58 protein-coding genes (1 of these 58 cut by a window edge) are annotated in these 55135 nt (G+C 63.6%); 30 read left to right on the top strand and 28 right to left on the bottom strand.

Annotated elements, in window-relative coordinates:
• The 10 genes from odhB to NKI21_RS04130 all read right to left on the bottom strand — a co-directional run.
• Positions 1–1265, bottom strand: partial view of a 2-oxoglutarate dehydrogenase complex dihydrolipoyllysine-residue succinyltransferase gene (gene odhB / locus NKI21_RS04175; protein WP_023811280.1) — the 5' portion only. 16 nt of this gene lie to the left of the window's left edge; 1265 of the gene's 1281 nt are visible here — the first part of the coding sequence; its start codon is at positions 1263–1265; the stop codon falls past the left edge of the window.
• 47 nt (positions 1266–1312) lie between these two features.
• Entirely contained in the window at positions 1313–4300 is a 2988-nt protein-coding gene (locus tag NKI21_RS04170; RefSeq protein ID WP_023811281.1) for a 2-oxoglutarate dehydrogenase E1 component, read from the bottom strand.
• A 149-nt stretch (positions 4301–4449) separates the two neighbouring features.
• On the bottom strand, positions 4450–5352 hold the full coding sequence (gene sucD / locus NKI21_RS04165; RefSeq protein ID WP_023811282.1) for a succinate--CoA ligase subunit alpha: 903 nt from the start codon (positions 5350–5352) through the stop codon (positions 4450–4452).
• Positions 5353–5366: 14 nt separating this feature from the next.
• The gene (locus NKI21_RS04160) at positions 5367–5786 is read right to left on the bottom strand and encodes a PIN domain-containing protein (RefSeq protein ID WP_127296323.1); all 420 of its coding nucleotides are present in this window, start codon (positions 5784–5786) and stop codon (positions 5367–5369) included.
• Positions 5776–6006 (bottom strand): hypothetical protein, encoded by a 231-nt coding sequence (locus tag NKI21_RS04155; RefSeq protein WP_023811284.1) that lies wholly within the window; start codon positions 6004–6006, stop codon positions 5776–5778. Before NKI21_RS04155 ends, NKI21_RS04160 begins: the two co-directional genes overlap by 11 nt.
• A 64-nt stretch (positions 6007–6070) precedes the next feature.
• On the bottom strand, positions 6071–6442 hold the full coding sequence (locus tag NKI21_RS04150) for a cupin domain-containing protein (RefSeq protein ID WP_023811285.1): 372 nt from the start codon (positions 6440–6442) through the stop codon (positions 6071–6073).
• Positions 6443–6446: 4 nt separating this feature from the next.
• Positions 6447–7640: an ADP-forming succinate--CoA ligase subunit beta gene (sucC, locus tag NKI21_RS04145; RefSeq protein ID WP_128304265.1), complete on the bottom strand. Its 1194-nt coding sequence runs from the start codon at positions 7638–7640 to the stop codon at positions 6447–6449.
• A 43-nt stretch (positions 7641–7683) separates the two neighbouring features.
• Complete coding sequence (gene mdh / locus NKI21_RS04140; protein WP_013528846.1) at positions 7684–8652, bottom strand: malate dehydrogenase; 969 nt, start codon at positions 8650–8652, stop codon at positions 7684–7686.
• A 748-nt stretch (positions 8653–9400) separates the two neighbouring features.
• On the bottom strand, positions 9401–10603 hold the full coding sequence (zapE, locus tag NKI21_RS04135; RefSeq protein ID WP_352442574.1) for a cell division protein ZapE: 1203 nt from the start codon (positions 10601–10603) through the stop codon (positions 9401–9403).
• A gap of 53 nt (positions 10604–10656) precedes the next feature.
• Positions 10657–11196, bottom strand: a complete 540-nt coding sequence (locus NKI21_RS04130; RefSeq protein ID WP_023811288.1) for a protease inhibitor Inh/omp19 family protein — start codon at positions 11194–11196, stop codon at positions 10657–10659.
• 261 nt (positions 11197–11457) lie between these two features.
• Here NKI21_RS04130 and NKI21_RS04125 point away from each other — a divergent pair, with 261 nt between their 5' ends.
• The 8 genes from NKI21_RS04125 to NKI21_RS04090 all read left to right on the top strand — a co-directional run bounded on the left by NKI21_RS04125 (position 11458) and on the right by NKI21_RS04090 (position 18812).
• Positions 11458–12477, top strand: coding sequence for an MBL fold metallo-hydrolase (locus tag NKI21_RS04125; protein WP_023811289.1), 1020 nt, complete (start codon positions 11458–11460; stop codon positions 12475–12477).
• Between the two features lie 77 nt (positions 12478–12554).
• A complete protein-coding gene (locus NKI21_RS04120; RefSeq protein WP_023811290.1) occupies positions 12555–12716 on the top strand; it encodes a DUF1328 family protein in 162 nt (53 codons plus the stop codon).
• Between the two features lie 96 nt (positions 12717–12812).
• On the top strand, positions 12813–13697 hold the full coding sequence (gene dapF, locus NKI21_RS04115) for a diaminopimelate epimerase (RefSeq protein WP_023811291.1): 885 nt from the start codon (positions 12813–12815) through the stop codon (positions 13695–13697).
• Complete coding sequence (mtaB, locus tag NKI21_RS04110; protein ID WP_031213274.1) at positions 13697–15010, top strand: tRNA (N(6)-L-threonylcarbamoyladenosine(37)-C(2))-methylthiotransferase MtaB; 1314 nt, start codon at positions 13697–13699, stop codon at positions 15008–15010. Before dapF ends, mtaB begins: the two co-directional genes overlap by 1 nt.
• Positions 15011–15022: 12 nt before the next feature.
• Positions 15023–16834, top strand: a complete 1812-nt coding sequence (gene ftsY, locus NKI21_RS04105) for a signal recognition particle-docking protein FtsY (RefSeq protein WP_023811293.1) — start codon at positions 15023–15025, stop codon at positions 16832–16834.
• A gap of 61 nt (positions 16835–16895) precedes the next feature.
• Positions 16896–17570 carry a septation protein A gene (locus NKI21_RS04100; protein ID WP_023811294.1) on the top strand — a complete coding sequence of 225 codons (675 nt, stop codon included), beginning with the start codon at positions 16896–16898 and terminating at the stop codon, positions 17568–17570.
• Between the two features lie 51 nt (positions 17571–17621).
• A complete protein-coding gene (locus NKI21_RS04095; protein WP_023811295.1) occupies positions 17622–18242 on the top strand; it encodes a pyridoxamine 5'-phosphate oxidase family protein in 621 nt (206 codons plus the stop codon).
• 39 nt (positions 18243–18281) lie between these two features.
• Positions 18282–18812 carry an NADPH-dependent FMN reductase gene (locus NKI21_RS04090; RefSeq protein WP_023811296.1) on the top strand — a complete coding sequence of 177 codons (531 nt, stop codon included), beginning with the start codon at positions 18282–18284 and terminating at the stop codon, positions 18810–18812.
• A 276-nt stretch (positions 18813–19088) separates the two neighbouring features.
• Here NKI21_RS04090 and NKI21_RS04085 read toward each other — a convergent pair whose 3' ends face one another.
• Together NKI21_RS04085 and NKI21_RS04080 are read right to left on the bottom strand one after the other, a co-directional pair.
• Entirely contained in the window at positions 19089–19295 is a 207-nt protein-coding gene (locus NKI21_RS04085) for a tautomerase family protein (protein WP_023811297.1), read from the bottom strand.
• A 73-nt stretch (positions 19296–19368) separates the two neighbouring features.
• Positions 19369–20289, bottom strand: coding sequence for an SMP-30/gluconolactonase/LRE family protein (locus tag NKI21_RS04080; RefSeq protein ID WP_023811298.1), 921 nt, complete (start codon positions 20287–20289; stop codon positions 19369–19371).
• A 364-nt stretch (positions 20290–20653) separates the two neighbouring features.
• Between NKI21_RS04080 and NKI21_RS04075 the strand changes: the two genes are divergently transcribed.
• Positions 20654–20821 carry a hypothetical protein gene (locus tag NKI21_RS04075; RefSeq protein WP_013528833.1) on the top strand — a complete coding sequence of 56 codons (168 nt, stop codon included), beginning with the start codon at positions 20654–20656 and terminating at the stop codon, positions 20819–20821.
• A 103-nt stretch (positions 20822–20924) separates the two neighbouring features.
• Here NKI21_RS04075 and NKI21_RS04070 read toward each other — a convergent pair whose 3' ends face one another.
• The 4 genes from NKI21_RS04070 to ccmA all read right to left on the bottom strand — a co-directional run bounded on the left by NKI21_RS04070 (position 20925) and on the right by ccmA (position 23097).
• On the bottom strand, positions 20925–21506 hold the full coding sequence (locus NKI21_RS04070; RefSeq protein ID WP_023811300.1) for a DsbE family thiol:disulfide interchange protein: 582 nt from the start codon (positions 21504–21506) through the stop codon (positions 20925–20927).
• Positions 21503–21670 carry a heme exporter protein CcmD gene (ccmD, locus tag NKI21_RS04065; RefSeq protein ID WP_013528831.1) on the bottom strand — a complete coding sequence of 56 codons (168 nt, stop codon included), beginning with the start codon at positions 21668–21670 and terminating at the stop codon, positions 21503–21505. The genes NKI21_RS04070 and ccmD overlap by 4 nt, the downstream gene beginning before the upstream one ends.
• Before the next feature lie 112 nt (positions 21671–21782).
• The gene (gene ccmB / locus NKI21_RS04060; protein ID WP_352442575.1) at positions 21783–22448 is read right to left on the bottom strand and encodes a heme exporter protein CcmB; all 666 of its coding nucleotides are present in this window, start codon (positions 22446–22448) and stop codon (positions 21783–21785) included.
• A 25-nt stretch (positions 22449–22473) separates the two neighbouring features.
• On the bottom strand, positions 22474–23097 hold the full coding sequence (gene ccmA / locus NKI21_RS04055) for a heme ABC exporter ATP-binding protein CcmA (RefSeq protein ID WP_352442576.1): 624 nt from the start codon (positions 23095–23097) through the stop codon (positions 22474–22476).
• A gap of 280 nt (positions 23098–23377) precedes the next feature.
• Here ccmA and acnA point away from each other — a divergent pair, with 280 nt between their 5' ends.
• Positions 23378–26068, top strand: a complete 2691-nt coding sequence (gene acnA / locus NKI21_RS04050) for an aconitate hydratase AcnA (RefSeq protein WP_127273510.1) — start codon at positions 23378–23380, stop codon at positions 26066–26068.
• 47 nt (positions 26069–26115) lie between these two features.
• Here acnA and NKI21_RS04045 read toward each other — a convergent pair whose 3' ends face one another.
• The gene (locus NKI21_RS04045) at positions 26116–26796 is read right to left on the bottom strand and encodes a ceramidase domain-containing protein (protein ID WP_352442577.1); all 681 of its coding nucleotides are present in this window, start codon (positions 26794–26796) and stop codon (positions 26116–26118) included.
• Between the two features lie 172 nt (positions 26797–26968).
• Between NKI21_RS04045 and NKI21_RS04040 the strand changes: the two genes are divergently transcribed.
• Both NKI21_RS04040 and NKI21_RS04035 read left to right on the top strand, forming a co-directional pair.
• Positions 26969–27769, top strand: a complete 801-nt coding sequence (locus NKI21_RS04040; RefSeq protein WP_352442578.1) for a DUF1223 domain-containing protein — start codon at positions 26969–26971, stop codon at positions 27767–27769.
• Positions 27770–28373: 604 nt separating this feature from the next.
• Positions 28374–28760 carry a DUF2794 domain-containing protein gene (locus NKI21_RS04035; protein WP_023811306.1) on the top strand — a complete coding sequence of 129 codons (387 nt, stop codon included), beginning with the start codon at positions 28374–28376 and terminating at the stop codon, positions 28758–28760.
• 98 nt (positions 28761–28858) lie between these two features.
• Here NKI21_RS04035 and NKI21_RS04030 read toward each other — a convergent pair whose 3' ends face one another.
• From NKI21_RS04030 to NKI21_RS04015, 4 genes are all read right to left on the bottom strand, one after another.
• Complete coding sequence (locus NKI21_RS04030) at positions 28859–29431, bottom strand: GNAT family N-acetyltransferase (protein ID WP_352864602.1); 573 nt, start codon at positions 29429–29431, stop codon at positions 28859–28861.
• A gap of 110 nt (positions 29432–29541) precedes the next feature.
• The gene (locus tag NKI21_RS04025) at positions 29542–30321 is read right to left on the bottom strand and encodes a Bax inhibitor-1/YccA family protein (protein WP_127296342.1); all 780 of its coding nucleotides are present in this window, start codon (positions 30319–30321) and stop codon (positions 29542–29544) included.
• Between the two features lie 226 nt (positions 30322–30547).
• A complete protein-coding gene (locus NKI21_RS04020; protein ID WP_352442579.1) occupies positions 30548–33097 on the bottom strand; it encodes an ABC transporter permease in 2550 nt (849 codons plus the stop codon).
• Positions 33097–33792: an ABC transporter ATP-binding protein gene (locus NKI21_RS04015; RefSeq protein WP_023811310.1), complete on the bottom strand. Its 696-nt coding sequence runs from the start codon at positions 33790–33792 to the stop codon at positions 33097–33099. The genes NKI21_RS04020 and NKI21_RS04015 overlap by 1 nt, the downstream gene beginning before the upstream one ends.
• 84 nt (positions 33793–33876) lie before the next feature.
• Here NKI21_RS04015 and NKI21_RS04010 point away from each other — a divergent pair, with 84 nt between their 5' ends.
• Both NKI21_RS04010 and thpR read left to right on the top strand, forming a co-directional pair.
• The gene (locus NKI21_RS04010; protein WP_128304279.1) at positions 33877–34521 is read left to right on the top strand and encodes an arylesterase; all 645 of its coding nucleotides are present in this window, start codon (positions 33877–33879) and stop codon (positions 34519–34521) included.
• 125 nt (positions 34522–34646) lie between these two features.
• Positions 34647–35243: an RNA 2',3'-cyclic phosphodiesterase gene (gene thpR / locus NKI21_RS04005; RefSeq protein WP_127382293.1), complete on the top strand. Its 597-nt coding sequence runs from the start codon at positions 34647–34649 to the stop codon at positions 35241–35243.
• On the opposite strand, the gene NKI21_RS04000 is transcribed toward thpR, so the two are convergent.
• Entirely contained in the window at positions 35147–35665 is a 519-nt protein-coding gene (locus NKI21_RS04000; RefSeq protein WP_128304280.1) for a low molecular weight protein-tyrosine-phosphatase, read from the bottom strand. The two genes, thpR and NKI21_RS04000, sit on opposite strands and share 97 nt — an antisense overlap.
• A gap of 50 nt (positions 35666–35715) precedes the next feature.
• Here NKI21_RS04000 and NKI21_RS03995 point away from each other — a divergent pair, with 50 nt between their 5' ends.
• From NKI21_RS03995 to NKI21_RS03970, 6 genes are all read left to right on the top strand, one after another.
• On the top strand, positions 35716–36012 hold the full coding sequence (locus tag NKI21_RS03995; protein WP_023811314.1) for a 4a-hydroxytetrahydrobiopterin dehydratase: 297 nt from the start codon (positions 35716–35718) through the stop codon (positions 36010–36012).
• A 123-nt stretch (positions 36013–36135) separates the two neighbouring features.
• On the top strand, positions 36136–36498 hold the full coding sequence (locus tag NKI21_RS03990; protein ID WP_352864597.1) for a YkvA family protein: 363 nt from the start codon (positions 36136–36138) through the stop codon (positions 36496–36498).
• Between the two features lie 270 nt (positions 36499–36768).
• Entirely contained in the window at positions 36769–37272 is a 504-nt protein-coding gene (locus tag NKI21_RS03985) for an invasion associated locus B family protein (protein WP_023811316.1), read from the top strand.
• A gap of 192 nt (positions 37273–37464) precedes the next feature.
• Positions 37465–38700, top strand: a complete 1236-nt coding sequence (rlmN, locus tag NKI21_RS03980) for a dual-specificity RNA methyltransferase RlmN (RefSeq protein WP_023811317.1) — start codon at positions 37465–37467, stop codon at positions 38698–38700.
• Positions 38697–39146: a hypothetical protein gene (locus NKI21_RS03975; RefSeq protein ID WP_023811318.1), complete on the top strand. Its 450-nt coding sequence runs from the start codon at positions 38697–38699 to the stop codon at positions 39144–39146. The genes rlmN and NKI21_RS03975 overlap by 4 nt, the downstream gene beginning before the upstream one ends.
• A complete protein-coding gene (locus NKI21_RS03970; protein WP_023811319.1) occupies positions 39146–39625 on the top strand; it encodes a hypothetical protein in 480 nt (159 codons plus the stop codon). Before NKI21_RS03975 ends, NKI21_RS03970 begins: the two co-directional genes overlap by 1 nt.
• Positions 39626–39631: 6 nt before the next feature.
• Here NKI21_RS03970 and NKI21_RS03965 read toward each other — a convergent pair whose 3' ends face one another.
• Together NKI21_RS03965 and NKI21_RS03960 are read right to left on the bottom strand one after the other, a co-directional pair.
• Entirely contained in the window at positions 39632–40273 is a 642-nt protein-coding gene (locus tag NKI21_RS03965) for a LysE family translocator (protein ID WP_128304284.1), read from the bottom strand.
• Between the two features lie 126 nt (positions 40274–40399).
• A complete protein-coding gene (locus tag NKI21_RS03960) occupies positions 40400–42475 on the bottom strand; it encodes a putative bifunctional diguanylate cyclase/phosphodiesterase (protein ID WP_352864593.1) in 2076 nt (691 codons plus the stop codon).
• A gap of 296 nt (positions 42476–42771) precedes the next feature.
• On the opposite strand from NKI21_RS03960, the gene NKI21_RS03955 reads away from it, so the two are divergent.
• Complete coding sequence (locus tag NKI21_RS03955) at positions 42772–43995, top strand: argininosuccinate synthase (RefSeq protein ID WP_352864590.1); 1224 nt, start codon at positions 42772–42774, stop codon at positions 43993–43995.
• Between the two features lie 5 nt (positions 43996–44000).
• A complete protein-coding gene (locus NKI21_RS03950) occupies positions 44001–44522 on the top strand; it encodes a hypothetical protein (protein WP_352630977.1) in 522 nt (173 codons plus the stop codon).
• Between the two features lie 71 nt (positions 44523–44593).
• Here the strand turns inward: NKI21_RS03950 and NKI21_RS03945 are convergent, their stop codons facing one another.
• The gene (locus NKI21_RS03945; RefSeq protein ID WP_128304286.1) at positions 44594–45391 is read right to left on the bottom strand and encodes a lytic murein transglycosylase; all 798 of its coding nucleotides are present in this window, start codon (positions 45389–45391) and stop codon (positions 44594–44596) included.
• A gap of 141 nt (positions 45392–45532) precedes the next feature.
• On the opposite strand from NKI21_RS03945, the gene NKI21_RS03940 reads away from it, so the two are divergent.
• The 7 genes from NKI21_RS03940 (at position 45533) to rpsP (ending at position 52520) form a co-directional block, all read left to right on the top strand.
• Positions 45533–46783, top strand: coding sequence for a flavin monoamine oxidase family protein (locus NKI21_RS03940; protein ID WP_352555592.1), 1251 nt, complete (start codon positions 45533–45535; stop codon positions 46781–46783).
• Positions 46784–46960: 177 nt separating this feature from the next.
• The gene (locus tag NKI21_RS03935; RefSeq protein ID WP_128304288.1) at positions 46961–48058 is read left to right on the top strand and encodes a zinc-binding metallopeptidase family protein; all 1098 of its coding nucleotides are present in this window, start codon (positions 46961–46963) and stop codon (positions 48056–48058) included.
• A gap of 63 nt (positions 48059–48121) precedes the next feature.
• Positions 48122–48721, top strand: coding sequence for a DUF1236 domain-containing protein (locus NKI21_RS03930; RefSeq protein WP_023811326.1), 600 nt, complete (start codon positions 48122–48124; stop codon positions 48719–48721).
• Between the two features lie 169 nt (positions 48722–48890).
• Positions 48891–49838, top strand: coding sequence for a CPBP family intramembrane glutamic endopeptidase (locus NKI21_RS03925; RefSeq protein WP_352864587.1), 948 nt, complete (start codon positions 48891–48893; stop codon positions 49836–49838).
• Between the two features lie 290 nt (positions 49839–50128).
• Positions 50129–51733, top strand: a complete 1605-nt coding sequence (gene ffh / locus NKI21_RS03920; protein WP_023811328.1) for a signal recognition particle protein — start codon at positions 50129–50131, stop codon at positions 51731–51733.
• 7 nt (positions 51734–51740) lie between these two features.
• Positions 51741–52067, top strand: a complete 327-nt coding sequence (locus NKI21_RS03915) for a chorismate mutase (protein WP_023811329.1) — start codon at positions 51741–51743, stop codon at positions 52065–52067.
• Positions 52068–52118: 51 nt separating this feature from the next.
• Positions 52119–52520 (top strand): 30S ribosomal protein S16, encoded by a 402-nt coding sequence (gene rpsP / locus NKI21_RS03910; RefSeq protein WP_023811330.1) that lies wholly within the window; start codon positions 52119–52121, stop codon positions 52518–52520.
• Between the two features lie 81 nt (positions 52521–52601).
• Here rpsP and NKI21_RS03905 read toward each other — a convergent pair whose 3' ends face one another.
• The 3 genes from NKI21_RS03905 to NKI21_RS03895 form a co-directional block, all read right to left on the bottom strand.
• Complete coding sequence (locus NKI21_RS03905) at positions 52602–52865, bottom strand: YMGG-like glycine zipper-containing protein (protein ID WP_023811331.1); 264 nt, start codon at positions 52863–52865, stop codon at positions 52602–52604.
• A gap of 134 nt (positions 52866–52999) precedes the next feature.
• Positions 53000–53410 carry a DoxX family protein gene (locus NKI21_RS03900; RefSeq protein WP_352555599.1) on the bottom strand — a complete coding sequence of 137 codons (411 nt, stop codon included), beginning with the start codon at positions 53408–53410 and terminating at the stop codon, positions 53000–53002.
• Between the two features lie 109 nt (positions 53411–53519).
• Positions 53520–54449, bottom strand: coding sequence for a bestrophin family protein (locus tag NKI21_RS03895; protein ID WP_352612821.1), 930 nt, complete (start codon positions 54447–54449; stop codon positions 53520–53522).
• 163 nt (positions 54450–54612) lie between these two features.
• Here NKI21_RS03895 and NKI21_RS03890 point away from each other — a divergent pair, with 163 nt between their 5' ends.
• A complete protein-coding gene (locus tag NKI21_RS03890; RefSeq protein ID WP_352864583.1) occupies positions 54613–55020 on the top strand; it encodes an ACT domain-containing protein in 408 nt (135 codons plus the stop codon).
• The last annotated feature ends 115 nt before the right edge of the window (positions 55021–55135 follow it).

Here is a 55135-nt window from a genome sequence, read left to right as displayed (position 1 = left end):
AGCCGTTCCGGATCCTCCAGGCTTTCCTTGACGCGGACCAGGAAGGTCACTGCTTCCTTACCGTCGACGATGCGGTGATCGTAGCTGAGCGCCAGATACATCATCGGCCGGATCACGATCTGGCCGCCGACCACGACAGGCCGCTCCTGGATCTTGTGCATGCCAAGAATGCCCGACTGCGGCGCGTTGAGGATAGGCGTCGACATCAGCGACCCGTAAACGCCACCGTTGGAAATCGTAAACGTGCCGCCTTGCATGTCGGCGACCGACAGCTTGCCGTCGCGGGCGGCGATGCCCAGCCGGCCGATGTCCTTCTCGATCTCGGCGATCGACATCTGGTCGGCATTGCGCACGACCGGGACGACGAGGCCCTTTTCGGTGCCGACGGCGACGCCGATATGGGCATAGTTCTTGAAGATGATGTCGGTGCCGTCGATCTCGGCATTGACCGAAGGGATTTCCTTCAGCGCGTGGGTGACGGCCTTGGTGAAGAAGCCCATGAAGCCGAGCTTCACGCCATGCTTCTTCTCGAACACGTCCTTGTATTTGGTGCGCAGCGCCATCACCGCTGACATGTCGACCTCGTTGAAGGTGGTCAGCATGGCGGCGGTCGACTGCGCTTCCTTGAGGCGGCGCGCGATGGTCTGGCGCAGCTTGGTCATGCGCACGCGCTCCTCGCGCGAGGCGTCGTCGCCGGAGGATGGCGCGCGCACGGCAACCGGTGCAGGTGCCGCCTTCGGCGTCTCTGCCGGCTGTGACGGCGCGCCTTTGGAGATGGCGTCGAGCACGTCGCCTTTCAGCACCTGGCCACGCTTTCCCGAACCGGAGATCTGGTCGACCGAGAGATTGCTTTCGGCGATCAGTTTCGCCGCGGCCGGTGCCGGTGGCATGGTGCGCGGCTCGACCGGGCCGGCGTCGCCGGCGATCTTGGCGGTCTCGGCCGCGGCCTGCTTGCCGGTCGATGCCGCATCCGGCGACGAGGCCTGCGACACCGCCTGCGGCTTGGTTGCCGGCGCGGCGGCCGCGCCGCCTGCCGAAATCGAACCCAGCAGCGCGCCGACACCGACCGTCTCACCTTCCTTGACGGTGATCTCACCCAGAGTGCCGGCGGCGGCGGCAGGCACCTCCACCGTCACCTTGTCGGTCTCGAGCTCGACCAGCGGTTCATCGGCGGCGATTGTATCGCCAACCTTCTTGAACCATTTGCCGACGGTCGCTTCAGTGACGGATTCGCCGAGAGTGGGAACGCGGATTTCGGTAGCCATTGTGCCTGTCCGTTTTCTTTCGGTTCTGTTGTTCGCCCAGATATTCTCTATTCACCAAGCGCGTCTTCGAGCAAGGCGGCGAGCTGGGCGAGATGCTTTGACATCAGTCCGGTCGCCGGCGAGGCGGCGGCAGGACGGCCGGTGTAGCGCACCCGCTGATGCTTGGCGTCGATATGCGCCAGCACCCATTCCAGATACGGGTCGATGAACGACCAGGCGCCCATGTTCTTGGGCTCCTCCTGGCACCAGACCATCTCGGCATTGCGGAAACGCGACAGTTCCGTAATCAGCGCCTTGGCCGGGAACGGATAGAGCTGTTCGACGCGCAGCAGATAGATGTCGTTGATGCCGCGCTTCTCGCGCTCCTCATAGAGGTCGTAATAGACCTTGCCCGAGCACAGCACGACGCGGCGGATCTTCGAATCCTTGGTGAGCTTGATCGCCTGCCCGGAAAGCAGTTGCGCGTCGTCCCAAAGCAGCCGGTGGAACGAGCTTTCGCCCGAAATTTCCGGCAGCGTCGACACCGCCCGCTTGTGGCGCAGCAGCGATTTCGGCGTCATCAGGATCAGCGGCTTGCGGAAGTCGCGCTTCAGCTGCCGGCGCAATATGTGGAAGTAGTTGGCCGGCGTCGTGCAGTTGGCCACTTGCATGTTGTCTTCGGCGCAAAGCTGCAGGAAGCGTTCGAGCCGGGCCGAAGAGTGTTCCGGACCCTGGCCTTCATAGCCATGCGGCAACAGGCAGACGAGGCCCGACATTCTGAGCCACTTGCGCTCTCCGCTGGAGATGAACTGGTCGAACACCACCTGGGCACCGTTGGCGAAGTCGCCGAACTGCGCTTCCCACAAGGTCAGCGCCTTCGGCTCGGCCAGGCTGTAGCCATATTCGAAGCCCAGCACCGCCTCTTCCGACAGCATCGAGTTGATGACTTCGTAGCCAGCTTGAGCCGCCGACAGATTGTTGAGCGGGATGTAACGGGTCTCGTCGCGCTGGTCGTAAAGGACCGAATGGCGCTGCGAGAAGGTGCCGCGTTCGGAATCCTGGCCCGACAGGCGGATCGGATTGCCGTCGAGCAGGATGGCGCCGAAGGCCAGCGCCTCGGCCGTTGACCAGTCGATGCCTTCGCCCGACTCGATCGCCTGGCGGCGGTTCTCGAGGAAGCGGATGATCGTCTTGTGCGCTTCGAAATCCTTCGGCACCTCGGTCAGCTTCTTGCCGATTTCCTTCAGCGTCTTGACCGGCACGGCGGTCTTGCCGCGCCGCTGTTCATCCTGGTTGTCGGCGGTGCGCAGGCCCGACCAGGCGCCGTCCAGCCAATCGGCCTTGTTGGGCTTGTAGTGCTGGCCGACTTCCCATTCCGATTCCAGATGCGCCCGCCAGTCGGCCTTGAGCTGGTCGAGTTCAGCCTGGCTGATGTGACCCTCGGCGATCAGCCGGTCGCCATAGATCTGGACCGTCGTCTTGTGGGTGCGGATGTTGCGATACATGATCGGCTGGGTGAAGGCCGGCTCGTCGCCCTCATTGTGGCCGAAGCGGCGATAGCAGAACATATCGACCACAACAGGCTTGAAGAACTTCATGCGGAATTCGATCGCCACCTTGGTGGCGTGCACCACGGCTTCCGGGTCGTCGCCATTGACGTGGAAGATCGGCGCCTCGATCATCTTGGCCACGTCTGATGGATAGGGCGACGAGCGCGAGAAGCGCGGGTTGGTGGTGAAACCGATCTGGTTGTTGATGATGAAGTGCAGCGTGCCGGCGACGCGGTGGCCGCGCAGGCCGGACAGGCCGAGGATCTCGGCGATCACGCCCTGACCGGCGAAGGCGGCATCGCCATGCAGCAAGAGCGGCAGCACCTTGGCGCGCTCTTCCAGCGGTACGATCTCCTCGCGGCTGCGGCCGAACAGGTAATCCTGCTTGGCGCGCGCCTTGCCCATCACCACCGGATCGACGATTTCCAGATGCGAGGGGTTGGCAGTCAGGGACAGATGCACCTTGTTGCCGTCGAACTCGCGGTCCGACGAGGCGCCGAGATGGTACTTGACGTCGCCCGAGCCCTCGACCTCGTCGGGTGCGGCCGAGCCGCCCTTGAACTCGTGGAAGATGGCGCGGTGCGGCTTGGCCATCACCTGGGAGAGCACGTTCAGCCGGCCGCGATGCGCCATGCCGAGCACGATCTCCTTCATGCCGAGCTGGCCGCCGCGCTTGACGATCTGCTCCAGCGCCGGGATCAGCGCTTCACTGCCATCGAGGCCGAAGCGCTTGGTGCCCTTGTACTTGACGTCGATGAACTGCTCGAAGCCTTCGGCCTCGACCAGCTTCTGCAGGATCGCCTTCTTGCCGGTGGCGGTGAAGGTGATCTCCTTGTCGGCGCCCTCGATGCGGGCCTGGATCCAGGCCTTTTCCTCGGGGTCCGAAATATGCATGAACTCGACGCCGAGCGTCGAGCAATAGGTTCGGGTCAGGATTTCCAGCATCTGCCGGATGGTGCCGAATTCAAGGCCGAGCACATTGTCGAGGAAGATCGGCCGGTCATAGTCGGCTTCGGTGAAGCCATAGTTCTCCGGCGACAGCTCGTTGTAATCCTCGAGCGGCTTGGCGATGCCGAGCGGATCGAGATTGGCGTGCAGATGGCCGCGCATGCGGTAGGCGCGGATCATCATGATGGCGCGCACCGAATCGCGCGTCGCCTGGTGCACGTCGGCATCGGACAGGACGACGCCGTTGGTGACCGCCTTGTCCTTGACCTTCTTTTCGATCGTCTTCTCGACGATGCCCCAGTTGCCGTCGAGCGCCGAGACCAGTTCGCCATTCGCCTGCAGCGGCCAGGAGGGCTTGGCCCAGGAGGCGCCCTTGGCATTCCTGCGCACATCGCCGGCATCGTCTTTCAGCCCGGCGAAGAACTCCTGCCATTCGGGATTGACCGAGGCGGGATCGTCCTCATAGGCGGCGTAGAGCGCGTCGATGTAATCGGCGTTGCCGCCATAGAGGAATGAGGTGAGCGAAAATTGGTCGTTGGCCTGATCTTGTCTTGCCATTTTTGTCCGCGGAGCCTGGCTCCGTCTCCTGTTTTTGGAGGGGAGTAGGGCAGTAGGGGAGTAAGGCAGTAGGGAAAGCAGGCGGTTGCCGCCGCTCGTCCCGTTCTTCCTATTCCCCTACTGCCATACTGCCCTACTCCCTTACTGCCTTAACCCTTGATCGCCTCGACCAGCGTCGTGCCTAGCCGCGCCGGCGAGGGCGATACTTTTATCCCAGCCGATTCCATCGCCGCGATCTTGTCTTCCGCGCCGCCCTTGCCGCCGGAGATGACCGCGCCCGCATGGCCCATGGTGCGGCCGGCCGGCGCCGTGCGCCCGGCGATGAAACCGGCCATCGGCTTGCTTCGGCCACGCTTGGCTTCGTCCTTGAGGAACTGCGCGGCGTCTTCCTCGGCGGAACCGCCGATCTCGCCGATCATGATGATCGACTTGGTCTCGTCATCGGCGAGGAACATTTCGAGCACGTCGATGAATTCGGTGCCCTTGACGGGGTCGCCGCCAATGCCAACGGCGGTGGTCTGGCCGAGCCCGACATTGGTGGTCTGGAACACTGCCTCATAGGTAAGCGTTCCCGACCGCGAAACAACGCCGACCGAGCCCTTGCGGAAGATGTTTCCGGGCATGATGCCGATCTTGCATTCGTTGGGCGTCAGCACGCCCGGGCAGTTCGGCCCGATCAGCCGCGACGTCGAGCGGTCGAGCCGCGCCTTGACCTTGATCATGTCCATCACCGGGATACCTTCGGTGATGCAGATGATCAGCGGGATCTCGGCCTCAATCGCTTCCAGGATGGCCTCGGCGGCACCCGCCGGCGGCACATAGACGACGGAGGCGTTGGCGCCGGTCTTTTCCTTGCCCTCGGCGACGGTGGCGAAGATCGGCAGGCTCTCGCCCTTCGCGCCGGTCCACGTCTCGCCACCCTTCTTCGGGTGGATGCCGCCGACCATTTTCGTGCCGTGATAAGCCAGCGCCTGTTCGGTGTGGAACGTGCCGGTCTTGCCGGTCAGGCCCTGCACCAGCACCTTGGTGTTCTTGTCGACGAGAATGGACATTTTTTGCGACCTGATCAGTGATTGCGGAAGGGGTTCATGGCGACCACGGAGCCATAAGACTGCCCGTGGTTGAGGTCTTCGGTGTAGAGTATCTTGACGCCAAGGCGCTCGGCGGCGGCGATGATGGCGCCATCCCAATATGAAATCTGGTAGCGTTGCGCGTTCGCGATGCCCCGCATTACAACGGCGCTATCCAGATCCTGGCAGGGCTTCATGGAGATCGCGGCGACCCATTCGGCCGCCTTCGCCGGCGCCAGTGTGACCTCAGCTCGCTTGGTCACGTTGACATAGAACTCCTGCAGCACCTGTGCGGAGGTCGAATAGTCTTCCTTGGCGATCAACTCCACGGCGCGCTCATACTTCGCGCGCTCGGCCTTGTGTCCGATGGCGGCATAGACGAGAATGTTCGTGTCGAGGAAGCAGTCAGCGATCATAGAGAGCTTCCCGGTTCCATTTCTTGCCACCCATGTCGCCTGCCGCCTCGCGGGCGAGCCGCAGAAGGGCCTGCCGTGCCTCGTCCTTGGCGTACCGCTTGGCGGCCACTGCCGAGAAAAACTCCCGCACCATGGCGTTGACGGTCGTTCGCTGTTCGGCGGCCGTCAGCTTGACCTGCTCCAAGACCTCGTCTTCGACTGCCAGAGTGATGTTCTTCATTTCTCTTTTCTCCTGCGCCTACTTCACACAGTATATGTGTAACTGTGTGGCAGCCGCAAGTTCGTTACAGCCGCTTCAGGTCGGCGACGGTGAGGTCGCTTTTGGCATTGCCGGTGTTGAGCGTCGTTGCCGGCTCGAACATCAGCACCACGGGTTCCGCGGTCAGCGAGCGCGGCCGGTGTTCGACGCCGCGCGGTACGACGATGAAATCGCCCTCGCCGAGCTCGACGGGACCGTCGCGGAAATCGATGGCGATACGCCCGCGCAGCACGAGGAAGGCTTCGTCCTCATTGTCATGCGCATGCCAGTCGAACATCTCGCCGAACTTGGCGACCTTCGCCTGGCTGTCGTTGACGTCGCCGGCGATATGCGGATCGAAGACCTTGGTGATGGTCCGATCCGCCGCCTCGACGAGGTTTATCTTGCGCGGAGGCATCCGCTCAGCCCTTCACCGCCGCCACGATCTTCTTGGCTGCGTCGTCGAGATCATCGGCCGACACCACGTTGAGGCCGCTGTCGTTGATGATCTTCTTGCCGAGCTCGGCATTGGTGCCTTCCAGGCGCACCACCAGCGGCACTTCCAGCCCGACTTCCTTGACCGCGGCAATGACGCCCTCGGCAATGATGTCGCACTTCATGATGCCGCCGAAGATGTTGATCAGGATACCCTTGACCGCCGGATCCCTGGTGATGATCTTGAACGCCGCCGTCACCTTCTCCTTGGACGCGCCACCGCCGACATCGAGGAAGTTGGCCGGCTCGGCGCCATAGAGCTTGATGATGTCCATCGTCGCCATGGCGAGGCCGGCGCCGTTGACCATGCAGCCGATATTGCCGTCGAGCGCGACATAGGCGAGGTCGTATTTCGACGCCTCGATTTCCTTTTCGTCCTCTTCGGTTGTGTCGCGCAGTTCGAGCACGTCGGGGTGGCGGAACAGCGCGTTGTTGTCGAACGACACTTTCGCGTCGAGCACGCGCAGCCGGCCGTTCTTCATGACGATCAGCGGGTTGACCTCGAGCAGGCTCATGTCCTTCTCGACGAAGGCCTTGTAGAGGATCGGGAACAGCGTATCGCCGTCCTTGGCCGCATCGCCGTCGAGCTTGAGCGCGCCGTTGAGCGCCTTCAGGTCGGCTGCCGTGACGCCTTTTTCCGGATCGATGGCGACGGTGATGATCTTTTCGGGCGTGTCATGGGCGACCGCTTCGATGTCCATGCCGCCCTCGGTCGAGACGACGAAGGCGATGCGGCCGACCGAACGGTCGACCAGGATCGACAGATAGAGCTCGCGCTCGATGTCGGCGCCGTCTTCGATGTAGAGGCGGTTGACCTGCTTGCCGGCCGGACCGGTCTGCTTGGTCACCAGCGTGTTGCCCAGCATCTCGTTGGCGTTGGCGATGACGTCGGCCACCGATTTCGCCAGCCGCACGCCGCCCTTGGCGTCCGGGCCGAGCTCGCTGAATTTGCCCTTGCCGCGTCCGCCGGCATGGATCTGGCTCTTCACCACATAGAGCGGGCCCGGCAGCGCCTTGGCGGCGGCTTCCGCTTCGCTCGCCTTGAACACCGGCACGCCTTCGGCCACCGGCGCGCCAAAGCTCTTCAGCAGCGCCTTGCCCTGATACTCATGGATGTTCATCTGGATGGTCTCCGGATCGACTGGGGGTTCACTTACTGGAGATTCATTTGGAGGCGAGTTGCGGCGCGATCTTGACGCAGGCCTCGGTCAGGCCCTGCACCGTCGCCACAGAGGAGTCGAACATCTTCTGCTCGCTCTTGTTGAGTTCGATCTCGATGATGCGCTCGACGCCGCCGGCGCCGATCACCACGGGAACGCCGACATAGGTGTTCTTGACGCCATACTGGCCGGAGAGATACGCCGCGCAGGGCAGCACGCGCTTCTTGTCCTTGAGATAGGCTTCGGCCATCGAGATCGCCGAAGCGGCCGGCGCGTAATAGGCCGAACCGGTCTTGAGCAGGCCGACGATCTCGGCGCCGCCGTCGCGGGTGCGCTGCACGATCTGGTCGAGCTTCTCCTTCGAGGTCCAGCCCATCTTGATGAGGTCGGGCAGCGGAATGCCCGATACCGTCGAATAGCGGATCATCGGCACCATGGAATCGCCGTGGCCGCCGAGCACGAAGGCGGTGACGTCCTCGACCGAGACCTTGAATTCCTCGGCCAGGAAATAGCGGAAGCGCGCGCTGTCGAGCACGCCGGCCATGCCGACGACATGGCTGTTGGGCAGGCCTGAGAATTTCTGCAGCGCCCAGACCATGGCGTCGAGCGGGTTTGTGATGCAGATGACGAAGGCCTTCGGCGCATACTTCTTCAGCCCGGCGCCGACCTGTTCCATGACCTTGAGATTGATGCCCAGAAGGTCGTCGCGGCTCATGCCGGGCTTGCGCGGCACGCCGGCGGTGACGATGCAGACGTCGGCCCCTTCGATGCCGGCATAGTCGTTGATGCCGGTGAGCCTGGAGTCGAAGCCATCGACAGGCGACGACTGCGCGATATCGAGCCCCTTGCCCTGCGGGATACCTTCGGCAATATCGAACAGCACCACGTCGCCGAGGTCCTTGAGGCCGATCATGTGAGCGAGCGTGCCGCCGATCATGCCAGAGCCGATAAGCGCTATCTTGTTGCGTGCCATGTGAGGATGTTTTCCCTTTGTCGGTGACGACGTCTCAAATCTCTGGTGATTTGATGGCGGCGTCGAAGAAGAGGCCGGAATGCTGCGGGGAACCGCGAATTTTCGCCGCACCCAATAGCCCCGGCACGGAAAGAATTCAAACGATTATTTTGGTGTCAGTATTTTCAATCGGTTAGATCATTTGGGATTTACGTAAACGTCAAAGTTTGTAAGCCGACTTGGGAAGAAATAGCCGACGAAGATGGAAATCGTAAGGCTGGATGCAGGCGATGACGCCCTTGTGATGGCGGTCGCCAAATCTCCCCCTTGAGGGCAGGCTATCGCATATGGAATTCCTGAGATGTCTGCCCGGCACGTACCCCCACGCCTAACCCCTCCCCACAAGGGAGAGGGAGACTTCCGTTGGCGCTGGCCCAGGAGCATCGCCTGTCTTTTCGGCGCCAAGAAGAATTAAAGGCACGCGGCAGCGTTCCCTCCCCCTTGTGGGGAGGGTTAGGGTGGGGGTTCTTCTTCGCAAGAATCCATGTGCGATAGCCCTGCCCGCAAGGGGGGAGATGTCACCGAAGGCGACAGAGGGGGTCGCCGCGCGTGAAGCGCTGGCGCCATCTGTGCCGCGCCCGGTCGAACCAACCCCCTCTGGCCTGCCGGCCATCTCCCCCCTCAAGGGGGGAGATCGATTGCCACGCGATTTCGCCAATCTTCAACGAAGCAGGAATGAGCGGGGCGCCTAAGCTGCCAATTGCTTTCTTTAGGCCTGCGCCTGCGACGCTTCCGACACCGCCGGCTTTCCTTTCTGCCGCTCCGCCCAATCCTCCAGCCAGTCGCGGCTTTGCATCTCGATCAGCCGCGATGCGGTGCGCTCGAACTCGAAGACTTCGACGCCGCGCTTGGCTGCATAAAGTGCTTGCGGCGGCGCTTCGGCGCTCGCCACCAGCCGCATACGATGGTCGTAGAGCGTGTCGATCAGCAGGATGAAGCGCTTGGCCTCGTTGCGCTTGCCTTCGCCGAGCACCGGGACGTGGTCGATGAAAATGGTTGAGAAGCGCCCGGCGATCGCCAGGAAATCACGCGCGCCAAGCGGCTTCTCGCAGAGATCGGCGAAGGAGAACCGCGCCGCATCGCCCGCCGCACGCGGCACGATCACCTGCCGCCCTTTGAGGGCAATCGATGTCTCGGCGGTCGGCGCGCCCCGCGTCATGGCTTGCCAGGCCTCGTCGAGTAGCTGGTCCGCCGCCGCGTCGGCCGGCGTCACATAGACCGGTGTCCGGGCGAGCTTGTCCAGCCGGTAGTCCTTGTCGGCATCGAGCGCCAGCACCTGTGTGTGCCGCTCCAATATGCCGATGAAGGGCAGGAAAAGCTGGCGGTTCAGCCCGTCGCTGTAGAGGTTTTCCGGCGCCACATTCGAGGTGGCGACCAGCACCACGCCGCTGGCAAACAGCGCCGAAAACAACCTGGACAGGATCATCGCGTCGGCAATGTCGGTGACCGAGAACTCGTCGAAGCACAGCACCCAGGCTTGCTCGGCAAGGGCCTTGGCCACCGGCGGGATCGGATCGTCTTCCCTGACGTCGCCATTCTTGCGCGCCTGCCGGTGCTTCTGGATACGGTCCTGCACGTCGGCCATGAAGTCGTTGAAGTGGACGCGGCGCTTGCGCCGCACCGGCAGCAAGTCGAAGAACATGTCCATCAGCATGGTCTTGCCGCGGCCGACGCCGCCATGGATGTAGAGGCCTTTGACGGCCTCATGCGTCTCGCGCTTGCGGGCGAACAGCCAGCCCAGCGCGCTCGACTTATGCGCCAGCCGCTTGGCCGAGATCTCATCGGTCAGCCGGTCGAGCGCCGCAACGATCCGTTCCTGCGCCGGATCGCGGTCGATCGTACCGGTTTCCACCAGATGGTCGTAGCGCTGCCTAACGGTCGCATGGGTCTGGAGGCCGTCACGCAGATGCATCGGTCACGTCGTTCTGGAGCGATTCCGGGAACCGGAATTGCGTAAAACAAAAACTATCTCGTAAGCGAAATCGGCTGGCCGTTGGAAGTCTGGCCGTCGAATTTCGAGCCGCCCGAGGAATAGAGCCGCGCCAGCGCACCGCCGCTCTCGTCATAGAGCGTCAGCTGCTTGCCGGCGACGTTCCACGACTTGATGCCGTCCATCGGCGCCGGGCAATGCAGCGGACCGGCGCGGAAGCCGGCGCCGAATTTGGTCTGCGGTGTCGCCACCTTGCAGCTCTGGCCCGCAACGCTGGCGTTCCAGACACCGGCGACGCTGGCGGCGGTCACGTCCGAAGCGCCGGCCGGCGCCGAACCATCCGAAGGCAGCGCGGCGACCTGCGTGTTCGCCGGAGCGGTCGGGAATTGCGAAGGGTCGGTGGTGCCGGGCGATGCCGGCGGCGGCAGTTGGTTCGCCGTCACCTTGCCGGCGGGCGCGGCCTCCAGCGGTGCCGGCTGCTGGTCATCCATCGAGGAAAAACGTGAGGTCGAACAGCCGCTCGCAACGAGCGCCGCCAGCGATACGGCCACCAGACCGGTTTTCGAAAAAGTCATTCCAACCTCCGTCGGATCCGGCTGGGGGGAAGCCGTCCGCACAATCTCACCCCCACCAAGATGGAGAAGGTGGCGAAATTTCAACCCGATATGGTTAAAATACAGTTTGCAGCCAGAAGTGTTGCAATTTTATCGCAATGGGGACGGCTGACCGCTTGTCGCCCGTCGCTTGGGAATTCCGGTCAACACTTCGTCGGTGGACGCTTGCGCGAACCGCCTTAGCGCCTATGTCTGGAAACGAAACCCTGCTGGAGCCGCAAATTGGCCGCGAGAAAGACTGCCGCCAATCGCTATTACAGCGGCCCGCCCAGCGACCATTTCGACGGCGCATTGTTCTTCAATCCCGACGGCCAGCCACCCGGCCGTTTCGCCGACCTGCTGAAATGGCAGTTGAATGGCCAGCGCTCGAAATGGCCGGCGAGCGATGCAAGTCCCTTTCCGCAGGCGAAACCGACGGCTCGGGTCGAGGGCGCTGCGCTGGAAGTGACCATGGTTGGTCATTCCACCTTGCTGGTCCAGACGGCCGGTCTGAACATTCTTACCGATCCGGTGTGGTCGCTGCGCGCGTCGCCGCTTTCCTTCGCCGGACCAAAACGCATCAATGCGCCAGGCATCGCCTTTGCCGACCTGCCGTCGATCGACCTCGTTCTGGTCAGCCACAACCACTATGACCATCTCGACCTCGCCACGTTGAAGCGGCTGAAGGCCGGCCACGACCCGCTGGTGCTCACTCCGCTCGGCAACGACGCCATCATCGAAGCCGCCGTGCCCGGCATGCGACTGTCGGCGCATGACTGGGGCGACAGGGTCGAGATCGGCAATGGCGCCGCCGTCCATGTCGAGCCGGTGCATCACTGGTCGGCGCGTGGCGCCCGCGACCGGCGCATGGCGCTGTGGGCCGGCTTCGTCGTCGAAACGCCTGACAGCAAGCTCTATTTCGCCGGCGACACCGGCTTCCACGATGGCATCAACTACCGGCTGATGGCTGAGAAACATGGCGGTTTCCGCTTCGCCATCCTGCCGATCGGCGCCTATGAGCCGCGCTGGTTCATGGCGCCGCAGCACCAGAACCCCTGGGAGGCGGTGCAAGGCATGGCGCTGTGCAATGCCGCCCATGCCGCCGGCTGCCACTGGGGCACTTTCCAGCTCACCGACGAGCCGATCGACGAGCCGGCGCGCAAATTGACCGAGGCGCTTGACGATCAAGGCATCCCCCGCGAGCGCTTTCGCGCCTTGCGGCCGGGTGAGGTATGGGATGTGCCGGAGCACATAGCGCCCTGATCGGTTTCGACGGAACCCCAGCGCGGCAACCGCGTTTTCATGTGGTTGAAAAATCTGCCGGTTTGCGAGGCATTGCCATGCTCAAATGGATCGTCGTTCTCCTGATCGTCGCCGCGGCGGCGAGTCTGCTCGGCATGCCGGCGCTGGCAGGTGCCGCCGCCACCGGTGCGCGCATCCTTATCGGCATCGTTCTGATCATTTTCCTGCTGATGGTGCTGGGCATTTTCGCCGTCACGTAAGTCCGGCGCTTTCGCCGTGACCAAGCGGCTGCGCACTGGTAATTCCTGCCCGTTTCCGCCATATAGCGCCAAACGGATACGGAATTTTTCGGAGCAATGGCCAGCACCGCCCCTTTCGCCAAGATGAACGGCATCGGCAACGAGATCATCGTTGCCGATATGCGTGGCCGTGCCGATCGGGTGACGGCGGCGGCGGCGATTGCGCTGAATGCCGATGCCGCGACCAGCTTCGACCAGATCATGGCGATCCATGACGCCAGGACGCCGGGCACCGCCTTTTTCATCGACATCTTGAATTCCGATGGAACCAGCGCCCAGGCCTGCGGCAATGGCATGCGCTGCGTCGTCCAGGCGCTCGCCGCCGAGACCGGCCAGAAGATCTTCACCTTCGAAACCGTGGCAGGCATCCTCAATGCGCGCGAACATGCCGACGGTTCGATCTCGGTCGACATGGGCACGCCGCGCTTCGGCTGGCAGGATATCCCGCTGGCCGAGGAGTTCCGCGACACCCGGATGATCGAGCTGCAGATCGGCCCGATCGACGCGCCGGTGCTGCATTCACCCTCGGTCGTCTCGATGGGCAATCCGCACGCCATCTTCTGGGTCGACAATGACGTCTGGTCCTATGAGCTCGACCGCTTCGGCCCGCTGCTCGAGAACCACCCGATGTTCCCCGAGCGCGCCAACATCACCATCGCTCAGGTTACTTCGCCCGAAACGATGATCATCCGCACCTGGGAGCGCGGCGCCGGACTGACCAAGGCCTGCGGCTCGGCCGCCTGCGCCGCCGTCGTGGCCGCTGCCCGCACCAACCGGACCGGCCGCAGCGTCAGTCTGTTGACCCCCGGCGGCGGCATGCTGCATGTCGAATGGCGCGACGATGACCACGTGGTCCTGACGGGCGCCGCCGAATGGGAATTTTCCGGCAGCTTCGACCCGTCGAACGGGACATGGGCCCGCGACACCGAAAGCGCGGCCTGATGTCCGCTCTGCCCAAGAGCCCGATGTCCCAGGGCATCGATGTCGTCACCTTCGGCTGTCGGCTCAACACCTATGAATCGCAGGTGATGCGGCGCGAGGCTGAAAGTGCCGGTCTGGGCGCGCTGGAAGGTGGCGCCATGATCTTCAACACCTGCGCCGTGACAGGCGAAGCAGTGCGCCAGGCCAAGCAGGCGATCCGCAAGGCGCGCCGCGACAACCCGCAGGCGCGCATCATCGTCACCGGCTGCGCCGCGCAGACCGAGCCTGAAAAATTCGCCGCCATGGACGAGGTCGATCTCGTGCTCGGCAATGAAGAGAAGCTGAAGGCCAACTCCTATCGCGCACTGCCGGATTTCGGCGTCAACGACACCGAAAAGGCACGCGTCAACGATATCTTTTCGGTGCGTGAGACCGCAGGCCACATGGTCGACGCCATCGAGGGCCGGGCACGCGCCTTCGTCCAGGTGCAGAATGGCTGCGACCACCGCTGCACCTTCTGCATCATTCCCTACGGCCGCGGCAATTCGCGCTCGGTGCCGATGGGCGCCGTGGTCGAGCAGGTCAAGCGGCTCGCCGGCAACGGCTATGCCGAGATCGTTCTGACCGGCGTCGACATGACATCATTCGGCGCCGATCTGCCGGGCGCGCCGAAGCTCGGCAGGCTGGTGAAAACAATCCTGAAACAGGTGCCGGACGTGAAGCGCCTGCGGCTGTCCTCCATCGATTCGATCGAGGCCGACGACGATCTGCTCAACGCCATCGCCACCGAGCCGCGGCTGATGCCGCATCTGCATCTGTCGCTGCAGTCGGGCGACGACATGATCCTGAAGCGGATGAAGCGCCGGCATCTGCGCGACCAGTCGATCCGCTTCTGCGAGGATGTGCGCAAGCTGCGCCCCGGTATCGTCTTCGGCGCCGACATCATCGCCGGCTTCCCGACCGAGACCGACGAAATGTTCGAGAACTCGGAAAAAATCGTCGAGGAGTGTGGCCTGACCCATCTCCACGTCTTCCCGTTCAGCCCACGCGAAGGCACGCCTGCCGCGCGCATGCCCCAGCTCCGCCGCGAATTGGTCAAGCAGCGCGCCGCCCGGCTGCGCGCCGCCGGTGAAGTTGCGTATATCAGGCATCTGTCGTCGCTCACCGGTACGCGTCAGTCGATCCTGATCGAGCGCGACGGCCTTGGCCGCACCGAGGGTTTTACGCTTGCCGCACTCGGCACGGGCGCACCGGGTGAGATCGTCGAGGCCGATATATCAGGCCACGATGGTAGCAGGCTGATCGCGGCGCCCCTCGCCGCCCGCGCGGCCTGAGAAACGCAAAGCATGGCTGGTTTTTTCAAGAAGATATTTTCGTTCGGCAAGAAAGAGGTGGTCGAGGAGCGGGTCGACGAGACCGCCCCGCTGCCGCCGATCAAATGGGAAGCGCTCGAGGCGCTGAAGCCGGCGGCCGAGCAGGTCGTTCCGGAGTTCTTGAAGCGTGACGAGCTGGAGCGCGAGGCGGAAACTGCGCCGACGCCGACGACGGTCGAGCCGGAAGTGATCCCCGCGCCGGAATCGGCGCCTGTCGAGAAGCCGGTGCCCGAGCCGGCACCGGCCATTCCGCCAGCACCGGAGCCGACTATTCCCTCCGAGCCGGAACCCCTGCCGGAGCCCGAGCCGGAAGAAGAACCCGCGCCCGAGACGCCTGCCGAGCCGCCGGCGCCCGAGGAGATACCAACACCTCCCGCCGTTCCGGAGCCTGCTCCCGAACCGCAGCCGCAGGAGGTCCCGCCACCCGCGCCGGCCGAGCCGGAGATCGTCCCGTCACGCCCGGAACAGCAGCCGGAACCGGAACCGGTCGAAGTGCCGACGCCTGCCGAGGTTCCGGCCGAGACACCAGCCCCGATCGAGGTGCCGACACCGGGGCCGGCCCCTGCTCAGCCATTATCAGAGGTCAGCGCCGCCCCTCATCCGCCTGCTGGCACCTTCTCTCCGTCTGAAGACGGGGAGAAGGAAGAAGTTTCAGCACCGACGCCCGAAGCCCCGCCTGCCGAAATCGCACCTCCCATTCGCCAGCCGGCGCCGATCGAATCGCAGCCGGTCATTGCGGAAATTGCGCCCGAGCCGCAGTCTCTTCCACAACCCGCGCCGGAGCCAAAAGCCGCACCCGGCAAGGTGACCGTCACCAAGAAGGTCGAGCAGAAGGCCGAGCCACAGAAGGCGCCGGAGCCGGCACCGAGGCGCTCATGGTTCCAGCGCATGAAGGACGGGCTTGCCCGCTCCTCCAAGGAGCTCACCGGCAACATTGCCGGCGTCTTCACCAAGCGCAAGCTGGACGAAGAGACTTTGCAGGACCTTGAGGATGTGCTGATCCGTGCCGATCTCGGCATGGAGACGGCCTTGCGCGTTACCGACGCGCTGGCCGCCAGCCGCTACGGCAAGGACGTCTCCGACACCGAGGTCCGCGCCATCATGGCGGCCGAGGTGGAAAAAGTGCTGGCCCATGTCGCCATGCCGCTGGAGCTCGACCTTTCACACAAGCCGCATGTCATCCTGGTGGTCGGTGTCAACGGCACCGGCAAGACCACAACTATCGGCAAGCTGGCCGCCAAGCTCACCGATGGTGGCCTGTCGGTGATGCTCGCCGCCGGCGACACCTTTCGCGCCGCCGCGATCGAGCAACTGAAGATCTGGGGCGAGCGGACGAAATCGCCTGTGATCGCCTCAAAGATCGGCGCCGATGCCGCGGGACTGGCCTATGACGCCTTCGAGAAGGCCAAGGAGGCCGGTTCCGACGTGCTGATCATCGACACCGCCGGCCGCCTGCAGAACAAGACTGAACTGATGGCGGAGCTCGAAAAGATCGTCCGCGTGCTTGGCAAACTCGACCCGGAAGCACCGCACACCGTGCTGCAGACGGTCGACGCCACCACCGGCCAGAACGCGCTCAACCAAGTCGAGATCTTCCGCAATATCGCCGGCGTCAACGGCCTGGTGATGACCAAGCTGGACGGCACGGCGCGCGGCGGTATTCTGGTGGCGATCGCGGCAAAGCACAAATTGCCGGTCTATTTCATCGGCGTCGGCGAACAGGTCGACGACCTCGAACCTTTCTCGGCAAGCGAATTCGCCAGGGCGATCGCTGGAGTAGCTTAACAAGCATGTCCCAAAAAGTTGCAGACTTTTTGGATCAGATCATGCGCAAGAAAGAGATTCCATGAACCCACCCATTCTCGAACGCGATCCGTCGGACCCGCAGAAGCAGAAGAAGGAAGGCGTCAATCCGCTGCTCAAGCTAGTGCTGGAACTGGGTCCGTTGATGGTGTTCTTCTTCGCCAATGCGCGCGGCGGATGGCTGGTGCAGAAATTCCCTGTTCTGGCCGAGTTCGGCGGGCCGATTTTCGTCGCCACCGGGCTGTTCATGGCCGCCACGGCAATCGCCCTGATCGCCTCGTGGCTGCTCACCCGCACCTTGCCGATCATGCCGATGGTGTCGGGCGTCGTCGTCTTCATCTTCGGCGCGCTGACGCTCTATCTGCAGGACGACATCTTCATCAAGATGAAGCCGACCATCGTCAACACGCTGTTCGGCGGCGTGCTGCTCGGCGGGCTCTACTTCGGCAAGTCGCTGCTTGGCTATGTCTTCGATTCGGCCTTCAGCCTCGACGCCGAAGGCTGGCGGAAACTGACCTTCCGCTGGGGCCTGTTCTTCCTGTTCCTGGCCATCGTCAATGAGGTGGTGTGGCGCAATTTTTCCACCGACGCCTGGGTTACTTTCAAGGTCTGGGGCATCATGCCGATCACGCTTCTGTTCACCTTCAGCCAGATGCCGCTGATCCTGCGTCATTCACTCGAGGACAAGGCCGGCAAAGAAGAGAGAACCGGAAAGTAGAAAAAGCGGTTCTGCGTTCGTGAAACAATGAACCGTTCTGGGGAGAGGGACATGGAATTCATCACCACGCGCGACCAGTTGAGGACGATCTACAAGACGCCACGGCCGACCGACGGTTCTATCCGCAAGGAGCTGAAAAAACTTGACGGCCATTGCCGCTCCTTCATCGGCAAGAGCCCGTTCGTGCTGATCGGCTCGTCCGACGGTGCCGGCAATGCCGACGTGACGCCGAAGGGCGACAAGCCGGGCTTTGCCACCGTTCTCGACGACACCACCATCGCCATTCCCGATCGGCCCGGCAACAACCGGCTCGACACGTTGGAAAACATTCTCCTCAATCCCTCTGTCGGGCTGCTCTTCCTCATTCCCGGCATGAACGAGACGCTGCGCGTCAACGGCGATGCCCGCATCACCGTCGACGCAAATTTGCGCGAACGCCTCGCCGTCGACGGCAGGGAGCCGCAAAGCGTCGTCGTGGTCAGCGTCAAGGCCGCCTACATGCACTGCGCAAAAGCCTTCATGCGCTCGGACCTGTGGAAGCCGGAAACCTGGTACGACCGTGCGACGCTGCCGACGCTCGGCCAGATCATGCGCGATCAGCTGGCGGTTGCCGATTCCGCCGAGGCGACCGACCGCTGGCTCGACGAGGAATACAAGAAGACGATGTGGTAGGTTTCCGGACGCGATTCGCGTCTGGACCGATTCCATACCTTGCTGAACATCCTTGCCATTTCCGGCAGCCTGCGCGCGGCTTCCACCAATTCGGCGCTGATCGCCGCACTGGCCCGCGAAGCGCCGTCCGGCTGCCGCGTCACCGTCCATGACGGGCTTGGCCGTCTGCCCATCTTCAATCCCGATGATGAGGGCGAGCGGACGCCGCTCGAAGCCTCCAAGCTGATCGATGCCGTCACCCGAGCCGACGGCGTGATCGTCTCCTGTCCGGAATATGCCCATGGCGTGCCGGGCGGGCTGAAGAACGCCCTCGACTGGCTGGTCTCGCGCGACGCCGCCGTCGCCAAGCCCGCCATGCTGGTGCACGCCTCGCCGCGCTCGCTGTTCGCTCGCGCCGCACTGGCCGAGATCATGCGCACTATGTCATTCGCGTTGTGCGAGGATATGCTGGAGATTGTGCTGTTGGGGAAGAAGCAGCCGGAGGTCGAGAGCATCCTGGCGGAGCCGGCGAACCGGCTGGCGATGCGCGATGCGCTGAATGCTTTCGCGGACTTTATCCGCGCCCGTTGAGTGCCGACCCACCACGCATTCGTCATCCTAGGGCGAAGCAAGGAGCGAAGCGACGCGGCGCAGACCCTAGGATCCATGCCGCGACCTTTGCCGAGAATGCATCGGTCCAAGAAGGGCAGCCTAACGTTGGATACTACACGGACCGCCAAAGACAGTATTGCACCGTTGTGCCCTGCTCGAAAGTCGCGGCATGGATCCTAGGGTCTCCGCGACGTCGCTTCGCGACTGCTTCGCCCTAGGATGACGAAGGAAAGGGGCTTCGCCATGCCTTCGAAATCAACCCTTTCGCAGCGTCTCCACATCCGTCTTCCCAACATACCAATCACGCGCATTGACCTCCTCGAAAACCACCCAGACATCGTCGTTGCTCAGCCCGGTGGCGTCCATGATGGCCGCCGTGACCTTTTTGGCGATGTCCGCCTTCTTGCCCGCCGGATCGGCTGATATCACTTCCTTGACGATGCGGATGTTGACGAATGGCATTTTTTCCTCCCGGGATGTTCGTGCTCGCGACCCGCTTCGATGAAACCGTCGAACGGCCGCCAGTGCTCCAGTCTCAGTATGTCTTGGCGCCGTTGACCATGAGCCGCACCATGTAGAGCGACGTGGTGCCGGCGATGTAGAGGCAATTCAGCTTGTTGCCGCCGAACACGCAGTTGGCGGTGACTTCCGGTACCTTGACCTTGCCGATCAGCGTGCCGTCCGGATCGTAGCAATGGATGCCGTCGGCGGCACTGGTCCAGATGCGGCCGTCCTCGTCGAGCCTGAAGCCGTCGAACAGGCCGGCCGTGCAGTCGGCGAAGACTTTCTCGCCCGAAACCTTCTTGCCGCCCTTGCCGACATTGAACACCCGCATATGCGCCGGATTCTGCGCGCCATGCGTGCGGCCGGTGTCGACGACATAAAGCTGGCTCTCGTCTAGCGAGAAGGCCAGGCCGTTGGGCCGGACCATGTCGGTGATGACGGCTTCGACCTCGCCGGTGCCGGGATCGACCCGGTAGACATGGCAGGCGCCGATTTCGCTCTCGGCCCTGTCGCCCTCATAATCCGTATCGATGCCGTAGCTCGGATCGGTGAACCAGATAGAACCGTCGGATTTCACCACCGCGTCGTTGGGCGAATTCAGCCGCTTGCCCTTCCATTTGGCCGCGATCGTGGTGACCGAGCCGTCGAACTCGGTGCGGCTGACGCGGCGGCCCGAATGCTCGCAGGTGATCAGCCGGCCCTGCCGGTCGACGCTGTTGCCGTTCGAATTGCCGGACGGCTGCCGGAAGACGCTGACATTGCCGTCGGTCTCGTCATAGCGCAGCATGCGGTTGTTGGGGATGTCGGACCAGACGACATAGCGGCCGGCGGCGAACCAGGCCGGCCCCTCCGCCCACTGGCATCCGGTGAACAGCTTCTCGACCTGCGCGTTGCCGTTGAACAGGCGCGCGAAGCGCGGATCGAGAATTTCATAATAGTCCGCAGCCGCCATGCTTTTCCTCCCGGCATCAATGACACCGGATCAAGACAGCCGGAGGGACAGAAGGCAATGTGGGTACGCACATTGTGATGCAAAAGATCGCTTGCCGGCTCTGCGCATGACGTTAATGCATGTCGCCCAAAAGTGGCCCCGGTTTTGGGAGAACGACATGCATAAAAACAAAGACCTGAAGCGCGTCGCCTGAATCCGTTCAAACGCGACGCGCTTTAGCGCCGCATTAACCGGCTATGCGTTCAGCGCAATGGTGCATTGCAACATCTTCTTTTTGCAATGCACCATTACTATGTCATGCTTCGTATCGATCAAGGGAGGAAGAAACCGCCGCCGAAACGCGGCGCCAAAAAGGAACCTTGCTATGATCCTCGACAGTCTCATGACCCGCGCTCGCAACAGCATTGCCAAGCGCAAGCACTACAACCGCCTTGTCGCCGAAATCGACAGCTTTTCCAGCCGCGATCTGGCCGACATGCGCGCCGACCGCTCGGAAATGCTCTACCAGATCCACAAGCAGATCTACGGCTGAGTATTCGATCGCCTCATCACGTTCGCCATCCTTGGGCGTAGCGACGCGTGGCGTTGCGAAGACCCAAGGATGATGCAGCTACGCGTATAGGTGCGTCGCGACGTCAGTTCGACGCCGCCAGCGCCTTGTCGATCTGTGGCAGCAAGAGATCCCTCGCCGTCTCGGGCGTCAGCGGGCCGACATGCTTGTAGGCGATCTTGCCGTCCTTGCCGATGACGAAGGTTTCCGGCACGCCATAGACGCCCCAGTCGATCGCCGCGCGGCCCGCTTCGTCGACCCCTATCGCCTGGAACGGATTGCCGAGATCGCCGAGGAACCGGCGTGCGTTTTCCGGCCGGTCCTTGTAGTTCAGCGCCGCCATGCTGAAACGCTTGTCCTGCGACAGCGCCAGAAGCACCGGGTGCTCTTCGCGGCATGGCGCGCACCACGACGCGAAGACGTTGACCAATGTGACCTTGCCGGCGAAGGTTTTCGAATCGAGCCCCGGCAGGTTTGAGCCCTCCAGCGCCGGCAGGCTGGTTTGCGGCGCAGGCAGGCCGATCAGGGCCGACGGCACTTCCGAAACATCGCGCCCCGACAGCAGCTGCGACAGGAACAGTCCGGCCAGGCCGAGGAAGATCAGCAGCGGCAACAGCACGAACAGGCGACGAGTGCGCGGGGGCGGCGTTTCTGTTTCGATGCTCATGGCTTTGCGACCTTGTCGGAGCGACGCCTCACGCCGGACGCCTCCAGTTCGGCAAGCTCACGCTTGCGCGCCCGCTGGTCGAGCAGGATCCAGCCGATCAATCCGGCCAGCACCACGGCAGTGATGCCATAGGCAGCGGTCACATAGAGTGCATGCGCGCTCATGCGGCAGGCCCCGCTGAAGTGCGGCCTTCCAAGCCAATCATGTCGCCCAGTCTAGACATGCTTTCCCTTAGCCTCGCTCCGTCGGCTTCGCAATCCGCAGTCATACGCCGCGTCAATCCGTGCCATGGCGCAGCGCCAGCGCCGCCGAGACCGGACCCAGCACGCCAAGGAACAGGGTTAGCGCGGCAAGAATGAGGAAGGGCTGCAGAAACGGATCGGGATTGGCGGTCGCCCCATAGCTTGCCGAAACGCCGAAGATCAGCACCGGAATGGTCAGTGGCAGCACCAGAACCGAGATCAGCAGCCCGCCACGCGGCAGCGCCACCGCCACCGCCGCACCGGCGGCGCCGATGAAGGTGATGGCAGGCGTGCCGACCAGCAGCGTCAGCGCCGTGGCGCCGATGCCGAGCGGCTCCATGTTCATGAACAGCCCGAGCAGGGGCGCGGCGACCACCAGCGGCAGCACGCTGCCCGCCCAATGCGCCAGGCATTTCACCAGCACCGTCAAGGCCAGCATGTGGCGATCATTGCCGAGCACCAGGAGATCGAGCGAGCCGTCCTCGCGGTCGGCCTGGAACAGCCGATCGAGACCGAGCAGGCAGGACAGCAGCGCGCCAATCCACAGGATCGCCGGCCCGATGCGGGCCAGCAGCTTCAGGTCCGGCCCGACACCGAACGGGATGGTGGCAATGACGGCAAGGAAGAAGATGACCCCGGTCAGCGCCCCGCCGCCCGCACGGATGTTGAGGCGGATGTCGCGCAGGAAGAGAGCTAGCATAGTTTGAGATGCTCGGGCGCCGACATCAACCCGTTTCCCCCATCCTCAACTCCATCCCCTCGATCCCCAGCGGCAGATGCGTCGCCGCGACAATCATCCCGCCATCCGTGCAATGCTTGGCCATCAACCCCGCAAACCGCGCCTCCGACGCCTTGTCCAGCCCTGCTGTCGGCTCATCCAGCAACCACAATGGCCGGTGGCTGACCAGCAGTTTCGCGATCGCCGCCCGGCGCCGTTGCCCGGTCGATAGATAGCCGAACGGCAGGTGGCCGATGCCACCGAGCCCGACCGTTTCCAGCGCCTCTTCGACGCCGAGCTGTCCGTCGCCGTTGAAGTCGCGCCAGAAGCGCAAATTCTCCGCCACGCTGAGCGCCGGCTTCATTGCGTTCTGGTGGCCAAGGTAGTGACAGGCCGAGGCAACAGACGGGAACGCTTCGCCCCCGTCTTCAATCTTCATGGCACCCTCGATCCTCACGCTGCCTTGCGCCACCGGCAGCAGCGCGGCGATGACCCGCAGCAAGGTCGACTTGCCCGATCCGTTCGGCCCGGTAACGATGAGCGCCTGACCCTCCTCCAGGGCAAAGCCGATGCCGGAAAACACCGCGTCGCCGCCTCGCTCGCCGCCCAGATTTTCGGCGATCAGCCGCATTCCTCGCCTGCCCTGAAACCATGTGTCGCGGCCGCTGCCGCATCGCACAAAATTGCTTTCCAACTGTCTAGAACTATTCCAGAAAATTCTCTATATGCGGTGCATCCGTGCCAGCGGTCGGCACGGGAACAGAATTAGCGCCGAACCAGCGCACGCGCCGCCTTGAACGGCTCGGGTTGCTTGGGAACGGACAGCGGAAATGGCCGTACCCGCACCTTTGCGCGTGATTGCATGCCATCGGCGTCCGTTCCCTTTCAGGCTGAACAGACAAGGATCGCACGTGTCAAAATCCCTCGACAGTTTCAATTGCCGCCGCACGCTGACCGCAGGCGGCGCGGAGTATGCCTATTTCGACCTCATCGAGGCCGAGAAGAACGGCCTCACCGGCATCTCGCAGCTGCCCTATTCGATGAAGGTGCTGCTGGAAAACCTGCTGCGCAACGAAGACGGCCGCTCCGTCACCAAGGAATCGATCCAGGCGGTGGCCGGCTGGCTGACCGACAAGGGCACCGCCGGTGTCGAGATCGCCTATCGCCCGGCCCGCGTGCTGATGCAGGATTTCACCGGCGTTCCGGCCGTGGTCGACCTTGCCGCGATGCGCGACGCCATGGCTTCGCTCGGCGGCGATCCGCAGAAGATCAACCCGCTGGTGCCGGTCGACCTCGTCATCGACCATTCCGTCATCGTCGACGAATTCGGCACGCCGATGGCCTTCGCCCGCAATGTCGAGCTGGAATATGAGCGCAACGAGGAGCGCTACAAATTCCTCAAATGGGGCCAACAGGCGTTCCGCAACTTCCGCGTCGTGCCGCCCGGCACCGGTATCTGCCATCAGGTCAACCTCGAATATCTCGGCCAGGTGGTGTGGACCAACACCGAGGACGGCGAAACGACAGCCTATCCCGACACCTGCGTCGGCACCGATTCGCACACCACCATGATCAACGGCCTTGGCGTGCTCGGCTGGGGCGTCGGCGGCATCGAGGCCGAGGCGGCCATGCTCGGCCAACCTGTCTCCATGCTTTTGCCTGAGGTGATCGGCTTCCGCCTCACCGGCAAGCTCAAAGAAGGCGTCACCGCCACCGACCTCGTGCTCACCGTCACCCAGATGCTGCGTAAGAAGGGCGTCGTCGGCAAGTTCGTCGAGTTCTTCGGGCCGGGCCTCTCCAACATGACGCTGGCCGACCGCGCCACCATCGGCAACATGGCGCCCGAATATGGCGCCACCTGCGGCTTCTTCCCGGTCGACTCGGAAACCATCCGCTACCTCACAATGTCCGGCCGCAGCGAGGACCGCATCGCGCTGGTCGAGGCTTATGCCAAGGCTCAAGGAATGTGGCGTGAGACCGGCTCGACCGATCCGGTGTTCACCGATCTGCTCGAGCTGGAACTTGGCTCCGTCGTGCCGTCGATGGCCGGACCCAAGCGGCCCGAGGGCCGCGTCGCCCTGGAAGGCATTCCGGAAGGTTTCGCCAAGGCGATGGAGACCGAATACAAGAAGGCCGCCGAAATCTCCAAACGCTACGCAGTCGAAGGCACCGACCATGATCTCGGTCATGGCGACGTCGTCATCGCCGCCATCACTTCGTGCACCAACACCTCGAACCCGAGTGTGCTGATCGGCGCCGGCCTCCTGGCCCGCAACGCCAACCGCCTCGGTTTGAAGCAGAAGCCATGGGTGAAGACCTCGCTGGCGCCGGGCAGCCAGGTGGTCGCCGAGTATCTGGAGAAATCCGGCCTGCAGAAGGAACTCGATCAGATCGGCTTCAACCTGGTCGGCTTCGGCTGCACCACCTGCATCGGCAATTCCGGCCCGCTGCCGGCGCCGATCTCGAAGACCATCAACGACAAGGGCCTGATCGCTGCCGCGGTCTTGTCCGGCAACCGCAACTTCGAAGGCCGCGTCTCGCCCGACGTGCAGGCGAACTATCTGGCCTCGCCGCCGCTGGTCGTCGCGCACGCGCTGGCCGGCACCGTCACAAAGGACCTGACCACCGAGCCGCTCGGCGAGGACAAGAACGGCGAGCCGGTCTACCTCAAGGATATCTGGCCGAGCTCGGCCGAGATCCAGGAGTTCATCGAGAAGAACGTCACCCGCGAGCTGTTCGCCCGCAAATATGCCGACGTCTTCAAGGGCGACGAGTACTGGCAGAACGTCAAGGCGCCGGAAGGCCAGACCTATGCCTGGGACGACAACTCGACCTATGTGCAGAACCCGCCCTATTTCGCTGGCATGACATCAGGTTTCGGCAAGATCGGCGACATCAAGGGCGCCCGCGTGCTCGGCCTGTTCGGCGACAAGATCACCACCGACCACATTTCGCCGGCCGGATCGATCAAGGCGGCCTCGCCGGCCGGCAAATACCTCACCGACCACGGCGTCGGCGTCGCCGACTTCAACCAGTACGGCACGCGGCGCGGCAATCACGAGGTGATGATGCGCGGCACCTTCGCCAACATCCGCATCCGCAACCACATGCTGGGCGAGAACGGGCGCGAGGGCGGCTACACCATCCACTACCCGTCGAAGGAAGAGGAATCGATCTACGACGCGGCGATGGAGTACAAAAGGGAAGGCGTGCCGCTGGTTGTCTTCGCCGGCGTCGAATACGGCAACGGCTCGTCGCGCGACTGGGCTGCCAAGGGTACCAATCTCCTTGGTGTCCGCGCGGTCATCGCCCAGTCCTTCGAGCGCATCCATCGCTCGAACCTGGTCGGCATGGGCGTTATCCCCTTTGTCTTCGAGGAAGGCACCTCATGGGCATCGCTCAACCTCAAGGGAGACGAGCTGGTCGAGATCGACGGCTTGAGCACCATCAAGCCGCGCCAGACGATGATCGCCAAGGTCACCTATGGCGACGGCACGGTGAAGAATGTGCCGATCATCTGCCGCATCGATACGCTGGATGAGCTCGATTACTTCAAGAACGGCGGCATCCTGCAATACGTGCTGCGCGATCTTGCTGCTTAGTACGGGAGTAAGGGAGTAGGGCAGTAAGGGAGTAGGGAAGGGAATCCCTATTCCCCTATTCCCCTATTCTTCGGCTTCCCAAACCGCGCCGCTGCCGCCAAAAGCACGCTGAGCATCACGCCGTTGAGGATGTGCCAGAGGAAGTGCGTTCCGAGCGGAAAGCTGCCGCAGACCACCGGGTCGATCATCCGGCAGATGACGGACACGACGAAGATCGCCGAGCCCGCCAGATTATACCAGCCGGCGCGATTGCCGCTCACCGTCACCCAGACACCGAAGAAGGCGAGCGCCAGGAACGGCGGCAGATAGCCCGTCGTACCGTTCGACGCCTGGCGCAGCCAGTCCGGCACGGCAAGGGTTATCGCCCCGGCAAGCACATAGAAGGCAATGAAGATGGCGATGGCCTTGCCCCATCGCATGCCGAGGAAGCGGCGTAAATTGAACAGCGTGTAGGCCAGCGTGAAGCCGGCGATCGGCAGCACGTCGGCCCAGACCGTGCCCTTGGTGGCAAAGGTGTGGAAGATCGTCGAACCGATGCCGATCGCCACCACCCACCAAGCCAGCACCTCGGCGAAGGCGCCGGTGCCCAGCCTTCGCACCTCGCGCACGCCCCACAGGCCGGCGGCGATGAAGGCGAGATTGGTCAGGGCGTTGACGGGTTCGGACCAGAATTCCGGGCCGGTCCGCTCGCAATAGAGGTCGACCGGCGCCAAAAACGTTTGCCACATCGTGATTGCCGCCCGAATCGGTTTCTATCCTGAAGCGCAGATCCTTCCTATTGCGGGGTTGCGGTCGGCTGCAATGGCAAAATTTCACCGCAACGTGACTTCCCGTTGACTTCCGGTTCTGCCACATATTTTAGCAATCAAGATAAAGCCGGCACCACCGGCGGGAATCGGAATGGCCATGGCCTCGCGAAAATCATTGTGGCTGGCAGCTCTTGCGCTGGCCTTCTCGGCGTCTGCCGGCGCCGGGCATGCCGGCGAATCCGATCGCGCCCATGCCGACCGGGTCCAGATCGACAGGCCCCAGATCGAAAGGCCATTGGGCGTGGTCGAACTGTTCACCAGCCAGGGCTGCAGTTCCTGCCCGCCGGCCGATACGCTGTTCTCCGAACTTGCCGCCAAGGAAGATATCGTGGCGCTCGCCTATCACGTCGACTATTGGGACTATCTCGGCTGGCAGGACACGCTGGGCCGCAAGGAGAACACCGAGCGGCAATACGACTACATGCGCGCCTTCGGCAGCCGCTCCGTCTATACGCCGCAGGCCGTCATCAACGGCCGTGTCCACGTCAACGGCGCCAGCCGCGGCGAGGTCGATGGCGCGCTCGCCCGCATGGCCAAGAACGGCGAAGGCATGCGTGTCGCCGTCAAGGTCAGCCGCACCAGCGACCGTGTGACGATCGACGCCGGTGATGCCGGCAACGGCCCCAGCGACGCCCATGTCGTCATCGTCTATTTCGACCCGCCGCAGACGGTCAAGGTCGGCGAGGGCGAGAATACCGGCCGCAAGATGACCTACTGGAACGCCGTCACCGGGATACAGACCGCCGGCATGTGGCATGGCAAGGCACAGCGCTACGAGCTGCCGATGAGCGAGATTGCCAAAAAGGGCGGCTGCGCCGTGCTGCTGCAGTCGGTCGGTAAGGACGGCATGCCCGGTCCTATTCTCGGCGCCGCGTTCATCCACAAGCCGTAACGGACGCCGGCGCCCCCCATCTTCGCTAGGACTGTGGATGGGAGGCCCCCTCATCCGGCCGCTTCGCGGCCACCTTCTCCCCGAGGGGAGAAGAGATAAAGCGCCCCCGCGATCTCCTCTCCCCTCGGGGAGAGGTCGGATTGTCCCGAATTGCCCCTTCGCAATTCGGTTGGCAATCCGGGTGAGGGGGACGCGACGCTCGGTGAAACCGCACTCGACTCACCCCAATAAAAAACCGACGTCAGCTTGCTTCTGACGTCGGTCATTTAGGTTTTGGGATCGTCGCACCCGATTCTTCCGAGGAAGAACCGAGGTTGGTTCGATCCGACGCAGACCCGTGGGCGGGGGGCTTGGGGTTTACGAGCCGGTGCCGGACCGAACCGTCTCAGGCAACACCGGTAAATTCGTCGGACATTGGGGCATGAGCGCGGATAAAAAAAGGCAGAAATGTGGCGGAACATCACCAATTCCAACACGGCGTTTCATAAAAGTGACTGGACGTGACGGAAACAGCGCGGCGCGGGGCTCGGTTCGCCGGGCCTTGCAATTCAGTCGCGAACACGCCAACTTTGGTTGGCAAAGATTCATTTTGAAGGATCGAGGCATGACGGATGACAGCGGCGGGACGGGGGATGGGGACGCATCCGCGATATTGATCCCGCTGCACGAGGCGCGACGCGAACGTCTCGATCAGCCGGTGCGGTTCGACCGCCGCGAGCTGGACCAGATCCTCAGGCTCTACGGACGCATGGTCGCCGCCAATGAATGGCGCGACTACGCCATCGATCATCTTGCGGACCGCGCCGTGTTTTCCGTATTCCGCCGCACCAGCGAAGTGCCGCTGTTCCAGATCGTCAAGGATCCGAAACTGGCCCGCAAGCAGGGCGCCTTCGCCGTCATCGCCGCCGGCGGCCGCATCCTGAAGCGCGGCCAGGAACTTGGCCGCGTGCTTGGTGTGTTCGACAGCAAGCTCAAGGTTGTAGAGGCTTGAGCTACGGAATTGAAGAAACTGGAGAATTGAAGAAAAGGGCACTCGACGCCTGATGTAACCGCCTTCTTCTTCAGTTCTTCAATTCCCCAATCCTCGCTTCAGCCCCCTCTAAGGCGAAACTTCCGCTCCGGCAGCGAGCTCGGATCGGGCGGCGCCGATGCCCCACCATTCAGCGACAGCTGCATGAACACCGTGTCCAGCCAGCGCCCATGCTTGTAGCCGGAACCTTCGAGGCGTCCCGAATAGCGAAAGCCGAGCTTTTCGTGCAGCCGCACCGAGGCACTGTCGGGACGGCCATCGCCGATCACCGCGATGATCTGGCGAAAGCCCGCCGTCGTCACTGCCTCGATCAGGCTTTGCATCAGCTTGAGCCCGACGCCCTGGCCCTTGGCCTCGGGCGCGACATAGACCGAATCCTCGACGATGAAGCGATAGGCCGGGCGCGGCCGGAAGGCGCCGGCATAGGCGTAGCCGAGAACAGTGCCGTCCTTCTCCGCCACCAGGTAAGGAAAGCCGCCGGCCATCAGGCTGTCGAATCGAACACCCATCTCCGCGCGGCTCGGCGGCTCCAGCTCATAGCTCGCCGTGCCTTGGGTCACCGCGTCGGCATAGATGGCCGTGACGCTGTCGAGGTCGGCCACCGTGACAGGCCGGATCGTAATATTGCTCATTGTTTATGCATGTCGTTTCTCTGCTCGCAATAACAGCAAAGGCCAAGACAAAAGAAAAGGGCGGCCGTTGGGCCGCCCTTCTGGAACTCGATGGTCCAAGCGCTGCTGTACTAGCGGCGGTCGCCCATGAACTGCAGCAGGAACATGAACAGGTTGATGAAGTCGAGATAGAGCGTCAGTGCGCCCATGATCGCCTTGCGGCCGGCGACGTCGGAAGTGTCGCCCTCGAAATACATCTCCTTGATCTTCTGCGTGTCATAGGCGGTGAGGCCGGCGAAGACCAGCACGCCGATCGCCGACACGGCAAAGGACAGCGCCGACGACTGCAGGAAGATGTTGATCACCGACGCGATGATGATGCCGAACACGCCCATGATCAGGAACGAGCCCATCGCCGTCAGGTCGCGCTTGGTGGTGTAGCCGAACAGCGACAGCGCGCCGAAAGCGGCGGCGGTGGCGAAGAAGGTCTGCGAGATGCTTGCCGTGGTATAGACCAGGAAGATCGACGACAGCGACAGGCCGACGAGACCGGCATAGACCCAGAACGTCGTCTGCGCGGCAGCGACGCTCATCGACTGAATCCTGAACGACAGGAAGAACACGGCGGCCAGCGGCGCCAGCATCACCACCCAGCGCAGCGGCGAACCAAAAATCGCATAGCCGAACGAGGTCAGCATCTCGCCGCTTGGCAGCGTCGCGACAGCCGAAGCCGGATCGGTGGTGGTGGCCAGCATGATCGTGCCGACAGCGGCAAGACCCGTGATGAGGAGGCCAAGCCCCATCAGATTGTAAACCTTGATCATGTAGGCGCGCAGGCCCTGATCGATGTCGGCACCGACGCTGACGCCGGGCACGGCGCGCGTCTGGTAGTTGCGAATGGGATCAGCCATTGTAGTCCTCTATTGCTTCTGCCCCGTCGGGTGTCAGGTCCTTCCGGACCCAGGCGCCGCTGGCAGGGCTCCAGCATGCCTGTGGCGAAATATGATGGTTATTCGCGTCAAGAACAAGACCGTAACCGGATGTAACGGTTCGTGAGGCAACCAAGTGCCGATTCCTCGGCTTTCCGGACGGCTTTCTTACCAAGATTTAATCCAGGATGCCTTTCCGGGCCTGTCGTCACAGGTTGCGCAGCACCGGTGCTGCCTTGTGGCCGAGCACCCGCCAGGTGCCGGCGAGACCAATGCCGACCGTGACCACCAGCGAAAACAGAATGGTTGCCACCGCCACCTCCGGCATGAAATGCGACGGCAATGTCATGATGCGCGCGACGACGAACCAGGCGGCAGCACTGCCCGCTGCCAGCGCGAAGATGGCGGTGGCCAGCCCGATCAGCATATATTCGAGCGAGAAGGCCGATATCAGCGTCGTGCGTGTCGCACCCAGTGTCTTCAACACCACCGCATCATGGATGCGCGCCCGGTTGCCGGCTGCAAGCGCGCCGGCCAGCACCAGCACCGAGGCGATCAGCGCCACGCCAGCGGCGGCCCGGATCGCCGTGCCGAGTTGCCCGACCAACCGGTTGACGACATCGAGCGCGTCCTTGACCCGCACCGTCGTCACCGCAGGGAAGGCGCGGGTGACGGCGTTGAGGATGCGGGCGTCGTCGGCCGTCGAGGCACTCTTTTCGGTCAGCGTCGCCATCCAGCCATGCGGGGCGCCTGCGAATGTGCTGGGCGAGAAGATCATGACGAAATTGATGCCCATCGTCTCCCATTCGACCTGGCGGAAATTGGCGATCCTGGCCGTGACATTGCGGCCCAGCACATTGACGGTGATGGTGTCGCCGAGCTTCAGCCCGATCTCCTTGCCTTCTTGCGCCGAAAACGAAACCAGCGGTTCGCCGCTGTAATTTTCGGGCCACCAACTGCCCTCGGTCAACGTCGCGTTCTCCGGCTGCCTGATGTCATAGGTAAGGCCGCGGTCGCCCCTCAGCACCCAGGCGCCTTCCGCCGGCACCTTCACCTTGTCGACATCGACGCCGTTCAGCGCCATCACCCGGCCGCGCAGCATCGGCACCTTGGCCAGCACGCCCTGCGGCGCCTCCTTGCCGATCAGCGCCGAGAAAGACACGACATCGGCGCTCTGGATGTCGACGAAGAAGAAGTTCGGCGCCCGTTCCGGCAGGCTGCCGGAGATCTGCCGCCTGAGATTGCCGTCGATCAGCGCCAGCGTCACCAGCAGCGTCAGGCCGAGCCCCAACGACAGCACCACCGATGGCGTCAGGGCGCCTGGCCGATGGATGTTGCCGATAGCGAGCCTGAGCGCCACGAAGCGCACGCGCGGGCTTTTCCTGGCCGCCCATTGCACCAGTGCGCCGACCACGCGCAGCACGAGGAAGGCGAAGACGGTGGCGCCGACAAAGATCGAGGCGATGCGCTGGTCGCCGGAAAACAGAATGGCCAGCGCCGCCAGCAACAGCGCGATGCCTATGGCCGCCGCGACATAGGCGGGGCGCGGCAAGCCGCGGCCTTCCAGCCCCATCTCGCGAAACAGCGCGGTTGCCGGCACATCGCGGGCGCGGCCGAGCGGCAGCAGCGCGAAAGCCAACGTCACCAGCAGGCCGAACAGCGCCGCCATGCCGAGCGCGCCGGGATAGAAGCCGCCTTCAGCCGGCACCGGAATGACGGATTGCAAGGCCGCACTCGCCGCGAACGGCATCAGCGCGCCGAGCACAAGGCCCAGCACGATACCCAATGCGGCAATGATCAGGATCTGCACGAGATAGACGGCAAAGACGAAGCCGCCCGAAGCGCCCAGGCTCTTGAAGGTGGCGATCACGCCGCGCTTGCCGTCGAGATAGGCGCGCACCGCATTGGCGACGCCCACACCGCCGACCACCAGCGCCGTCAGCCCGACCAGGGTCAGGAACTGCGAGAAACGTTCAATGTTGGACGACAGCGCGGGCGCCGCGTTGCTGCGTGTGCGGATCGACCAGCCTGCTTCGGGGAAATCCGTGGCGGCCTGGTCCTGGACGGCCTTCAGCCGCGCCTCGTCGGCGTCTGCCGGCAGGCGGATCTTGTAGGCATTCTCGACCAAGCTGCCCGGCTGGATCAGTCCAGTGGCCGCCAGCCCGTCCGTCGAGATCATCAGCCTTGGCGCGAAGCCGAAACCGTCGGACACGGCGTCCGGTTCGGCGACCAGCCTGGCGCGCAGTTCGAAAGTGGCGGTGCCGAGCTTCAGCCGGTCGCCGATCTTGACGTGCAACCGCTCGAAGAGGAGATCGGGTGCCGCCGCACCGAAGACGCCGAACTCTTCGCCGAACAGTTCCTGTTTCGAGAGTGCCGGCTCGGTCTCCAGCGTGCCATAGAGTGGATAGGCATGGTCGACCGCCTTGGCCTCGACCAGCGCCTGGTCGGATCCGTCGGCCAGACGCGCCATCGAACGCATGCTGGCGGTCCGGGAAACCGTGCCGAGCCCGTCAAGGAAGCTGCGCTCCGCCCGGCTGGCGTCACGCTGGTTGATCTGGAAGCGAAGATCGCCGCCGAGCAGCGTCTGGCCCTGATTGGCGACACCGGCGGTGATCGAACGCGCCACCGAGTTGACGCCGCCGATGGCCGCGACGCCGAGCGCGATGCAGGCGAGGAAGATCAGGAAGCCGGACAGGCCGCCGCGCATCTCGCGCAGTGAGAAGCGGACCGCGAGCCTCAACGTCCGGGACAGCGGCATCAGGCCGTCACCTTGACGGGGGCCGGTGCCTCGATCCGGCCCGAGCGCATCGAAACCTGGCGCGAACAGCGCGCCGCGAGCGCCGGATCATGGGTCACCAGCACCAGCGTCATGCCGCGCTCGGCCGCCTTGGCAAACAAGAGGTCGGCGACCTGCCGCCCGGTCGCCTGGTCGAGATTGCCGGTCGGCTCGTCGGCGATCAGGATGCGCGGCGACGGCGCCAATGCGCGGGCGATCGCCACGCGCTGTTGCTCGCCGCCCGACAATTCGCCGGGATAGTGGGTGACGCGGTCGCTGAGGCCAACCGCCGCCAGCTCGCGCGCCGCCACCGAAAACGGATCGGCATGGCCGGCCAGTTCCAGCGGCACCGCGACATTTTCCAGCGCCGTCATGTTGGGAATGAGATGAAAGGACTGGAACACGATGCCAATGTTTCGGCCACGAAACGAAGCAATCTGGTCCTCGCTTTTGCCGTTGAGCAGCTCACCGGCGATTCGGACCGTCCCCGAATCGACCCTTTCCAGGCCTGCCAGGACCATCAGCAATGTCGACTTGCCGGAACCCGAAGGCCCTACGATGCCGGTCGCCTCGCCCGTCGCCACATCAAGGCTGACACCCTTCAGCACATGGACCGATGAAGCGCCCTCGCCAAGGGTCAGGGATACATCTTTCAGCGCGATGACGGCTTCTGTCAAAATGAAATCGTCCTATATCTGGAAAGGCTCTGCTTGCCGGAAGCCGTCGACTGAAGAATTCCTAGCTCATATGGGGCCTGCCGCATGTCTTTCAAACGCAGTATTGCCGCAGGCTTGATGGTTTTCCTCGCCATCAGCGGCGCCATGTCGTCGGCGAGCGCCGAGCCGTTCAAGATCGTCGGCTTCGGTGACAGCCTGATGGCGGGCTTCGGTCTTGGCCCGGACCAGGGCTTTACCGACAGGCTGCAGGCCGCGCTTGGCGCCAGGGGCCAGGATGTGATCGTCGCCAATGCCGGCGTCTCCGGCGACACGACGAGCGGCGGCCTGGCTCGGCTCGACTGGTCGGTGCCGGACGGCACGCAGCTTGTCATCCTCGAACTCGGCGCCAACGACATGCTGCGCGGCGTTTCGCCCGACATCACCAGGAAGAACCTCGACGAGATGCTGAGCAAGCTGAAGCAGCGCAAGATTGCCGTGCTTCTGGCCGGCATGCGTGCCGCACCCAATCTCGGTCCCGACTACCAGAATGCGTTCGACGCCATTTTTCCGGACCTGGCGAAGAAATACGAAGTCGTGCTCTACCCGTTCTTTCTCGACGGCGTCGCCGGCCAGCCCGGCATGCAACTCGAGGACGGCCTGCATCCGAGCGCAAAAGGCGTCGACCAGATGGTCGAACGCATCCTGCCGACGGTAGAGAAGGTGATCGCGGCAGTGCCGGGCGATTCCTAGCGGATTGGAACTGTTTCCGCCCGGCAAGCTTTTAACAGGGACTGTGGCCAACAAACCTCTTGCTCCGTTTGACTATCGATGATTCGCTATAGGTGACAGTTCGATTCGAGGAAGGGAGGCTCTTCATGCCGCGTCTTTTCACCGCCCTCGAAATTCCGCGTGACGCTGCCCTTTCGCTGTCCCTGCTGCGGGGCGGCTTGCCGGGAGCCCGCTGGATCGATGTCGAAAACTACCATCTGACGCTGCGCTTCATCGGCGATGTCCCCGGCCATGTCGCCGACGAGATCGCCAACGCGCTCGACCGCGTCCACCGCCCTTCCTTCTCGCTGGCGCTGTCCGGCGTCGGCGCTTTCGGGCAGAAGAAGCCGCATGCGGTGTGGGCGGGTGCTTCCGCCTCGCCCGGTCTGGCTGCCCTTCAGGGCGAGATCGACCGCATCTGCCAGCGGCTCGGCATCCCGGCCGATCCGCGCAAGTTCATGCCGCATGTGACGCTGGCGCGCTTACGCAATTCGACTCCGCTGGACGTCGCCCAATATCTGTCGGCGCGCGGCAATTTCTCGACGCTGCCGTTCCGCATCGGCCGTTTCGTGCTGATGTCGTCGCGCGATTCGGTCGGCGGCGGACCCTATATCGTCGAGGAAGCCTGGCCGCTGTCAGGCACGGACGCCCGCGCCTCCAGCCTTGTCGCCAGCGCCTCCGACGCCTCGCGGATCATGCGATAGGCGGAAGCGAAGGCTTCTGCCTCGTCATGATAAGGATCCGGCACGTCGCGTGCCTTTCCCTGCGCGAACTCCAGGAACAGATGGATGCGGTCCTGCACGGCCGCCGGCGCCAGCGCCTTCAGGTCGGCGACATTCGACCGGTCCATGCCGAGGATCAGGTCGAAACGGTGGAGGTCCTGCGGCGTGACCTTGCGCGCCCTCTGTCCGGAAATGTCTACGCCGTGCCGCACCGCGATCGCGATCGCGCGTCGATCGGGGGCAGAGCCGGCCTCCCAGTCACTGGTTCCCGCTGAATCGAGCAGGATATCCCGGGCCGATCCGCGCTCGGCCCAAACGGCGCGGAAGACACCTTCCGCCAGCGGCGACCGGCAGATGTTGCCGAGGCAGACGAAGAGAATGGAGTTTATGGGCTTCGCGCTCATCGATCCGTCGCTATGGTGAGGGTCGTTTTCGAATAGCACAGGATATGGACATGGCGAGAGAGAAACTGGGCAGGCAAGCCGCTGAAGCCGCATTGACCGGTCTCGACGGCTGGGCGCTGGCGGAAGACGGCGCTTCCATCAAGCGCACATTCACCTTCGCGAATTTCTCCGAGGCTTTCGCCTTCATGACCCGCGTCGCGCTTGCCGCCGAGACGATGGACCATCATCCCGACTGGTCGAATGTCTACAAGACCGTGGATGTGACGCTGAACACTCACGACGCCGGCGGCGTCACCGCGCTCGATATCGATCTGGCCAAGAAAATGAACCGTTTTGCCGGCGCCTGAGGCCTGGTATCGCCTCGGGAGGCCCAAATCGGCACCGGCATCTTGTAGCGGGGGTCGGGTTTCACCACATTTTCCCCCGCGGGCATGCGCCGGAAGCGCATGGGCGCTCGCAAGGAGAAACTGATGGCGCGACAATCCGGTTTTGATTTCTTCGGCTTTGGCGGCAAGCTGGCGGACGAGAGCCAAGTGCGCGAGAAATTCTGGCGCACAGCCAAGAAAGCCGCGCGGCAGATCCCCTTCATGGAAGAGGTCGTGGCCGCCTACTACTGCGCCATGGACAAGAACACGCCGCTGCGCGCCAAAGGCATTCTGTTGGCCGCGCTCGGTTATTTCGTGCTGCCGGTGGATGTCATCCCCGACTTCGTCTTCGGGCTTGGCTTCACCGACGACATCGCCGTGCTCACCGCCGCGATCACCGCCGTCAGTGCCCACATCACCACTGCGCACCGGCAGGCGGCCAGGGACGCCATGGCCGACAAGGGCTGAACACGCGCACGGAACGCCGTTGAAGCCGGCTTTCCGCGGCAGCGTAAAAAGTCAAACTCTTGCCGCTTTCGTGGCCTCCAAGTCGCCAAAGGGATGTCGCGCCAGCCGCTCGCAAGGCGGCGGCGCGGGAATGGCGGCGGTTTCCTCGGGGTGAGGGTCCTTTTCTCTTCGGAAATTCACCGTTTGGTAACCCAGATTAAATCAAAATGAAGCGACGGGCAGGACGCCAAGCCGGCCTGCCTCCGCACCATTTGGAATACGGGAAAAGCGATGCGCGGATTGATTGCTATAGTTTCGAGTCTGGTCCTGGTGGCCGTGGCAGCCCCGGCGCTGGCGCAGTCGGCGACCAAGATCGGCCAGCACAATGCCTGGGGCACCTACAGCTACCAGGCATCGGGCGGCAAGGTCTGCTATGTCCTGACCGTGCCGACCGACAAGCAGCCGCCGACGCTCGACCATGGCGACATGTTCTTCTTCGTCAGCCAGCGGCCCGGCCAGCAAGTGTCGTACGAGCCGCAATTCATTGCCGGCTACAACTTCCAGGACGGCTCCAAGGCCACCGTGACCATCGATAAGAAGACGTTTTCGATGTTCACCCGCGGCAAATCGGCCTGGGTCGAGAATGCCGCCGAGGAGCCGGTGCTGATCGCCGCCATGAAGACCGGCACCGACATGAAGGTGACGGCGAAGTCTGGCCGCGGCAATCCCACCTCCTATGTCTTCTCCCTGAAAGGTATTTCGGCGGCGCTGACGTCGATTGCCAAGTGCAAATAGGCTAGGCTTTGTTTTGAGTGAAAGGCCGGGCCGCAAAGCCCGGCCTTTCGTTTTTGGGTCTGTTGGTGGATCTCTGGCGAGGGTGCATCATCGCACAACCCATGACTCTGCCGTCAACCTGTGCTATGCGCCGCGCTTCCTTTCCGGCACGATGCGTGAAATCGGCCGCAAACCGCTTATATCAGTGCAACCATGACCCTTTCATTCGATCTCACCACTGACGGCGCCCGCGACGCGTTGCGTGCCCGCGCGGCACAGCCCGAAAAGCCGTCGCTGATCGGCCTGACGCGGGTCGAGCTCGCCGAGGCTCTGGTTGCATCAGGCACCGTGCCCGAGCGCCAGGCGAAAATGCGCGCCCAGCAGTTGTGGCACTGGATGTATGTGCGCGGCGTCTCCGATTTCGCCGGCATGTTCAACATCTCCAAGGATCTGCGCGCCGAGCTCGACAAGCATTTCACCGTCGCCAGGCCCGAGATCGTCGAGGAGCAGATTTCCGCCGACGGCACGCGAAAGTGGCTGTTCCGCTTTCCGCCGCGCGGCGCCGGCCGGCCGGTCGAGATCGAGACTGTCTACATTCCCGAAGAGGGTCGCGGCACGCTGTGCATCTCGTCACAGGTGGGCTGCACGCTGACCTGCTCGTTTTGCCACACCGGCACGCAGAAGCTGGTGCGCAATCTAACGGCTGAGGAGATCCTCGCCCAGCTGCTCACCGCCCGCGACCGGCTCGGCGATTTTCCCGACCGCGACACGCCCGACGGCGCCATCGTGCCGGCCGAGGGCCGCAAAGTGTCCAACGTCGTCATGATGGGCATGGGCGAACCGCTTTACAATTTCGAAGCGGTGAAGAAGGCGCTGCTGATCGCTTCCGACGGTGACGGCCTGTCCCTGTCGAAGCGGCGCATCACGCTGTCGACCTCCGGCGTCGTGCCGGAAATCTTCCGCACCGGCGAGGAGATCGGCGTCATGCTGGCGATCTCGCTGCACGCCACCAATGACGATCTGCGCGACTTGCTTGTGCCGATCAACAAGAAGTATCCGCTCAACGAGCTGATCGCCGCCTGCCGCGCCTATCCCGGCTTGTCGAACGCCAAGCGCATCACCTTCGAATATGTGATGCTGAAGGACGTCAACGATTCCATCGAGGACGCCAAGGGCCTGATCAAGCTGCTCAAGGGCATTCCGGCCAAGATCAACCTGATCCCGTTCAACCCGTGGCCGGGCACCAATTACCAGTGCTCGGACTGGGAGACGATCGAGAAATTCGCCGATTACATCAACAATGCCGGCTATGCCTCGCCGATCCGCACGCCGCGCGGCCGCGACATTCTCGCCGCCTGCGGCCAGCTCAAATCCGACTCCGAGCGCATGCGCAAGGTCGACCGGCTGGCGCTGGAAGCGATGATGATAGCGGGGCACGGCGAGGCGTGAGCCGCCCCTTCGCCTGGCTAAAACGCTTCGCCATCATGGCGGTCGGCTATGTCGCCGCGGTGCTGACCTCGATCCTGGTGCCGGTGCTGCTGATCGCTCTCCTGGAAGGCATCGAAGACGGCAACTGGTCCATCATTTTCGCTTTCGACTGGCTGGGCTCGTTCCCGCTCGCCGTCTTGACCGTAACGATCGGCGCGCTGTTGATCGTCGGCCCGGCGCTCTTTGTCGCCGAACGGTTTTCACTTCGGGGATGGTTCTACTTCGCCGCCACCGGTGCGATCACGTCCATCGCCTTTGGCGTATCCATGCCGCGCTCGGCCAGCAGCTTTGTCTTCAATCCGGGCTTTCTGGGTTTTCTCGCCACCGCCGGCATCGCCGCCGGTTCGGTCTACTGGCTTCTGGCTGGACGCAGGTCCGGCACGCGACAGAATCTGGGCCGAGATTGATGGCGCGTCTCGTCGGCTACCTCGTCCGTTTCACCGTCATCCTGTTCGGCTATGCCGTCGCCTCGCTGGCGGCGAGCGCCTTCCTCAACATCCTGTTGCTGGCATCGCTCGGCTACACGCCGGAGCATGCGCATCCGACGGCGACGGCTTCCCTGTATTTCTCAATTCCCTTCGCCGCTCTGTTCGTCGCCTATTTCGCCCTGATGCCGGCCTCTGTCGTCATCCTGCTTGCCGAAATCCTGGGCCGGCGCGACTGGCTGTTCTATGCGCTGGCAGGCGCGGTGGTTGCCGGTGTTTTCCTCGGGCTTGCCGACCGCAGCGGTGACACCGCCTTCGTCGTCAGGGACACCAGCGCCATCATGGCCGTGATCGGCAGCGGCATGGTCGGTGGTATCTTTTACTGGCTCAGCGCCGGGCGCTGGGCCGCAAGCTGGTGGCAAGGCGAACCAGGATCAAAAGAGGATGGCCAGACAGGATGACGGCGCCTACTTCGCCTGCGCCGTCAGGATCTTGAGGGCGAAGGCGGAGAACACGCCGGCAAAGAGATAGTCGACCGCCCGTGTGACGCGCGGGCTGGCCTTCATCGCCGCCGAAAACTTTTCCGCCGCCAGCACCATCGGCACCGTCACCGGGACCGACAGCACAATGAACATCAGCCCAAGGAAAAACAGCTTTCCCGGTGCGTTCGGATCATGCGCGGAGACGAACTGCGGCAGGAAGGTCATGAAGAACAGGATGATCTTCGGGTTGAGCAGATTGACGCCAAGACCCGCGGCCCAGCTGCGCAACAGGGAAATCTCGGGGCCTGTCTTCTTCTCCGGCGAAAAGGCCGAGCCCCTGGTGATTGCCTGCCAGGCCAGGAAGACGAGATAGCCGGCGCCGAAGATCTTCAGCACGAAGAAAGCCATCGGCGAGGCGACGATCAGCGCCGAGACACCGACAACCACCAGTGTGGTGTGGATCAGCGTGCCGCACAGCGCGCCGGCCATCGAGGCAAAGCCGGTGGCACGGCCCTGGCTCAGCGTGCGCGAGACGAACAGGGTCATGTCCGGCCCCGGCGTGATCGCCAGGATGACCGTGGCGATGGCGAACTGGATCAGCGTGGCGGTGTCTGGAATGAACGACATGAGCGGCCCCCAAGGGATTGCGAGGCCTATACAGGATGCGCCATGACGATGCCAGACACAGCAGCGACCCGATCTCGATCCAGCAGGCGTCCGCACGGCATTCGCTGGACGGCCGGCCGCGGCGTCCTATGCCTGCCTGCTCAGCCGCATCCTCGCCGGCTCCTCCGCGACGAGTTGATCGTTGCGGACATCGGCGTCCCCGGTGATCTGGTCGATCGGCTTGGGCCGGCCGAGGAAATAGCCTTGCGCCTCGTTGCAGCCTTCGACTTGCAGGATGGTGAGCTGGACATGCGTCTCGACGCCTTCGGCAAGCACCGGAATGTCGAGGCTGCGGCCCAGCGTCAGCACCGCCCGGATGATGGCCTTGGCCTGCGGGCTTCGCTCGACGTCAGCCATGAATGAACGGTCGAGTTTGATCTTGTCGAACGGAAACGAGCGCAGCGTATCGAGCGATGAATAGCCTGTGCCGAAATCGTCGATCGCGATCGTCACCCCCAGCGCCTTGATCTGGCGCAGAACATGCAGCGTGCGCACCTTGTCGGCGACGATCGTCGATTCGGTGAGCTCCAGCTCCAGCCGTTTCGGCGACAGCCCGGTCTCGATCAGGATCTGATGGACGAGCTTGGCGAGATCGGCATGGGCGAACTGTACCGGCGACAAATTGACCGCGATCTTGTGGCCGTTGCCCCACGAGGCCGCCTGGCGGCACGCGGTCCGCAGCACCCATTCGCCGATCGCCATGATCGAGCCGTTCTCCTCGGCAATCGGGATGAATTCGGCGGGCGGGATCATGCCGTGCACCGGATGGGTCCAGCGCAGCAGCGCCTCGTAGCCGCAGGTGGCGCCGGTCGGGACCGAGGTCTGCACCTGATAGTGGAGCGAAAGCTCGCCGCGCTCGATCGCCTGGCGAAGGTCGGTGGCCAGCGCGCGGCGCGCCCGCGCCGTCTCGTCCATGGCGGATTCGTAGAAGCAGACGGCTCGCGTGACGTCGTTCTTTGCCCGGTACATGGCAAGATCGGCATTGCTGACCAGCCGCTCGCGGTCGGCCCCGTCGCGCGGATAGATCGCTACGCCGATGCTGGCGCCGGCGGCGATTTCGAAATCGTCGAGTCGCAACGGCTCGAACAGGGATTTCTCCAGCCGCGAGACAAGCCCGAGAAGGTCCTTCTGATCCTTGAAGCGCTTGATCGCGGCGAACTCGTCACCGCCGAGCCGGGCGACGAATTCGCCCTCGCCGATGAGTTTCGACAGCCTGCGGGCGACGATCTTGAGTGCCTGGTCGCCGGCCGCATGCCCCCTGAGGTCGTTGATCTCCTTGAAGCGGTCGAGATCGATGACGATGACCGCCGTCATTGTGTCCTCGCCCTCGCATGCCCGGTCGATTTCATGGTCAAGGCGGTCGTTGAAGGAGACCCGGTTGGGAAGGCCGGTAAGGGCGTCGTTGAGGGCGAGATGCTGAAGCCGCTCGAAGCTCTCCAAACGACCACGCTCATCGATCAGATAGCTGGCGAAGCCGGTAGCCGCGACGATCAGGCCCACCACGGCGACGGCGACCGCCATTGCCACCAGAATATCGGGATTGGTGCCTGTGCTGATGAAGGACAGCGGCGTCACCGCCACCGCGGCCATAGCCGTGAAATGCAGGCCGACGATCGCCAGCACCAGCAGCCCGATGGCGAGATAGTGCGACCAGCGGTATGGCCGGCGCACGGCATGGCCGACGGCCAGGGCGGAGAACACCGCCGAGATGACCAGTGAGGCCACGACATAGGAGCCGTCCCATTCGACGATGCCGGCAACGTGATAGGCCATCATGCCGGTGTAGTGCATGGCCGAGATCGCCAGGCCGACGACGACGCCGCCCCATTCCGGGGCCAGGCGCCGGCTCTTGCCGGATGCGAGGGTGAAACCCAGCCCGGTGCCGGCGATGGCGATGACCAGGGATGCCATGGTCAGGACCGGATCGAAGGTGATCGGCGCGCCGGGCTGGTAGGCCAGCATGGCGATGAAATGGGTGCACCAGATCGACGAGCCGGCGGCGACCGCGGTCAGGAACAGCCAGCCCTTCATCTGCACGCCGGTGGTTTTTCTCGAACGGTCGAAGAGGCCGATCGTCACCCAGCAGCCGGTGACGCACATCAGCGCCGCCAGCAGGACAAGCCACAGATTATGCTCCATGGCGATGCATGATATAACGCGCATCAAGAACGGCCCGAGCCCGAGGACACCCGCGACAAGGCAGGCAAGAAGCCGCCCGAAATGGTCGAGGCGGCTTTGTCGCAAATGTTAGCGGCACGGCGTGAAAACTTGATTAAGTCCTTCCAGCAAATGCAGCCTTTGATTGCAGCAGGTTGTTTCCGCTGCCGGCGGCCACCGGCCATGCGCTGGACCAGAAGCCATGCATGCACGCGTGCTTGCTCGCTCTGCCGTTCCTGCTAAAAGGCGCTGCGACAATCCGTGACGCCCAGGCTGGGGCGTCCGCCATCGACGGAGTAGAAATGTCCAAGGCCAAAGACGTCAAGAAGGTCGTGCTCGCCTATTCCGGCGGTCTCGACACATCCATCATCCTGAAATGGCTGCAGACTGAACTCGGCGCCGAAGTCGTGACTTTCACCGCCGATCTTGGCCAGGGCGGCGAACTCGAGCCGGCCCGTCGCAAGGCCGAGATGATGGGCATCAAGGACATCCGCGTCGTCGACGTGCGCGAGGAATTCGTGTCCGACTTCGTCTTCCCGATGTTCCGCGCCAACACCGTCTATGAAGGGACCTATCTGCTTGGCACTTCGATCGCGCGGCCGCTGATCTCCAAGCATCTGGTCGATATAGCCCGGGAAACCGGCGCCGACGCGATCGCGCATGGCGCCACCGGCAAGGGCAACGATCAGGTTCGCTTCGAGCTTTCAGCTTACGCACTGAACCCCGACATCAAGGTCATCGCGCCGTGGCGCGACTGGTCGTTCAAATCGCGTACCGACCTGATGAATTTCGCCGAGCAGCATCAGATCCCGGTGCCGAAGGACAAGAAGGGCGACGCACCTTTCTCGGTCGACGCCAACCTCTTGCATTCGTCCTCCGAGGGCAAAGTGCTGGAAGACCCGTGGGTGGAGCCGCCGGAATTCGTTCATCAGCGCACCGTTTCGCCGATGGACGCGCCGGACAAGGTCACCGAGATCGAGATCGAGTTCCTGAAGGGTGATCCGATCGCGCTGAACGGCAAGAAACTGTCGCCGGCGACCATGCTGGCGGCACTCAACGATCTTGGCCGCGACAATGGCATCGGCCGGCTCGACCTGGTCGAAAACCGCTTCGTCGGCATGAAATCGCGCGGCGTCTACGAAACACCAGGCGGCACCATCCTGATATCAGCCCATCGCGCCATCGAATCGATCACGCTCGACCGAGGTGCCGCCCACCTCAAGGACGAGTTCATGCCGCGCTACGCCGAGCTGATCTACAACGGCTTCTGGTTCGCGCCCGAACGGCTGATGCTGCAGGCGATGATCGACAAGAGCCAGGAAGACGTCGAAGGCACGGTGCGCCTCAAGCTCTACAAGGGCAATGTCATGGTCACCGGCCGCAAGTCGAAGAAGACGCTTTATTCGGATGCGCTGGTCACCTTCGAGGACGACCGCGGCGCCTACGACCAGAAGGACGCCGCCGGCTTCATCCGCCTCAACGCGCTGAGGCTAAGGACGCTGGCCGCGCGCAGCCGCACCAAGTAGCGCGGATGCGCGGTTTCGGTCGCTGCTTGGCGCCGCTGGTTGTTCTGGCGACGCCGGCCGCCGGCCAGGAGTTCGACCCCGCCTCTCTCGACCTTCCGGCCCTGATCGAGTGCAGGGCGGACGTTCCGACCTACAACGACTTTGCCCTGTGGCTGTCCAGCGCACCAGGTGCCGTTGAAACGCTTGGCTGGAAGGAGGTTGCCTCGGGCAATCCTTTTCTCAGCCAATACGAACTGCCGGCCAAAATCCGCGTGTTCAACCGCGAGACGGGATCGATCGTGTTTACCGCAGCCGGGCCGATGGCCGTGCTCGATGGCATTGCGGCGCCAGAGCTTGCCAGGGAGCTCAATGTCATTGCCGTTTTTTCGACGCCGGAAAAATTCCTTGGCGAGAAGGTCGTTGTCCAAAGCACCGAAGAGTCGGAAGGATTGACCTTCTCCACGGGCATCAAGCTCAACGTCTCGACCGTCGAGTCGCACCCCGGCAAGACGCTGGCGGGCTGCTCCTACACGCTCGAAATCAAATGAAACCCGACATTCGCGCCGGGTTTCCGATCAAGTCAAAAATAGCCGGGGCCTTCTGCCCGGAGCATGATCCGTCAATCGCCGTCGATCGCCGTGGCAATGCGGGCGATGGCCTGCTGATAGACGCTCGCGGAATTCCAGCCGGCAATCGCGCCCATATTCGCACTCGCGCTCGCGCCCGCCCGCCAGCCATGCCCCTTGAGGAAGTTGGCGGTGGAAGCCAGCGCCGTGCTCTTGTCGCGCAGGTTTCCGCCACCGACGCCATATTTCAGGACGTTTCCGGGCAGGAACTGCGTGTGTCCGATCTCGCCATGCGCGGCCCCGACCGACGAGGCTGTCAACGCCCCGCGATCAACCAGCTTCAGGGCTGCGATGGCATGCGGGTAGAAGAACCCCGGCCGGCGGCAATCATAGGCAAGCGTCAAAATGGCAGAGACGGTGTTCTGGTTGCCCATGGCCGAACCGAAGCCGGTTTCCATACCCCAGATGGCGAGCAACACGCCCGGCGACACGCCGTAATTCGCTTCGATCTTGGAGAACAGCGCCGCATTCGACTTTTTCAGCGACCGGCCCTTGGAAATAATCGCTGCACCACCACGACGCCGCATGAAATCGTCCACCGAGCCGCTGAAGGCCTTGTGAATGCCGCGGTCGACTGAGATCGTCTTTGTCGCGTAGTTTGCCCCGGCCAGAGCGGCCAGCCCCTTGGCGCCTACACCTTCCGACCTGGCCTGCGCGGCAAAGTCCTGCTTCCAGGCGTCGAAGCCGGCGCCGGTCTTGCCGCAGCTGGCTGCCGCCTGTGCGCCCGTCGCCAGCGCAAGCACCGCCACCACGGCCGCTGCAAACATCTTTCCCTTGGCAAGAATTGCCATGTTGATCTCCTGGTTGCCTGAATCACGTCCCAATTGCGAACTTGCCAGCGAAACGCGCACTTGTCACTGTCACCGCTGCAATGCTGGCGAATGCCGTGGAATTTGCCTAGGATCAAGTGATTATTGTGGCAGGGGGGCTGCATGCAAGACGTTGATGTCGTCATCATCGGTGCCGGCTCGGCGGGTCTTGCCGCCGCCAGGAGCTTGCAGGCGGCGGGGCTTTCCTTCACGCTGCTCGAAGCGATAGACCGAATCGGCGGGCGAGCCTGGACCAGCGACCAGCATTTCGGCGTGCCTTTCGACATCGGCTGCGCCTGGCTGCATGCGGCCGACCGCAATCCCTATTTTCCCGAAGCCCAGGCGGCAGGCTGGACGTTGCATCATCACGACATGAACGTCGATCATCTCTACTACCGCGAGCGCAAGGCGAGCGAAGCGGAAGAAGCCGACATGAAGGCCGCCGACGCAAAGCTGTTCGAACTGCTGGCCAAGCATGAAGTGAAGGACGGAGATGACGATCGTCTTTCGGCGCTGTTGGCAAAAGGCCATGCACCGCGCGCCGCCGCCACCTTCGCCGGGCCGATGGATTTCGGTGCCGACGAGGACGAAATCTCGATCCTCGACTTCCAGGCCGCTGCCGATCTCGACCCGAACTACTTCAGCAAGGAGGGCCTTGGCGCGCTGGTGGCGCGTTTCGGCGCCGGCGTGCCGGTCGAACTTTCGACGCCGGTGCGCAAGATCCTGTGGGACGTGCCGGGCGTCGCCTGCGTCACCGATCGCGGCACCGTCCGCGCCAAGGCGGTGATCGTCACCGCTTCGCCGGCGGTGCTCGCCTTCGAGGAGATCGCGTTCTCGCCGGCCTTGCCAGACACGCATTTCGGCGCCTTCTTCGACCTGCCGATGGGCATGCTGACCAAATTGCCGGTCGAAATATCGGGCACCAGGCTCGGGCTGCAGCCCTTCGACGACCTGCTGATCGAACGGATGGCCAGGCACGACATCTATTTCCTGTGCTTCCCGTTCGACCTCGATCTGATGGTCGGCTTCGTCGGCGGCGATTTCGCCTGGGAAATGTCGGCGGCCGGCGAGGCGGCCGGCATCGACTTCGTCGTCGACCGGCTGTGCGGCATCTTCGGCGGCGATACGCGCAAACATGTCGGACGCGCCATGATGACCAATTGGGGCGGCGAGCGCTTCGTACGCGGTGCCTATGCCGCCGCTCGCCCCGGCCGTTCACTGGCGCGCGCCGCACTCATGCAGCCGGTGGCCGACAAGATCTTCTTCGCCGGCGAGCACCTGGCCGGTCCACTGATGCAGACCTGCGGCGGCGCACGGCTGTCGGGCGAAGCGGTGGCAAGACAGGTTGTCACCCAGCTTGCGGCGAGGACATGATCCGAACCGAAGGACGGAACCAACGACAGGTGGAACCTGGTCTTCGCTTTGCGAAACCTCGTTCTGCAGAGATTATGTTCCAACAAGTTCGACAAAATGCGGAACGCCGCGCGGCTGTTCGCGTTGGGCACGGGCCGCCGTGAACATCTATGTCACCTCCGGTGAATTGAGACCGACATGAAACTCTTCGACTGCCCCCATTGCGGCCATCGCATCTATTTCGAGAACGCCAAGTGCCTGAACTGCGGGAACCCGGTGCTCTACGATCCCGAGCACGCGCGCTTTGCGCTGGCGGGCGTCGACGGCGTCTTCCAGTGCACCAACGCCGACGAATGCGCCTGCAACTGGATGGCGGAACCGGGTCACGCTTTTTGCCGCGCCTGCGTGCTGAACCAGCTGATCCCGGATCTCTCCGTCGACGGCAACCGCCGCCGCTGGATCCGTGTCGAAGCGGCGAAGAAGCGCGCCATCTACTCGCTGCTGGCCTTCGGGCTGCCGGTAGTCCCCAAGCAGACTCCTGCCGACGAGGTCGGCCTGGCCTTCGACTTCCTCGCCGATCCGATCGGCGGCGGCCCTGGTGGCGAGCGGATCCTCACCGGCCACGACAATGGTTTGATCACGCTCAATGTCGCCGAGGCGGATTCGGCCGAGCGCGAGAAGCGGCGCGTCGAGATGGGCGAGAACTACCGCACCTTGCTCGGCCATTTCCGCCATGAGCTCGGGCACTATTACTGGGACCGCCTCATCCGCGACGATCCGCACAGGCTCGAAGCTTTCCGCGCACTGTTCGGCGATGACCGCGCCGATTACGAACAAGCGCTGAAGGCCTATTATGCCGATGGTGCGCCGCCCGACTGGCAGCAGGGCCACATCTCGGCCTATGCGACCTCGCATCCTTGGGAGGACTGGGCCGAGACCTGGGCTCACCACCTGCATATCACCGATACGCTGGAAATGGTGCACGCACTGAACTTTCCACTCGGCCGGCTGGAGACGGTGGAGGCCAACGACTTGCCGCGCGGCGACACCGGCGGCGAATTGCAGGCGGCACCCTCGGAGCCGGCGGCCGCGCCGGAGCCTTTCGAAAAGATCCTTGCCCGCTGGCTGGTGCTGTCGGAGGCCTCCAATTCGATCAACCGCTGCATGGGTCTGCCCGACCTCTACCCCTTTGTGATTTCGGACGTCACGGCGCGGAAATTGGAATTCGTTCACGAACTTCTGACCGATTTGCCGAAAGAACACGGAACAAATCGTGAGTTGGCGCAGGCGCTTTAGCGGGAACGCATGAGCTGCTGCCCCGTTTTCGCTGGCGAGGGACCATGAAAACGGAGAGAAACCATGAAATCCCTATTGTTTCCTGCGGTAGCCGGAATGCTGACCGTGATGTCGGGCGCCGCGTTTGCCGATACCGCCGTCTCAGCCGTCACCGATCTTAACGTGCGCGCCGGGCCCGGCCCGCAATACCCTGTGATCGGCGTGCTCGCCGCCGGTCAGTCGGCAACGCTCAATGGCTGCATCGAAAACAGCAAATGGTGCACCATAGCCGAGGCCGGCGGCCAGGGCTGGGTCTATTCCGACTATGTGACGGCCGATATAGGCGGCAGCCGGGTGGTGCTGACGGAACGGCGCTCCAGCGTTGCTGTCGTCTCGCCGCCGGAGGACATCGGCAACTACTCGACCGATTATACCGGCGCGATCATCGCCAGCGATCCGGTCGTGGATGACTTCCCTTCGCCCCCGGCTGAAGTCCGCACCTATGTCGACACGCATCGCCTCGATCCCATCTATCTCGAAGGCGAAGTGGTGACCGGCGCGACCCTGCCCGACACCGTCGAGCTGCGCGAGATTCCGGACTACAATTACCGCTATGTCTATGTGAACGGCCAGCGGGCGCTGATCGATCCGCAGACCCGACGCATCATGTACGTCGTTCGCTGACGACAATCGGCGCAAGCGGCCGCTGCGACAGCAGCGGCCGCCAGCAGGCGGCACCGCAGCGCGTCGCCTCTCCCGCGCCGACGCTGCTCTGAGCGTTGTCCTTTGCGGAAAACGATTCCGATTTTCCGGGCCATCGGTTAGAGGCGATGACTTTGGCAAAGGAGCCCGCGTGACCATCGATCCGGCCGCCTTCGAGCGTTACAGGCATTCGCCGAACGCCAGGACGACCTTGCCGCGCCTGTTGCTCGGAACGGGGATCGTGGTCTTTTTTTGGGCAGCAATCACCGTGGCCGTGCTGGTCGGCGGCACTTATGCCTTTTTCGCCTGGCAGGCGGCCCCATCCGGCATGCAGGGTTTCCTCGCTTCGCCCCTCGGCATCCTCACCGCGCTCGTCTCGTTTGCCGGCATCTGGATCGGCCTGTGGGTCGCCATGCGCTGGCTGCATGGCGAGAAGCTGTCGGCGCTGCTCGGCAACAGGCGACGTGTTTCATGGTCCGGCTTCGTCAAGGGGCTGATCGCGGTGCTGATCACGTCGTTCATATCCGAAATCCTGCTCTATTTGCTGCAGCCGCAGATCGCGCGTGGCCCGATCAGCCTGTCGTCCTGGCTGCTGTTTGCGATCCCGATCGCCGCGCTCACCCTGTTGCAGACCTCTTCGGAAGAGCTGTTGTTTCGCGGCTACCTGCTGCGCGGCCTCGCCAGCCGGTTCAAGAGCCCGTTCGTCTGGGCCCTGCTGCCGGCCCTGCTGTTCACCTCGCTGCATTGGAGTGCGAGTTCGTCACCAGCCATCAATGCTTGCGTGCTGGCGTCGATCGCCGCTTTCGCGCTGCTGCTGACACTTGTCGTCTACGCAACCGGCAATCTCGGCGCCGCCTTGGGTGCTCATCTCGGCAACAACCTGACCGGGTTTCTCTTGATCTCGCATCAGGAAAGCTACAATTCCTTCGCCCTGTTCAATGCCAGGCCGCTCGAAGGACCGGGCTGGGCGACGTCGGATGCGGTTCTCATCGCCTTCATCGGCATCGCCTGCAGCCTGCTGACCATCGTGCTGCTTCTGTATCCGCGTTCGCCGCTCAAGGTCGCCGCCGAGCTTCCGGACCGGGCGAGCACGGCCTGATTGCAGGCCCGGGAACGACGCAATCCGGTCTTTGTCTTGACACTGCGTCCGATTTCCTGTCTACACGCCCCGAATTCCGCGACGAGTATCCCTCCGAGCAAGCCGACCAGGACGCCGAAGCCTCTTTGAGGTGAAGTGCTGTAAATCGATCCTGGAGGCCAACACCCGGCAGCGCTGAGCGCCCCCGGGTGCTTTTTGGCTTTTCGCTTGGACGGGCTTTTGCTTGGACACTTGGCGCGAACGCATTACTTCTCGGTCACCGTCCGGGTGCCTGGGAAAAAGGAAGAAGAATGTTTGAATCGCTGCAGGAGCGCCTTGGCTCCATCCTGAACGGCCTCACCGGCCGCGGCGCGCTGTCGGAGGCTGATGTCTCGGCGGCGCTGCGCGAGGTGCGCCGTGCACTGCTCGAAGCGGACGTGGCGCTGGAAGTAGTGCGCTCCTTCACCGACAAGGTGCGTGAGAAGGCCGTCGGCGCTGCCGTGGTCAAGTCTATCAAGCCCGGCCAGATGGTCGTCAAGATCGTCCATGACGAACTGGTCGACATGCTCGGCGCCGAGGGCGTCGCCATCGATCTCAATGCCCCGGCCCCGGTCGTCATCATGATGGTCGGCCTGCAGGGTTCCGGCAAGACGACGACCTCGGCCAAGATCGCCAAGCGTCTCACCGAGCGTCAGAACAAGAAGGTCCTGATGGCCTCGCTCGACACGCGGCGTCCTGCCGCGCAAGAGCAGCTTCGCCAGCTCGGCGAACAGGTCAAGGTCGCCACGCTGCCGATCATCGACGGCCAGTCGCCGGTCGACATCGCCCGCCGCGCCGTGCAGGCGGCCAAGCTCGGCGGCCACGACATCGTCATCCTCGACACCGCCGGCCGCACCCATATCGACGAGCCGCTGATGGTCGAGATGGCCGACATCAAGAAGGTGTCGAGCCCGCACGAAATCCTGCTGGTCGCCGATTCGCTGACCGGCCAGGACGCCGTCAACCTGGCCAAGAGCTTCGACGAGCGCGTCGGCATCACCGGCCTCGTCCTGACCCGCATGGACGGCGACGGCCGCGGTGGTGCTGCACTCTCCATGCGCGCCGTCACCGGCAAGCCGATCAAGCTGATCGGCACTGGCGAAAAGATGGACGGGCTGGAGGAATTCCACCCCAAGCGCATCGCCGACCGCATCCTCGGCATGGGCGACATTGTCTCGCTCGTCGAAAAGGCCGCCGAGAACATCGACGCCGAGCAGGCGGCGGCGATGGCCAAGAAGATGCAGTCGGGCAAGTTCGACCTGAACGATCTCGCCGGCCAGCTTCAGCAGATGTCGAAGATGGGCGGCATGGGCGGCATCATGGGCATGATGCCCGGCATGGGCAAGATGAAGGACCAGATGGCCGCCGCCGGTCTCGACGACAAGATGTTCGGCCGCCAGCTCGCCATCATCTCGTCGATGACCAAGGCCGAGCGCGCCAATCCCGATTTGCTCAAGCATTCGCGCAAGAAGCGCATCGCCGCCGGTTCCGGCACCGACGCGGCCGAAATCAACAAGCTGCTCAAGATGCATCGCGGCATGGCCGACATGATGAAGGCGATGGGCGGCAAGGGCAAAGGCGGCGGCCTGATGCGCGGCATGATGGGCGGCCTCGCGTCCAAGATGGGCCTCGGCGGCATGATGCCGGGCGGCCCCGGGGGCATGGGTGGCGGCATGATGGGCGGCGGCATGCCGGACCTGTCGAAGATGGATCCCAAGCAGCTCGAAGCCTTGCAGAAGCAGGCGCAAGCAGCCGGCCTCGGCGGCGGCATGAAAGGCCTTCCCGGCGGCGGCCTACCCGGACTGCCCGGCGGCATGAAGCTCCCCGGCCTGCCCGGAATGGGCGGCGGCCTGCCCGGCCTTGGCAAGAAGAAGTGAGGACGCCATGAACGAAGAGAAGGACATGGCCGACGCTCGCGCTCTCCTGGCCGATTACCGCGCCTCGATCGACAACATCGACGCGGCCCTCATCCACATGCTGGCCGAGCGCTTCCGCTGCACCAAGGCGGTCGGTGTGCTGAAGGCGACGCATGGCCTGCCCCCGGCCGACCCGGCACGCGAGCAGCAGCAGATCGCCCGGCTTCGCCAGCTGGCGAAGGATGCCCATCTCGACCCGGATTTCGCGGAAAAATTCCTCAACTTCGTCGTCCGCGAAGTGATCCGCCACCACGAACAGATCGCCGCTTCCAACGGCGTGATGAAAGCCGGCTGAGAAACCAGCCACCAACCGATCAACCAAATCAGCCTTTTTAGGAGAAAATAAATGCCCTTGAAGATCCGACTGGCCCGTGCGGGCTCGAAGAAGCGTCCTTACTACCACGTCGTCATTGCCGACGCCCGTTCGCCGCGTGACGGCCGGTTCATCGAGTCGATCGGCTCGTGGAACCCGCTGCTGCCCAAGGACGGCGAACGCGTCAAGGTCGACGCCGACCGCGTCAAGCATTGGCTGGCGCATGGCGCCCAGCCGACCGACCGCGTGCTGCGTTTCCTCGACGAGGCCGGCCTCGTCAAGCGCGACGCCCGTTCCAACCCGAAGAAGGCCGAGCCGGGCAAGAAGGCGCAGGAACGTGCTTCGCTCTTGAAGAAGGCGCAGGAAGACGCTGCTGCCGCGGCTGCGGCCGCCGCAGCAGCACCGGCCGAGGCGGAAGCCGCCACCGCCGAATAAGTATTGCCCTATCGCATCCAGGAAAACGGCGGGCCAAGGCCCGCCGTTTTGCTGTTCGGTTCTGTCTGTAAGAGCTGCCGATCAATAACCGCTCGGGCAGCGGTCGATGTAGACGCGGCCCCGCCGATCGCGATAGCGGCATTCGCCGCTCTCGCTTGCCCGGCCGATCAGCGCACCGGCAACGGCGCCGACAGCACCACCGACGACGGCGCCTTCAACCGGATCGCCAGCGACCGCCGCACCGACGGCAGCGCCACCGAGGCCGCCAACGGCCGCGCCTTTTTCCGTTTGCGAACAAGCGGCGAGCGGCACCAGAAGCGCCATCAAAAGCATCGTTTTCTTCATCGTCGTTCCTCTCCGATAGGAGCCGCCTCCGCCGCCAAGCGAATCTCTAACTCGCAACTCGGCGATTCGATCCCTAAGACATTGCCCGGCAAAGGGTTCCAGGCTTCGAGTTGAAAGCGATGCTTCGAGCGGATCTATCGGCTGAACGGGATCAGCGCGCGGACCCTGGCATCGCGCAGATACAGGCCACCCCACAGAATAATGCCGAGATAGACGCCGAACAGAATGTGCGAGAACAGCGGGTTGTCGACGCGGACATTGGTGGCGATGGCGCCGCCCATATAGGCGGTGAGCAGGATGGCGCCGAGCACCGCGGTGCGCGGCAAGGCGTAGAGCGCGGTCGAGATCAGGCCGATGACGCCAAGCATGCGCGCGACATTGGCATCGGCCGGCCAGCCGAGCGGCACCATCGTCTGGGTGACGACATCGAGCGGCGGCAGCTTGATGACGCCGTCGAAGATCATGAACAGCACGATGACGCCGCTGAGCACGCGGCCGGTCCACAAAGCGCCCGGCGAGACGGGCGCGGTTTCGGAAATGCTCATGGTGGTCCCTCCTGATGGTCGAGCCCTTTCGCAGGGGTCGACCCAAGGACGTGGCATGGGGCCGCGATCCGACAGCGGGGCGGATTCTTTTAAACCCGCGCGCCTTCGCCTACGAAAAATAGAACTTTTCCGCCGGGATCATCTTCGGCGGCGTTTCGCCCAGCGCCTCGAATACCGAGATCTCGCAGACGCGGCAGAGACCGTCGAGGGCGAGGTCGTTGGCCTCGGTGCCGAACGGATCCTCGAGCTCTTCCGAAAGCGCGTCGAGGCCGAAGAAGGTGTAGGCGATCAGCGCCGTGAACAGCGGCGTTGCCCAGCCGGCGGTCGAGATCAGGCCGATCGGCAGCAGCAGGCAGACGATATAGGCCGTGCGATGCACCAACAGCGTGTAGGCGAACGGCAAGGGCGTGCCGGCGATCCGCTCGCAGCCAGCCTGGATGGCGGCGATCGACGCGAGCCTCTCATCGAGGATACGAAAGCCGATCGTGTCGACGTCGCCCGCCCGGCGCTGGGCATTGGCACGCCGGCCCATGCGCCTGACCATCTCGTCCGCCGGATTGGAAAAGGCTGCTGCCTTGTCCGCCTCGGCGTCGATGAAGGCACGGGCATCCTTCATGCTGTCGATCTTGCGCAACTGCCCGCGCAGGAAATGACAGAAGGCGAGCGCTTCCATCAGCAAGGCGCGCTGTTCGGTCTGGTCCGGTATGAGGCTGGTGGTGGCGCGTGCCAGGTTGCGCATTTCGAAGACCAGCGCGCCCCACAGCTTGCGCGCCTCCCACCAACGGTCGTAGGCGGCGTTGTTGCGGAACGAGAGATAGATCGACAATGTCACGCCGACCAGGCCGAAAGGCGTGATGTTGAAGACGCTGAAATCAAGCTGGAACCGGCGCGCCACGGCCAGGATGATCGCGGAATAAAGCGCGAAGCCCAATATCTGCGGCAGGATGCGTGGCACGACCGAACCGCGCATGATGAAGAACAGCTGTAGGAATGTGGGGCGCGGGCGAACGATCATCGAAGGCCTTTCACGGACCGCCATCGGCCCTCACCTCCTTTATTGTGCGATGCGACAGCTCTGCAAGCCCAGCCACCAGCGACACCGCCATGTCGTCCTTGCAGCGCCTGGACTATCGGCACGCGCCGGTCGCGGATATTGAAGAGCACATGGGCTGCGGCCCATTTCTGCAGGCGAGAGAAACCGAATGACCGGCGAGACCGATCTGAAGACACTGCTGGCATCGATGACGCCGGAACTGCTCGCCGGCACCTATGTCTTCGCCATGCTGGCGCCCGGCGTCGTTCAGCCGGAAGGTCTCGAGCCGGTGATGATCTTTCGTGAGCGCGAGGGCGTGACACTGATCGTAACCGAGGAGAAGGCCATCGCTGCGGCACTGACCGCGTCATTCCGCTGCCGGATGGTCACGCTGAACATCCATTCGTCGCTGGAAGCCGTCGGCTTTCTCGCCGCCATCACCACGCGCCTCGCCGCCGCCGGCATGGGCGTGAACCCGGTTTCGGCCTTCTACCACGACCATTTGTTCGTGCCGGCGGACCGGGCCGAGGAAGCGCTGGAGCTGCTGACGGAGTTGGCCGAGGAGAACAGAGTGTAGCGCGGCCAGAGCTGCCGATCTCCCCCCTTGAGCAGGGCTATCGCATATGGATTCTTGCGAAGAAGAACCCCCACCCTAACCCTCCCCACAAGGGGGAGGGAACGCTGCCGCGTGC

Source organism: Mesorhizobium sp. M0715 (genome assembly GCF_040320355.1).
In the GTDB taxonomy this organism is placed as follows: Bacteria; Pseudomonadota; Alphaproteobacteria; order Rhizobiales; family Rhizobiaceae; genus Mesorhizobium.
The sequence above is the reverse complement of the archived record's forward strand: the minus strand, read 5'-3'. Positions and strand labels throughout refer to the sequence as shown.

Coding starts and splice junctions, on each gene's coding strand:
- ftsY (WP_023811293.1), top strand. CDS start 15,023: ATGGCTGGTTTTTTCAAGAAGATATTTTCGTTCGGCAAGAAAGAGGTG.
- NKI21_RS04150 (WP_023811285.1), bottom strand. CDS start 6,442: ATGCCTCCGCGCAAGATAAACCTCGTCGAGGCGGCGGATCGGACCATC.
- sucC (WP_128304265.1), bottom strand. CDS start 7,640: ATGAACATCCATGAGTATCAGGGCAAGGCGCTGCTGAAGAGCTTTGGC.
- rpsP (WP_023811330.1), top strand. CDS start 52,119: ATGCCCTTGAAGATCCGACTGGCCCGTGCGGGCTCGAAGAAGCGTCCT.
- NKI21_RS04040 (WP_352442578.1), top strand. CDS start 26,969: ATGGCCATGGCCTCGCGAAAATCATTGTGGCTGGCAGCTCTTGCGCTG.
- ccmB (WP_352442575.1), bottom strand. CDS start 22,448: ATGCTAGCTCTCTTCCTGCGCGACATCCGCCTCAACATCCGTGCGGGC.
- NKI21_RS04095 (WP_023811295.1), top strand. CDS start 17,622: ATGGAATTCATCACCACGCGCGACCAGTTGAGGACGATCTACAAGACG.
- NKI21_RS03970 (WP_023811319.1), top strand. CDS start 39,146: ATGGCGCGTCTCGTCGGCTACCTCGTCCGTTTCACCGTCATCCTGTTC.
- NKI21_RS04045 (WP_352442577.1), bottom strand. CDS start 26,796: ATGTGGCAAACGTTTTTGGCGCCGGTCGACCTCTATTGCGAGCGGACC.
- NKI21_RS03945 (WP_128304286.1), bottom strand. CDS start 45,391: ATGGCAATTCTTGCCAAGGGAAAGATGTTTGCAGCGGCCGTGGTGGCG.
- NKI21_RS04155 (WP_023811284.1), bottom strand. CDS start 6,006: ATGAAGAACATCACTCTGGCAGTCGAAGACGAGGTCTTGGAGCAGGTC.
- NKI21_RS04120 (WP_023811290.1), top strand. CDS start 12,555: ATGCTCAAATGGATCGTCGTTCTCCTGATCGTCGCCGCGGCGGCGAGT.
- NKI21_RS04000 (WP_128304280.1), bottom strand. CDS start 35,665: ATGAGCGCGAAGCCCATAAACTCCATTCTCTTCGTCTGCCTCGGCAAC.
- ccmA (WP_352442576.1), bottom strand. CDS start 23,097: ATGCGGCTGATCGCCGAAAATCTGGGCGGCGAGCGAGGCGGCGACGCG.
- NKI21_RS04075 (WP_013528833.1), top strand. CDS start 20,654: ATGATCCTCGACAGTCTCATGACCCGCGCTCGCAACAGCATTGCCAAG.
- NKI21_RS03985 (WP_023811316.1), top strand. CDS start 36,769: ATGCGCGGATTGATTGCTATAGTTTCGAGTCTGGTCCTGGTGGCCGTG.
- NKI21_RS03950 (WP_352630977.1), top strand. CDS start 44,001: ATGCGCGGTTTCGGTCGCTGCTTGGCGCCGCTGGTTGTTCTGGCGACG.
- NKI21_RS03990 (WP_352864597.1), top strand. CDS start 36,136: ATGGCGCGACAATCCGGTTTTGATTTCTTCGGCTTTGGCGGCAAGCTG.
- mtaB (WP_031213274.1), top strand. CDS start 13,697: ATGTCCGCTCTGCCCAAGAGCCCGATGTCCCAGGGCATCGATGTCGTC.
- NKI21_RS04085 (WP_023811297.1), bottom strand. CDS start 19,295: ATGCCATTCGTCAACATCCGCATCGTCAAGGAAGTGATATCAGCCGAT.
- NKI21_RS04070 (WP_023811300.1), bottom strand. CDS start 21,506: ATGAGCATCGAAACAGAAACGCCGCCCCCGCGCACTCGTCGCCTGTTC.
- thpR (WP_127382293.1), top strand. CDS start 34,647: ATGCCGCGTCTTTTCACCGCCCTCGAAATTCCGCGTGACGCTGCCCTT.
- NKI21_RS04160 (WP_127296323.1), bottom strand. CDS start 5,786: ATGATCGCTGACTGCTTCCTCGACACGAACATTCTCGTCTATGCCGCC.
- NKI21_RS04170 (WP_023811281.1), bottom strand. CDS start 4,300: ATGGCAAGACAAGATCAGGCCAACGACCAATTTTCGCTCACCTCATTC.
- NKI21_RS04030 (WP_352864602.1), bottom strand. CDS start 29,431: ATGAGCAATATTACGATCCGGCCTGTCACGGTGGCCGACCTCGACAGC.
- NKI21_RS04020 (WP_352442579.1), bottom strand. CDS start 33,097: ATGCCGCTGTCCCGGACGTTGAGGCTCGCGGTCCGCTTCTCACTGCGC.
- NKI21_RS03960 (WP_352864593.1), bottom strand. CDS start 42,475: ATGCGCGTTATATCATGCATCGCCATGGAGCATAATCTGTGGCTTGTC.
- NKI21_RS04130 (WP_023811288.1), bottom strand. CDS start 11,196: ATGACTTTTTCGAAAACCGGTCTGGTGGCCGTATCGCTGGCGGCGCTC.
- NKI21_RS04035 (WP_023811306.1), top strand. CDS start 28,374: ATGACGGATGACAGCGGCGGGACGGGGGATGGGGACGCATCCGCGATA.
- mdh (WP_013528846.1), bottom strand. CDS start 8,652: ATGGCACGCAACAAGATAGCGCTTATCGGCTCTGGCATGATCGGCGGC.
- zapE (WP_352442574.1), bottom strand. CDS start 10,603: ATGCATCTGCGTGACGGCCTCCAGACCCATGCGACCGTTAGGCAGCGC.
- NKI21_RS04100 (WP_023811294.1), top strand. CDS start 16,896: ATGAACCCACCCATTCTCGAACGCGATCCGTCGGACCCGCAGAAGCAG.
- NKI21_RS03955 (WP_352864590.1), top strand. CDS start 42,772: ATGTCCAAGGCCAAAGACGTCAAGAAGGTCGTGCTCGCCTATTCCGGC.
- NKI21_RS03940 (WP_352555592.1), top strand. CDS start 45,533: ATGCAAGACGTTGATGTCGTCATCATCGGTGCCGGCTCGGCGGGTCTT.
- dapF (WP_023811291.1), top strand. CDS start 12,813: ATGGCCAGCACCGCCCCTTTCGCCAAGATGAACGGCATCGGCAACGAG.
- NKI21_RS03890 (WP_352864583.1), top strand. CDS start 54,613: ATGACCGGCGAGACCGATCTGAAGACACTGCTGGCATCGATGACGCCG.
- NKI21_RS03965 (WP_128304284.1), bottom strand. CDS start 40,273: ATGTCGTTCATTCCAGACACCGCCACGCTGATCCAGTTCGCCATCGCC.
- ffh (WP_023811328.1), top strand. CDS start 50,129: ATGTTTGAATCGCTGCAGGAGCGCCTTGGCTCCATCCTGAACGGCCTC.
- NKI21_RS04080 (WP_023811298.1), bottom strand. CDS start 20,289: ATGGCGGCTGCGGACTATTATGAAATTCTCGATCCGCGCTTCGCGCGC.
- NKI21_RS03995 (WP_023811314.1), top strand. CDS start 35,716: ATGGCGAGAGAGAAACTGGGCAGGCAAGCCGCTGAAGCCGCATTGACC.
- rlmN (WP_023811317.1), top strand. CDS start 37,465: ATGACCCTTTCATTCGATCTCACCACTGACGGCGCCCGCGACGCGTTG.
- NKI21_RS04010 (WP_128304279.1), top strand. CDS start 33,877: ATGTCTTTCAAACGCAGTATTGCCGCAGGCTTGATGGTTTTCCTCGCC.
- sucD (WP_023811282.1), bottom strand. CDS start 5,352: ATGTCCATTCTCGTCGACAAGAACACCAAGGTGCTGGTGCAGGGCCTG.
- NKI21_RS03935 (WP_128304288.1), top strand. CDS start 46,961: ATGAAACTCTTCGACTGCCCCCATTGCGGCCATCGCATCTATTTCGAG.
- NKI21_RS03900 (WP_352555599.1), bottom strand. CDS start 53,410: ATGAGCATTTCCGAAACCGCGCCCGTCTCGCCGGGCGCTTTGTGGACC.
- NKI21_RS04025 (WP_127296342.1), bottom strand. CDS start 30,321: ATGGCTGATCCCATTCGCAACTACCAGACGCGCGCCGTGCCCGGCGTC.
- NKI21_RS03905 (WP_023811331.1), bottom strand. CDS start 52,865: ATGAAGAAAACGATGCTTTTGATGGCGCTTCTGGTGCCGCTCGCCGCT.
- NKI21_RS03895 (WP_352612821.1), bottom strand. CDS start 54,449: ATGGCGGTCCGTGAAAGGCCTTCGATGATCGTTCGCCCGCGCCCCACA.
- NKI21_RS03915 (WP_023811329.1), top strand. CDS start 51,741: ATGAACGAAGAGAAGGACATGGCCGACGCTCGCGCTCTCCTGGCCGAT.
- NKI21_RS03930 (WP_023811326.1), top strand. CDS start 48,122: ATGAAATCCCTATTGTTTCCTGCGGTAGCCGGAATGCTGACCGTGATG.
- ccmD (WP_013528831.1), bottom strand. CDS start 21,670: ATGAGCGCGCATGCACTCTATGTGACCGCTGCCTATGGCATCACTGCC.